Here is a 57671-nt window from a genome sequence, read left to right on the forward strand (position 1 = left end):
CCAGGCCGAGCAGGACCCGGCCGTCGAACGCGCTAGACTCAATACCAAGCCGCGCGGTTTCATTCATTTTTTCAATCACACACCGAATCAAACCGCACGGCCCTTACACACCAAAATGCGAAGAGCCCCTATAACCCCGAAAACCGGTGTCGGAAAAAAGAAAAAGGCCGTTCCCGGTGGAATGGAAACGGCCTTAAGTGGAGCTGATGGTAATCGAAACCACGACCTCTTCGATGCGAACGAAGCGCTCTACCAACTGAGCTACAGCCCCGCAGGTGCCATCATGCTCTGCATGACAACTCGTCACACTCTAGTACGACCTGTTCGCAAACGCAAATCGGCGTGTGCAAGAGTCCTGTGTCGGAGTGTCGCGCTGTCGCAACCTGTATGGGAAGGGGCTTCCGTGTACGAACGACGACGCTGGCGGGGCGTTGTCGTGTCGGGATGCGTCGGGATGTGTCGTGATCCGGTCAAGAATGTTGACCCGTATACAGATTGCGACGCTACGACCGTCGTCGGCGTCGCAATCCGTTGATGAACCGGATTGCGTATGCGGATTGCGACGCTGGCGGAGGGGTTTGCGTCGCAAACCGTATGCGATCGGTGCTGGGATGCGGTGCGACGCGGGCGAGGTGCGTTGCACCGTAACCCGGTCATGAACCAGACTCCATATGCAGGTTACGACGCGGCAGACGGTGCTGGCGTCTGGATTCGTATGGGGGCGGCGGACGGCGTGCGAATCGCGACGCTGCGGGGGCTGCCGGCGTCGGAATCTGTTCATGGACCCGATTCCGTGAGCGGATCGCGACGCCGAATCGGCGGTGCGCTGCGGCTAGCGCAGGGCGAGGGTCGGGGTGAGTAGGACGTGGTCGCGGTCCGGTTCTCCGCAGAGGGTGGTCCGACCGGTCTTCCCATCGTCCGTGTCCCCGTTCGGCGTCGCGCCGGTCGCGGTTCCGCCTGATGCCCCGGCGTCCGTGGGCCGCACGGTGGCCGCCGCATCGGCCCCGTTCCCGGCCGCCGCCTCGGCGAGCCGGGCGCGCAGCCGTTCCTGGGTGATGCGGACGAGCTCGCGCGCGGCGCCGGCGAGCGGCTGTGCGACGCTGGGGATGCCGAGCGACTGGGCGGAGACGGTGTTGTCGAAGCCGGTGACGGTGATGTCGGTGTCGGTGGGCAGCGCGAGCGCGACGCCGGTGGCGATGGTGTCGCTCACGCAGATGATCGCGTCGATGTCGGGGCGTCGGTCGAGCAGGGCGATGCAGGCGGTCTGCCCGGCGATGATGTCGTTTTCGGCATCCTCGCTGAGCTGGTCGAGTTCGGCGGGCGTGGCCATGCGCGCGTCGAGCATGGTCTGCCGCCAGCCGAGCCGCCGGTCCATGCCGGTGCCGGACAGGCCCGGCCAGCCGATGAATCCGATGTGCTTGCATCCGTGGAGGATGAGATGCCGGGTGACGTCGGCGATGCCGGCGCGTCCGTCGACGTCGACCCACGGCACGTCGGGTTCGTGCATGTCGGCGCGCCCCCAGGGGCGGCCGAACAGCACGAACGTCTGCCGGTGCTCGTTGAGCCATGCGATGCGCGGGTCGTCGTGCGTGGTGTTGACGAGGACGAACGCGTCGACGTCGCCGCGTGCGATGAGCTGTTCGAATTGGCGGATCTCGTCCTGATGCGAGTCGGTCTTGTAGAGGATGACGCGGATGCCGTGGGCGTCGGCCTCGGTGACGAGCGCGTGCAGCAGCGGGTCATAGATGGGGGAGTAGCTGACGGGCGCGATGCCGATGGCGATGGTGTTGCTGCGTTGGGTGCGCAGCCGTCGCGCGGACGCGTTGGGCGTGTAGTTGAGCCGTTCGATGGCGGCGTTGACGAGCGTGCGCGTGGCCGGTTTGACGATGGCCGGATTGTTGATGCAGTTGGATACGGTCTGCGGCGAAACGCCGGCTTCCCTGGCGACGTCCTTGATGCTGACCATGATGCCCCCTTCCGTCTGTTGTGACGTTCCATTATCCCGCGTCGCCGCGGTCGATTTGACAAGTGCGATGTGCTGTGTTTAGTATATAACTGTTTTTTGGAACGTAAAAATTCCACCGACGAACCCCGATGATAGATCCCGTCGGTGGGCGCAATGGCCGCGCGTCGCATACCCCTCCTCCCTCGAGGGGTTCTTCGACCGCGCGAATTGGAACGTTCTAAAAGAAGATGTCGACCACTGAAGGCCGGGACGAAGACCCGGGCACGACAGAAAGGAACTCAACGATGAGGAAGAAGCTCACCGTCGCCACCGCCGCGACCGCCGCCCTGCTCACCCTGCTCGCCGGATGCGGCGGCAGCGGCTTCGACGAGCCGCAGACCGACGCCCAGGAGGGCGGCCTGACCGCCGACACCTCCCAGGAGCTGACCGTCCTGATCGGCTCCTCCGGCGACACCGAGACCGAGGCCGTCAAGAAGGCCGTCGCCGACTGGTGCGAGGAGACCGGCCAGAAGGCCACCGTGCAGGTCGCCAACGACATGGCCCAGCAGCTGTCGCAGGGCTTCGCCGGCGGCGATCCGGCCGACCTGTTCTACCTGGCCCCCGAGCAGCTCGCCGGCTACGCGTCGAACGGCTCCCTGCTCGCCTACGGCGACGAACTGGAGAACAAGGGCGACTTCTACGACAACCTGCTGCAGACCTTCACCTACGACGGCAAGCTGTACGCCGCGCCCAAGGACGTCTCCACGCTCCAGCTGGTCGTCAACGACGAGATGTGGGCGGCGGCCGGCCTGACCGACGCCGACTATCCGACCACCTGGGACGAGCTGGCCGACGTCGCCGCCAAGCTCACCGACGGCGACCACGTCGGACTGGCGTTCAGCGGCGAATACGCGCGCGTCGGCGTCTTCCTCAAGCAGGCCGGCGGCGGCCTCGTCAGCGACGACGGCACCAAGGCGATCGCCTCCGACGACGCCAGCGTCGCCGGCCTGACCGAAGTCAAGGAGCTGCTCGCCTCCGGCAACGCCGCCTATGCGTCCGACCTCGGCACCGGCTGGGGCGGCGAGGCGTTCGGCACCGGCAAGGCCGCGATGGCGATCGAAGGCAACTGGATCACCGGCGGTCTGGCCGCCGACTACCCGGACATCGACTACACCGTCGTCGAACTGCCCGCAGGCCCGGCCGGCAAGGGCACGATGCACTTCACCAACGGCTGGGGCATCGCCGCCGACAGCAAGAACCAGAAGGGCGCGATCAGCCTCGTCGAATACCTCACCAGCGACGAGGTCGTCATGGACTTCGCCAAGGCGTTCGGCATCATGCCCGCCAGCAAGACCCTCGCCGACACCTGGAAGAGCGAGTTCCCCGACCTGGGCGCCTTCATGGACGGCCTCGAATACTCCGTGACCGTGCCGACCGCCAAGGGCGCCGCCGACGTGATCACCGACTTCAACGCGCAGATCGAAGGCCTCAAGGACGGCGACGCGAAGGCCATCCTCGACAAGACCCAGACCAACCTCGAGGCGATCCTCAAGTAGTCCTCCCCACCGCGCGGGACCGGCCGGCGACGGCCGGCCCCGCGCCCCGGCAGTCAACAGTCAGTACGAGAACCAGACAACGGTGAAGGAGCCCTGAGATGGGAAGCGAGACGAGCGAGACCAAGAACGCGGCGGCCAGGCCGCCGCGACGCAAGACATCACGGCCGTCGGCGCCACGCCGGCGCGTCAACCGCGGCGAGGAGCTGTCCGGCTGGCTGTTCTGCCTGCCGATGATCCTGATCCTCGGCGTCTTCCTGTTCGTGCCGATCGTGATGGCGCTGTGGGTCAGCGTGTCCGACTGGGCCGGCCGCGGCACGCCGTTCGGCGCATCGGTGAACTTCGTCGGACTGAAGAACTACGCCGACGTGCTCGTCGAACCCGGCCTGGCGCAATCCGACTTCGGCACCGCCATCCGCAACAACGCGTGGTACACGCTGCTCGTGATCCCGCTGCAGACGCTGCTGAGCCTGCTGCTCGCCGTGCTGCTCAACCGCAGGATCCTCAAGGCGCGCGGCTTCTTCCGCACCGCCTTCTACTTCCCGTCGGTCACCAGCTCCGTGGCGATCACCGTGCTGTGGCTGTTCCTGTTCAACTCCTCGGGCACCATCAACGCGGTGCTCGGCTGGTTCGGCATCAACGGACCGAACTGGTTCAACGACCCTCGCGGCCTCGTCCACCTGCTGCTCGCCCGCTTCGGCGTGACCGAAGGCCCGGCGGCCCTCACCAGCAACGGGTTCCTGGGCGTCAGCTGGTGGGACTGGCTCTCCGGCCCGTCCGTCGCGATGTTCGCGATCATCCTCATGGTCGTGTTCACCACATCCGGCACGTACATGCTGATGTTCATCGCCGCGCTGCAGACCATCGGCGAGGCGACCGAGGAGGCGGCCATCATGGACGGCGCCAACGCGTGGCAGCGCCTGTGGAAGGTGACCGTGCCGCAGCTCAAGCCCACCATCTTCACCGTCATCACGCTCGGCATCATCGGCACCTGGCAGGTGTTCGACCAGATCTACACCGGCACCCAGGGCGCGCCCTCCAAGACGACCCTCACCCCCGCGTACCTGTCGTACAGCGCCGCCTTCTCCAGCCAGGAGTGGGGCCGCGGCGCCGCGATCTCGTTCGTCCTGTTCTTCATCATCATCGCGATGACCTGGGCCCAGCGCCAGATCATGAAGGACCGCAAACTGTCGCGCCGCCGCCGCGCCGACTACGACGCGATGAAGGCCGAGGCCCGCGCGATGAGCCGCGCCGAGGTCATGTCGCTCGGCGCGCGCAAGACCGCCGCCGGCGCCACCGCGGACCGCGCCGCAGCCCGCACGACCACCGCCGGAAAGGAGTCCTGACATGAACGGACAGAACCGAACCCGCGAATCCGCATTCAAGCGGTTCCTCCACAGCGGCGTCCTGCTGTACGTGCTGCTTGCGGCGCTCGCGCTGATCTACATCATGCCGTTCGTCATCCAGATCGCCACGTCGTTCAAGACCGACGCCGACGCGACCGCCAACCCCGTGTCGCTCATCCCCGAGACCTGGACCGCCGCCGCCTACCGCAAGCTGTTCCTGAACTCCGACTTCCCCGTCTGGTTCAAGAACTCGTTCATCGTGACCATCGTCGTGACCTGCGGACGCGTGTTCTTCGACTCGCTCGCCGGCTACGCGCTCTCCCGACTGCACTTCCGCGGCCGCAACGTCATCTTCGCCGCGCTCGTCGCCGTGATGAGCGTACCCGGCGTGGTGCTGCTCATCCCCAAGTTCCTCATCATCAAGACGCTCGGCATCTACGACAGCTACGCGGGCATGATCCTGCCGCTGCTCATCGACGCGTCCGGCGTGTTCATCATGAAGAACTTCTTCGAATCGATCCCGCGCTCCGTCGAGGAGCAGGCGATGATCGACCGCGCCGGCACGTTCCGCATCTTCTGGCAGATCGTGCTGCCGATGGCCCGCCCCGCGCTCGTCACCATCTCGATCCTGTCCTTCCAGGGATCGTGGAACGAGCTGTCGCACTTCATCGTCTCGACGCAGTCGTCGTCGCTCACCACCCTCACCAAGGGCGTCGCCTCGCTCGCCAGCGGCCAGCTGTCCAGCGGCAACCAGTACCCGGTCAAACTCGCGGCCGCCGTCGTCATGACCATCCCCGTCGCCCTGCTGTTCTTCGTCTTCCAGAAGCAGATCATGAACAGCTCCGAGGGATCCGTCAAGGAATGACCTCTCCGCCGGCCGCGGCCACGACCGCCGCGGCCGGCCCGACCATCCATCCGGCCATCCCCACCGGACCGACCGACCCGACAGAACCGACCGACCGAACCACAACGGAGAATCCCATGAGCACCAACACCCAGCCCCGCCAGCCGTGGATGCACGACATGAAGCCGCTCGTGTGCGCCCCCACCCAACTGTGGGCCGACCCCGACGGCGTCGTCGACGCGACCGCGCCCCACGCCGGCACCGCCAGCATCGCCGGCCTCTACCACGGCGACACCCGCATCGTCTCCGCGATCCGCACCACCGTCGACGGCGAGGCGCCCGTCCCCGTCGCATGGCGTGCGCACGGCAAGGGCGCCAGCACGACCACGATGATCGTGCGCAACATCGACGGCCCCACCGTCGACCCGCAGGTGCGCGTCGAGGAACGCCGCGACCTCACCCCCGACGCGCTCGCCGAACGCTGCACCGTCACCAGCGCGCTCGACCACGACGTCACCATCCGCCTCGCCGTCACCCTGCGGTTCGACATGGCCACGATGCAGGAGGTCAAGGGCGGCGCGCCGTCCGCGGTGGCGCTCGACGGACGCATCGCCGTCGACGTCGCTGACACGACGGCCGACGGCGTGCGCACCGTACGCGTCACCGACGGCAAGCTCGCCGCCGTCGTCACCGCCGACGCCACGGCCGGCACGCCGCCGTGCGTCGCCGTCGACGGCACCGACTGCACGCTCATCTGGACCCTCGCCGTCCCCGCGCGCGGCACCGCGGCCGCCGGCCTGACCGTCGCCGTCGACGCGCCCGGCAACGTCGTGCGCGCCGCGACCGCCGCCTGCCCGTGGGCCGACGTGCACGTCCACGCCGCCGACAGCCGTGTCGCCGACTGGATCAACACGTCCCTGCGCGACCTCGACGGCCTGCGCATGGCCATCCCCGCCCTGCCCGACGACGAATTCCTCGCCGCCGGCGCACCCTGGTTCTTCACCCTGTTCGGCCGCGACTCGCTGTGGGCCGCCCGATTCCTGCTGCCGCTCACCACGCGCACCGCGATGGGCACGCTGCGCACCCTCGCCCACTTCCAGGCCACCGCATCCGACCCCGCCACCAACGCCGACCCCGGCAAGATCATGCACGAACTGCGCGCCGAACAGCTCGTCCAGACCGGCGCCTTCGACGACGGCACCAGCCTGCCGCCGCTCTACTACGGCACCATCGACGCGACCCCGCTGTGGATCGTGCTGCTCGCCGAAGCCGCCCGCTGGGGCGCGCCCGACGACGAGATCCGCGCGCTCATCCCCAACCTGGAGGCGGCGCTCGCATGGCTGCGCGACTGGGGCGACTGCGACGGCGACGGATTCCTCGAATACATCGACCGCACCGGCCGCGGCCTGAGCAACCAGGGATGGAAGGACTCCGGCGATTCGGTGCGCTGGAACGACGGCACCATCGCACGCGGTCCGATCGCGCTGTGCGAAGTGCAGGGCTACGCCTACCAGGCGGCCATGCTCGGCGCCGACCTGCTGGACCGCTACGGTCGGCCCGGTGCCGACGGCTGGCGTGCGTGGGCGGCCCGGCTCAAGGAGCGCTTCAACGAGGCGTTCTGGGTCGATGACGGCCGCGGTCGCTACCCGGCCATCGCGCTCGACGCCGACAAGCGGCCCGTCGACTCGCTCACGAGCAACATCGGCCACCTGCTGGGCACCGGCATCCTCGACGAGGACGGCGTGCGCGACGTCGTCGCCCGCCTGACCGGCGACGACATGCTCAGCGGGTACGGCGTGCGCACGATGAGCACGCTGGCCGGCGGCTACTCGCCGCTGAGCTACCACTGCGGCTCGGTGTGGGCGCACGACAGCGCCGTGGTGATGAACGGCCTGCGCGACGAAGGCTACGAGGCGGAGGCGCTGCGCGTCGCCGAAGGACTGGTGCGTGCGGCCGCGTCGTTCGGCTACCAGATCCCGGAGCTGTACGCGGGCGACGCGTTCGGCGCGGACGGCTTCGGCTCCGGCCCGGCCCCGTACCCGGCGGCCTGCCATCCGCAGGCGTGGTCGGCCGCGTCGTCGGTCGCCGTGCTGTCCCTGCTGCTCGGTCTGGCGCCTGACGGAGAGGCGTCCGATGGCGCGTCGGCTGCCGTCGATTCCCCGCTGGCCCGCGACCTGCGCATCGAAGGCCGCTGATCCTCCGGGGGGCGACCTGCTGCAGCGTCGCAATCCGTACATGACCGGACTTTCGTGTGCGGATTGCGACGCTGAGGGCGCGTGTTGCGTCGTAACTCGTACGTGGATGGCCGATCTCTTACAGATTGCGACGCTAAACCTGTTGTTAGCGTCGCAATCCGTTAGTGAACCGGACTGCGTGTGCGGATTGCGACGCTGCGGGTGCCCCTGGCGTCGGGATTCGTATGGGAACGGCGGACGATGTGCGGGTTGCGACGGGGGGGGGGGGAAGGCGGAAGGAGGCGGATGGGAGCCGGGATGGGAGCCGGAATAGAGACCAGATATGGGACGGGCCCGGACCTGAGAGCAGGTCCGGGCCCGTGATTCGTCGGAGGAGAAGGGCGCGCCGATCAGGCGTCGGCCGGCTTCTTCCTGCCGAACTTGGCCTTGAGCAGGCCGATGAACGTCGGGACGAGGGAGACGGCGAGGATCAGCACGATCACCAGCTCGAAATGCTCCTGCACGGCCGGGATGTTGCCGAAGAAGTAGCCGAGGAACGTGAACAGCGACGACCAGATCAGGCCGCCGAGCACCGAGAACGGCGTGAAGCGCGCCCAGCGCATGCCGGAGATGCCCGAGATGAACGGCATGAACGTGCGGATGAACGGGAAGAAGCGGCCCAGGAACACGGCCAGCGGGCCCCACTTCTCGATCATCGCCTCGGTCTTGGCGATGCGCTCCGGCGTCATGGCCTTGACCTTGCCGGATTCGATGATGCGGCGGCCGAAGAAATGGCCGATGAAGTAGTTGCACTGGTCGCCGATGATCGGCGCAATCCACACGACCGGCAGCAGCGCCATGAGCGGCAGCGCGGCCTGGCCGGTCTGCGCGTCGGGCGCGGCGAACACGCCGGCGGCGAACAGCAGCGAGTCGCCGGGGAGGAACGGGAAGAACACGACGCCCGTTTCGATGAAGATGATGAGGAAGATGATGCCGAGCGTGGGCGCGACGCCCATCGCGATCCAGCCGGCGATGGCCGCGCGCGGATCCTTGAGCAGCTCGATGATGAAGTTGATGAAACCCATGGAAGTCCCGTCGTTACGTAAGCCCTGATTGGCGATGATTCAACCGTACCGACGATACCAGCGGCCCTCTAGGAGCGCTCGTCCGTTGTGACGAATCGACCGTATCTGCACAATTTTTCGCGCCGGTTCACGGCCCATTCAACCATCGTCCGACTGCCGTTCGCCCGGCGTTCGTCAGTCGTTCACTTGTGATGCCCGACCTGCCGTCAGACTGTCCGGAATGGCCGCCCGTCTTTGGCCGGTTCTGCGTCCGGGGGATGCCGCGGCGACGTTCGGCGGTGGATGGTCCGAGCCGACGAAATCTTATTTATTGATTTATCAATAAGCGGGTTTCGCTGCGCGTCGGCGATGTACGATGGGTGCCGGCACGACGATGGCGCGACGGCGGCGACGCGACGGAGCCGCATCGTCGGCGCGCAGATCAGCAGCGGGGGAGCGGCAGTCGGCGGTCCCGCATCGGAAGGAAAGGACGATACGAATGAGCGATGAAGCGACCATCATGACCGGCGATACGGCAGTCGGCACGACCGCCGGAACCGCCGGCATCCGGCCGGGCGCAAGCGAACGCGAGCAGGCGCGCCGGCTGATTCAGGCGGCGCTGGACCGCGCGGTCGAACGCGGCGAGGTGGCCGGCGCGAACGTGCTCGTCAGCCGCCGCGGCGAGGAACTGTGGTACGCGCAGTCGGGCCTGCGCAGCATCGAACGCGGCGAGGCGATGGACCGCGACACGATCTGCCGCCTGTACTCGCAGACCAAGCCCGTCACCGGAGCCGCCGCGATGATGCTCGTCGAACGCGGCGTCATCGACCTGGGCGACCCCGTCAGCGCCTACCTGCCCGCGTTCGCCGGCCAGCGCGTCGTCGCCGACGCCGCCGACGGCGCGCTGTCCAACGACATCCCGATGGACATGGCCGGCACGACCGGCGGCCGCGCCGACGACGGCGCGCGCACGGTCGCCGCGCTGCGCGAGCCGACCATCAAGGACCTGCTGATGATGACGTCCGGCCTGCCGTACCCGGACGGCGGCCACGAGGCCGGCCGTCTCGTCGGCAAGGTGTTCGACGAGCTCGACGCGCGTCTGGGCACACCCAATGCGATGGGCACGGTGGAGCTGGCGAACCGGCTGGGCGCGTGCCCGCTACGCTTCCAGCCCGGCTCGCATTGGATGTACGGCACGAGCGCCGACGTGATGGGCGCGGTCATCGAGGTGGCCAGCGGCAAGCGGTTCGGCGACTTCCTGCACGACGAGATCTTCGAGCCGCTCGGCATGGTCGACACCGCCTTCCATGTGCCCGAGTCGAAGCTGGGCCGTCTGGCCGCCGTGTACGACCGTCCGGACTGCCCGGTGCTGGAGGAGAACCGCATCGCGCCGGCCGACCGCGGACGCGGCGTGCTGCACGAGATCGCGACGAACCATCTGGGCGTCGAATACGTGCCGGACGGCGATCCGGCGTTCCAGTCGGGCGGCGCCGGCCTCAAGTCGACGCTGGACGACTACATGCGCTTCGGCCGGATGCTCGCCAACGGCGGCGAGGTCGACGGCGTGCGCCTGCTGCGCCCGACGACGGTCGCGATGATGACGTCGAGCGCGCTGCACGCGCGTCATTACCCGGATTTCGAGGAGTGGCAGCCGGGGTACGGCTACAACACGTTCATGCGCATCATGCGCGAGCCGGGCAAGTCGCTGATGCTCAACCACGTCGGCGAGTACGGCTGGGACGGCTGGCTGGGCACGTACTTCGACAACGACCCGTCGACCGGCACGACGATCCTGCTGATGATGCAGCTGACGAACGCCGGCGTCACCCCGTTGACGCGACGCGTGAAGAACATCGTCACGTCGTACCTCGACTGACGGGTCCGGTGGTGTGTCGCCGGCGTCGGACGGTCGGGCCGCCGTCCGACGCCGACGACACACCCGGATTGCGTATACGAAACCGGGGATAGGTGCAGGACACGCCGTCATATGACGGATGACGTGCGTTGCGTATGACCAATCCGGGCGTGTCGCAGTGGTCCGGCGACGACGGTGTCGCCGAACCGCCACGACACGCAACACACCCCCTACTGGATGGATGCGGACGGCATCGAGTAGTCGGGCGCCTGACGGTCCTTGGTCGGGTCGCCGGCGACGGCGGCGAAGGCGCGCAGGAAGATGAACGACTTGGCGTAGGCGAGCCAGGCGAAGCCGAGCAGGATGAACGCGACGCGGAACCATCCGGTGAACAGGAAGAGCGCCAGTCCGGCCACGTCGATGGCGATCAGGCCGAGGGTGTGGCGGAAGGCGGCCCACGGCATCATCGCCGCGTTGCGCAGGGTGGCGCCGAACGAGTTGGCGTAACGTGCCTGCAGCGGCGAGTAGTACTCGAAGGTGAGCAGCGCGATCGCGCCGACGATGATGAGGACCGGCAGCGCCACGTACGCGAGGTCGGTGTCGAGCGCGTTCCAGAACACGATGGAGAACGTCGCGACGGCGAGCACGGCGATGATGATGGCCGACGAGGCGAGCGAGGGGAGGAACTCCCGCCTGAAGCGCTTGAGGTATTCGCGGCCGAGGTGGATGTCCTCGTTCTCGTGGTAGGCGAAGACCGTGCTGTAGAGGGCGGCTCGGGCCGGGCCGATCGTGACGATCGGGATGAGCGTGATGACGAACAGCAGGTTGAGCACGAAGTACCTCATGCACAGGGCTACGAACTGCCAGAACTGGTTCTCGGGGTTGAACAGCTGCATATCGGTGACCTCATTTCCGTGTGCGTCTGCGGGTGCCTCGCCGGCGTTGCGTTGGAATTCCGCCGGTTTGACAAGTTTGTAAAATGAGTATACCATGCTTATCTATAACTTAATAAATAAGGAAGGGTCCCGGAGAGGCGAGGCTGTCTGAGTCCGGGGCGATCGCGATGCATCGAAAACCAAAGGAGGAATGATGCAATCGAAAGAGGAGAGTGGAAAGGCCGTGGGAGGAGGTGCCCCGGCCGTAGGCGCGGCCTCCGGTGGGAAGGCCGCCCGCGCGGCGCGCAGGTCCGGCGACGGCAGGGTCATGTCCGCCAAGCAGCATGGCTTCCGTCTGTGGCTGCTGATCGTGCCGTTCCTGATCATGTCCCTGCTGTTCAGCTACCTGCCGCTGTTCGGCTGGATCTACGCGTTCTTCGACTACCAGCCGCCGCTGCCGCTGTCCGAGTGCGATTTCGTCGGCCTGCAGTGGTTCGAGATGCTGGTGCAGAACCCGGCGCAGCTCAAGACCATCGGCCAGGTGCTCGTCAACACCTTCGCGATGTCCGGCCTGAACATCCTGACCTCGTTCTTCCCGCTGGTGTTCGCCATCGCCCTGAACGAGATCCGCGCCAAGTGGTTCAAGAACCTCATCCAGACGCTCACCACGCTGCCGAACTTCATCTCCTGGGTTCTGGTCTACGCCGTGGCGTTCGCGATGTTCTCCACCACCGGCATGTTCAACACGCTGCTCGAGAACATGGGCCTGATCTCCGAGCCGATCAAGTTCCTCGACTCCGACTTGCACACGTGGCTGAAGATGCTGCTGTGGGGCCTGTGGAAGGGCCTCGGCTGGGGCTCCATCATGTACCTCGCCGGCATCGCGGGCATCGACCCCGAGCTGTACGAGGCCGCCCAAGTGGACGGCGCCAACCGCTTCCAGCAGATCATCCACGTGACGATCCCGCAGCTGCTGCCGACCTACTTCGTCCTGCTCATGCTGTCGATCTCCAACTTCCTCAACAACGGCATGGACCAGTACTTCGTGTTCCAGAACGCCTTCAACATGCAGCACATCCAGGTCCTCGACCTCTACGTCTACAACGTCGGCATGGGCAGCAGCTCGCTCTCCCTGGCGACCGCGATCTCGATGCTCAAGTCCCTGGTCAGCGTCGGCCTGCTGATCCTGGTCAACTGGCTGTCCAAGCGCACGCGCGGCGTGTCCATCGTCTGACCGGTGAAGGTGAAAGGAAGAATCATGGCACAGAAAGTCAAGCAGGGCGTGGCCCCCTCGCAGCGGCGCACCCGCGGCGAGGAAGTCTACAACGTCTTCAACATCCTCTTCTTCATCCTGTTCGCGTTCGTCTGCGTGTACCCGTTCTACTACCTGATCATCAACTCGCTGTCGGATAACGCGGCCTCCGCGGCCGGCGAGGTGAACTGGCTGCCGCAGGGCATCCACTGGGAGAACTACAAGCAGGTGTTCGCGCTCGACGGTCTGAGCACCGCCGCGTTCATCTCCCTGGCCCGTACCGTCATCGGCACGGTGTGCACCGTGGTCGCCCGCGCGTTCCTCGGCTTCATGTTCACCCAGGAGAAGATGTGGCACCGCCAGTTCTGGTACCGCTTCATCGTCATCACGATGTACTTCAACGCGGGCCTGATCCCGATGTTCATCACGATGAAGAACCTGCACCTGACCAACAACTTCTGGGTCTACGTCCTGCCGGCCATCGTGCAGCCGTTCAACATCATCCTGGTCAAGACGTTCGTCGAGTCGATCCCCCACTCGCTGCAGGAGGCCGCCGAGATGGACGGCGCCGGCACGCTGACGGTCTTCTGGAAGATCGTGCTGCCGATGATGTCCCCGATCCTGGCGACCGTCGGCATCTTCTCCGCCGTCGGCCAGTGGAACTCCTTCCAGGACACGCTGATCTACATGACCGACTCGAAGCTGTACTCGCTGCAGTACCTGCTGTACACGTACATCAACCAGGCGAACGCCCTCGCCGCCTCCGTCAAGGCGAGCGCCGGCACCGCGATGAACGTGGCCGCCCTGGCGACCCAGCAGACCCCGACGTCGATCCGTATGACGGTCTCCGTGATCGTCGTGCTGCCGATCCTGTTCGTCTACCCGTTCTTCCAGCGCTTCTTCGTCAAGGGCATGATGCTCGGCGCAGTGAAGGGCTGATCCGTTCCGCCTGATACGGCGGCACCCGTCGCGCGGCCGGGCACACGGTCCGGCCGCGCATACACCGACAAAGGATTTTTCACAAAGAAAAGGAACAAGGAGGTTTCCGTTATGGGAATCAAGAAGAAGCTCACCGCCGGTCTGGCCGCTGGTCTGGCCGCCGCGATGATGTTCTCCCTGGCCGGCTGCGGCGGCGACTCCGCTCAGGACGACGCCGTCGACGACGGTTCGCTGATGACCGTCGACGTCTTCGACGGCCTGGCGAACTACCAGGGCGAGCAGAAGGGCTGGTTCGCCAAGGTCGTTCTGGACAAGTTCAACATCAAGCTGAACATCATCGCCCCGAACGTGGCCGGCGGCGGTTCGACCCTGTTCGATACCCGTTCCGCCTCGGGCAACCTGGGCGACATCATCATCTACGGCTACGAGAACGGCCAGGGCGCCAAGCTGGTCAAGTCCAAGCTGCTCGCCGACATGACCCCGTACCTGGACGGCATGGACAACATCAAGGCCAACCAGCTCGCCATCGACGCGATGAACGAGACGATGGGCCAGGAGGAGGGCGTCTGGGGCATCCCGGGTTCGGTGTCGTCGCTGGCGCCGACCGAGGCGTCCGAGGGCCTGGAACCGACGTTCGGCCCGTACCTCCGCTGGGACTACTACAAGGCCGTCGGCTACCCGGAGATCGACACCCTCGAGGACCTGATCCCGGTGCTCAAGGAGATGCAGGACAAGGCCCGCGAGACCGAGGGCCGCGACGACATCTACGCCATGTCCTTCTTCAAGGACTGGGACGGCAACATGATGAACAACGCCAAGCAGCCGACCTGCTTCTACGGCTATGACGAGCTCGGCTTCGTGCTGGCCAAGGCCGACGGCTCCGACTACCAGTCGATCACCGACGAGGGCGGCATCTACGAGCGCACCATCAAGTTCTTCAACGCCGCCTACCGCGCCGGCATCGTCGACCCGGAGTCCACGACCCAGAACTACGACACGATGAACTCCAAGTACAAGGAGGGCAAGGTCCTGTTCTCCTTCTGGCCGTGGCTCGGTCAGGCCGCCTACAACACCAACGAGAACAAGGACGCCGGCAAGGGCTTCATGATCGCCCCGCTCAAGGACCAGAAGATCTTCTCCTACGGCGCCACCCCGACCGGCGGCAAGACCTTCATCGGCATCGGCTCGAAGGCCAAGAACAAGCAGCGTCTGGTCAAGTTCATCGACTGGCTGTTCTCCTCCGAGGGCGTCTATGACTCCGGCGCCCAGACCGGCGGCGCCGCCGGCCCGAAGGGTCTGAACTGGGAGCTCAACGACGACGGCGAGCCGGTGCTCACCGACTTCGGCTCCAACGTCCTGTCCGGCGGCAGCGCCAACGTCCCGGAGGACTGGGGCGGCGGCTCCTACTCCGACGGCATCTCCGCGCTGAACTTCCCGACCGTGAACGTCAACGACATCGATCCGGAGACCGGCTACTCCTACAACGCCACCATGTGGCCGAGCGAGCTGGAGAAGGCGAACGCCAACGCGCTGAACCAGGATTGGTCCGCGCACATGGGCGGCTACTCCACCACCATGGAGTACCTCGAGGCGAACGACATGATCGCCGTCTCCCCGGGTTCGAGCTACATGAGCCCGCAGGAGGATTCGCAGATCACCACGCTGCGCGGCTCCGTGAAGACCGAGATCGTCAACGCGTCCTGGAAGGCGTCCTTCGCCGACTCCGAGGCCGAGTGCGACAAGATCCTCAAGGAGATGCGCGAGACCGTCAAGGGTCTGGGCATCGACCAGGTGCTCGAGGTCGACATGAAGAACGCCAAGGATCAGGACGCCGCCCGCAAGGCCGCCGTCAAGGCGTACGAGGCCGAGAACAAGTGACGTTCCTCCCGGTCGCGTGACCGTCCGTCCCCGTGACGGCGGCCGCGCGGCCACCTAAGGCCGAACGACGGGGCGTCGGAGGGCCGGCCCGGATACCGGACCGCCTTCCGCGCCCCGTCTTCCATATCATCCGTTACCCCTCATCGACCTGATATGACCCGATAGGCCCGTCCGCGGCGTATCCTCCACAAGCAAAGGAGCTGACCATGATCGACCTGAAGACCATTGACGACGTGATCGCGCGCGGCCCCTACACCGACACCTGGGAGTCGCTCTCGCAGGTGCAGGTGCCGGGCTGGTTCCCCGACGCCAAGTTCGGCATCTTCACCCACTGGGGCCTGTACACCGTGCCCGAATACCGCAACGAATGGTATTCGCGCAACATGTACATCGAAGGCTATCCCGAATGCGACCACCACCGCGCCACCTACGGCCCGCAGAGCGAATTCGGCTACAAGGACTTCATCCCGATGTTCACCGCCGAACGCTTCGACGCTGACGAATGGCTCGACCTGTTCGCCAAGGCCGGCGCGAAGTACTACTTCCCGGTCTCCGAGCATCATGACGGCTACCAGATGTACCGCAGCGAGCTGTCGCACTGGAACACGGTCGAGACGGGCCCGCACCGCGACATCATCGGCGAGCTGCGCGAGGCCACGCTGGGCCACGGCATGCACTTCGCCACCTCCAACCACCGCGCCGAGCACTGGTGGTTCATGGGCCACGGCCGCGACTTCGAGTCCGACGTGCGCGGCCCCGAGGCGGACGTCAAGGGCGGCTTCTACTGGCCCGCCAACCCCGAGCCGGACAACCAGGACCTGTTCTCCGTGCCCCGCCCCGACGAGGAGTACCTCGACGACTGGCTGCTGCGCGTGTGCGAGCTCATCGACGGCTACCGTCCGGAGATGCTGTACTTCGACTGGTGGATCCAGCACGACGCGTTCAAGCCGTACGTGCGCCGGGTCGCCGCCTACTACTACAACCGCGGCGTCGAATGGGGCGTGCCGGTCATCATCTGCTACAAGGACGACGGCATGGCCTGGGGCGCCGGCCTGTTCGACGTGGAGCGCGGCGGCCTGTCCACCGCGACCCCGTACCCGTGGCAGACCGACACCGCCATCGCGCGCAACTCGTGGTGCTACACGAACTCGCTCGACTACAAGAGCCTGTCCGAGCTGATCGTCACGCTCGTGGACGCGGTCAGCAAGAACGGCAACCTGCTGCTCAACGTCGGCCCGAAGGCCGACGGCTCCATCGCCGACCACGACCGCGAGCTGCTCGAAGGCATCGGCGCGTGGATGGACGCCAACGGCGAGGGCATCTACGGCACCCGCCCGTGGCGCTTCGCCGAGGAGGGCGACACCAAGGCCGCCGAAGGCTCGTTCGCCGACCAGACCGCGCTCGAATACACGGCCGGCGACTGGCGGTTCACCGCCAAGGACGGCGACGTGTACGCGTTCTGCCTCAACCCCGCCGGTCAGGCCACGCTCACCAGCACGACGTTCGGCGCCTACCATGACGGCATCCGGGCCCCGTTCCACGGCATCGTCGAACGCGTCGAGCAGCTCGGTGCCGGCGAGGTGCCGTTCGAGCGCACGGCCGACGGCCTGGTCATCACCCCGGCCGAACGTCCCGGCGTCGCCGCCGACGTGCCCGTCGGATTCCGCATCACAATCCGCTGACCGGCATACGCCGACGCGGTCGGCGCGTGACGACGCGCGCCGACCGCACACCACGCAAGAACCATCAGGAGAAGGACAACATGACCGTCATCACCGAAGCCAACAAGGCCAAGGCCCGGGCCATCCTCGACGAGCTGACGCTCGACGAGAAGGTCGACATCATCCACGCCGCCGGACTGTTCCGCTCCGGCGCCGCGCCGCGCGTCGGCGTCCCCTACTTCCACATGGACGACGGTCCGATGGGACCGCGCGAGGAACTGCACAACGACAACTGGATGCCGCTGTGGAACACGCGCGACCGCGTCACCTACCTGCCGTCCGGCTCCGCCGTCGCCTCCACCTGGAACCGCGGGCTCGCCCGCACCGTCGGCGAGATCCTCGGCGAGGAGGCGCGCGGCCGCGGCAAGGACGTCATCCTCGGCCCGTCCATCAACATCAAGCGCAGCCCCCTGTGCGGCCGCAACTTCGAATACATGAGCGAGGACCCGTACCTCGCCGCCGAACAGGGCGTCGCCTACATCCAGGGCGTCCAGGAATCCGACGTCGCCGCCTGCGCCAAGCACTACGCGGCCAACAGCCAGGAGACCGACCGCCTCGAAGTCGACGAGACCATCGGCGAGCGCGCCCTGCGCGAGATCTACCTGCCCGCGTTCGAGGCGGCCGTCAAGGACGGCGGCACCCTGTCCATCATGGGCGCCTACAACCTCGTCAACGGCGAGCAGTGCTGCGAATCCAAGCGTCTGCTCGACGACATCCTGCGCGGCGAATGGGGCTTCGACGGCTTCGTCGTCTCCGACTGGAGCGCCGTCAAACGCACCAAGGAGAGCGCCCAGGTCGGCCTCGACGTCGAGATGTCGGTCACGCCGAACTTCGACGAATACTACTTCGCCAACCCGCTGCGCCGCGCCATCGCCGCCGGCGAGGTCGCCGAATCCGACGTCGACGTGAAGGCCCTGCGCGTGCTGGCCGTCATGGACGCCCTGCACATGCTCCCCGACGCCGACGGCGCCAAGCCCGCGCGCAAGGCCGGCTCGTACGCGACGCTCGAGCACGCCGCCAAGGCGCTCGACGTGGCGCGCGAATCCATCGTGCTGCTCAAGAACGAGCCGGGCGCCGACGGCACGCCCGTGCTGCCGATCGACGAGACCGCGACCCGCCGCATCCTCGTCGTCGGCGCCAACGCCGACCGCATCCACTCCAACGGCGGCGGCAGCGCCGTCATCAAGGCGCTGCACGAGGTGACGCCGCTGCTCGGCCTCAACGGCCGGCTCGGCGGCAACGTCGCCATCGAATACGCGCTCGGCTACGACGCCAAGCAGGTCGTCCAGGACGACTCGTGGCAGGAGGAGAGCCTCGAGAACTCCGTCGGCGACGACGCGCACGACGCGCAGCGCGCCGCCGAACTGCGCGACGAGGCCGTCGCCCTCGCCCGCGAGTACGCGGCCGCCGGCGACCCGGTCGTCTTCATCGGCGGCCTCGACCACGAGCACGACCTCGAAGGCCGCGACCGCGACGACATGCGCCTGCCGTACGGCCAGGACGAGCTCATCGAGGCGCTCCTCGACGCCGCCCCCGACACGGTCCTCGTGTTCGTGGCCGGTTCCCCGGTCGAGATGCCGTGGGCCGAGCGCGCCAAGGCCATCGTGTGGAACTGGTACAACGGCTGCGAATCCGGCACGGCGCTCGCCGAGACGCTGCTGGGCCGCGTCAACCCGAGCGGCCACCTGCCGGAGACGTTCCCGATCGCGCTCGAGGACTGCCCGGCGCATTCGATCGGCACGTTCGGTCCCGGCCTGCACGTGCGCTACGACGAGGACGTGTACGTCGGCTACCGCCACTACGAGACGCGCGACGTGCCGGTGCGCTTCCCGTTCGGCCACGGCCTGAGCTACACGACGTTCGCCTACGGCGACCTCGACGTGCGCCGCGTCGACGACGAGATCCGCGTCTCGTTCACCGTGGAGAACACGGGCGATCGCGCCGGCAAGGCCGTGCCGCAGGTGTACCTCGGTCTGGAGGGCACCGGCGAGAACCGTCCGGTGCGCGAGCTCAGGGGCTTCGAGAAGGTCGCGCTGGAGCCGGGCGAGCGCCGTCAGGTGACGGTCGCGATGCCGGTCGCGAAGGCGCTGCGCTACTGGTCGAACGGCGAGGGTGCGTATGCGCTCGCCCCGGCGGCGACGGTCGCGGTCGGCGAGTCGGTGCATGACGTGCGTCTGACGGGCCGCGTGGACTGACGACGCGCGTCGTCCAGCGCGCGCGATCGTGCGTCGCGCGCACGCGGTGCGTGCCGTCGCGCGCCGGCCGGCTGGTCGGTTCCGACCGGTCCGCCGTCCGGCGTCGGCGTCGCCGTTATATGATCGTCCCCGTCGTCCGCGATGACGGAACCGGTGGGGACGACCGTATTTTCAACGTCGTCGGCGTGTCGGAAATTGCTATTTATAAACTTATAAATAAGAAGAAGGACGGGCTGTCGCCGATCGGCGCGGCCGGGTCCGGAACGGACCTCCCCACGCAACCGAACGCGGGGGAGCGGCCCCGCGACGGGCCGACGTCACCGATGCAAAGGAGCAATCCATGAAATTCCTCAATGGCGGCTGGCTGATCAAGGACGGCTTCGACGTCAAGTACGCTGCCAACGTGTACGTGGCGAACACCGAGCCGAAGAAGCTGACCCTCTTCTGCCCGTTCGGCGTGGCCATCCACCACCCGGGCCAGACGCTCGACGGCGGCATCCTCACCATCGAGGTCACCTCCCCGCGCGAGGACGTCATCACCACCCGTCTCATCAACTTCAAGAAGGACCGCAGCCACTGCCCGACCTTCGCCGTCAACGACGCCGACCCGGACGTCCGGATCGCCGAGACCGACGACGAGTGGACCTTCACCTCCGGCAAGCTCGTCCTGCACATCGCCAAGGGCGACTCCATCGACTTCACCTACACGTACGACGGCAAGGTCGTCGCCCACTCCGGCTGGCGCGCCAAGGCGCTCGTCACCGACGACGAGGGCCGCCTGCACGTCTCCGAGCAGCTCGACCTGGGCGTCGGCGAGAAGATCTACGGCCTCGGCGAGCGCTTCACCAACTTCGTCAAGAACGGCCAGAGCGTCGAGATCTGGAACGAGGACGGCGGCACCGGCACCGAGCAGGCGTACAAGAACATCCCGTTCTACCTGTCCAACAAGGGCTACGGCCTGTTCGTCAACAACCCGGGCAAGGTCGGCTTCGAGGTCGGCTCCGAGAAGGTGTCCCGCGTGCAGTTCTCCGTGCCGGGCGAGGAGATGACCTACTCCGTCATCGGCGGCAAGGACCTCAAGTCGATCCTGGGCGCCTACACCGACATGACCGGCAGGCCGCCGCTGGTGCCGGACTGGAGCTACGGCCTGTGGCTGAGCACCTCCTTCACCACCGACTACGACGAGAACACCGTCATGGAGTTCGTCGACGGCATGGCCGAGCGCAACATCCCGCTGTCCGTGTTCCACTTCGACTGCCGTTGGATGAAGGAGCTCGAATGGTGCAACTTCGAGTGGGACGCCGACAAGTTCCCGGATCCGGAAGGCCTGCTCAAGAAGCTGCATGACCGCGGCCTCAAGGTGTGCGTGTGGATCAACAGCTACATCGGCCAGAAGTCCCCACTGTTCGAGGAGGGCGCGAAGAAGGGCTACTTCATCAAGACCACCGACGGCGACGTCTGGCAGTGGGACAAGTGGCAGGCCGGCATGGCCATCGTCGACTTCACCAACCCCGAGGCGACCAAGTGGTACCAGGACAAGCTGCGCCACCTCGTCGAGCAGGGCGTCGACTGCTTCAAGACCGACTTCGGCGAGCGCATCCCCACCGAGGGCGTCCAGTACTACGACGGCTCCGATCCGGAGCTCATGCACAACTACTACACGTACCTGTACAACAAGGCCGTGTACGACGTGCTCGTCGAGACCAAGGGCGAGGACGAGGCGATCCTGTTCGCCCGCTCCGCCACCGTCGGCGGCCAGCAGTTCCCGGTCCACTGGGGCGGCGACTGCTCGTCCAACTACCCGTCGATGGCCGAATCCCTGCGCGCCGGCCTGAGCTTCGGCATGTCCGGCTTCGGCTACTGGAGCCACGACATCGCCGGCTTCGAGGACAAGCCGACCCCGGACCTGTTCAAGCGCTGGACCCAGTTCGGCCTGCTGTCGTCCCACTCCCGCTACCACGGCTCCACCGAGTACAAGGTGCCGTGGCTGTACGGCGACGAGGCGGTCGAGGTGTCCCGCGAGTTCACCGAGCTCAAGCTGCGCCTCAAGCCGTACCTGGTCCAGCAGATGCACGTCACCCACGAGACCGGCGTGCCGATGATGCGCGCGATGGTGCTCGAATTCCCGGACGACCCGGCCTGCGAGGACATCGACACCCAGTACATGCTGGGCGACGACCTGCTCGTGGCCCCGGTGTTCTCCGAGGACGGCACCGCCCGCTTCTACGTGCCGGACGCCGGCGGCGACCATGCCGGCGAGGCGTGGGCCAACCTGCTCACCGGCAGGACCTACGAGCCGGGCCGCTGGTACGTCGAGCAGTACGACTACCACACCCTGCCCGTCCTGGTCCGCCCGGGCGCCGATCCGCTGAACGCCTGACCGTGACCCTGCAGCCGGCTCCCCCCGATCGCCGATCGAGGGGAGCCGGCCTCGTATTGGCCCGCATCACCCCGCATCACCCCGCATCACCCCGTCCCCGCACCACCGAGGCGACGACACCGAAAAGAGCCCACCATATGACCCTGTTCAACTGCATGCCGGCGCGGCGCATCGCGTCCGGCTTCCACCCCGACCCGACCATCTGCGAGCGCCCCGAAGGCGGCTACTACATGGTCAACAGCTCGTTCGAATACTTTCCCGGCATGCCGGTCCTCGAATCCGAGGACGGCATGCACTGGCATAAGATCGGCGACGCGATGAACCGCCCGTCCCAGTTCCCGTACGAGACGATGGGCAACAACCAGGGCATCTACGCGCCGACGCTGCGCTGGCACGGCGGCCTGTACTATCTGATCGTCACGAACGTCAACAAGGGCAACATGATCCTGACGTCCGCCGACCCGCACGACGGCTGGTCCGACCCGATCTGGGTCGAGGGATGGCCCGGCATCGACCCGAGCCTGTTCTTCGACGACGACGGCACGGTGTACATCTGCGGCAACGAGGGCGGCGAGCCGGACGAGAACGGCGAGCGCGAGCCGGCCGGCATCTACCTGTCGAAGATCGACGTGGCGACCGGCACGGTGCTCACGAAGCGCCGGCGCATCTGCGGCGGCATCACCGGGTCGAATCCGGAGGGCCCGCACCTGTACAAGCGCGACGGCCGCTACTATCTGATGTGGGCCGAGGGCGGCACCGAATCCGGTCATATGGAGAACATCGCGCGCGCCGACGACCCGTTCGGTCCGTATGAGATGTACCCGGGCAACCCGGTCATCACCAACCGTTCCACGCATCTGACGCTGCAGGCGATCGGCCACTGCGACTGCGCGCACTTCGACGCCGACCGCACGCTCATGGTGTTCCACGGCACGCGCAACAACGACGCCTACCCGGCGCAGGGCTGGCTCGGCCGCGAACCGTACGCCGTCTGGTTCGACTGGAAGGACGGCTGGCCGGCGATCGCCGACCAGTCGTACGACTGCGCGCTCAACGGCTGCGGCGAATCGCTCGAATCCGACGTCGCGTGGATCACGCCGTCGATCGACGCCGACGGCCGCTTCGCCGTCGACGGACAGCCGATCCCGCACGCGGACGGCACGCTCGCCGACCACAACGGCGCGACCGTCACCATCCGCGCCACGACGCAGGATTTCGCACTCGAGCATGGTCCGTCGATGGTCGGCACACGGCAGACCGACTTCCGCTGCACGTTCGGCGCGACGCTCGTCGACGCGCGTGCGCTGCGCTCCGGCGAGACCGGCGTCGCCGTGTACGCGAACGCGGAGCACTGGCTGGAGATCGCCGTCGCCGCCGCCGACGAGGCCGCCGACACGGTGCACGTCGAGGCGCGCGTGCACGACGCCGGCCTGACCGCCGTCGTCGGCACGGCCGACGTACCCGCCGGCAAGCCGATCCGACTGGCCGTGCGCGGGGACGAATCCGGCTACCGCTTCGAGGCCGACGGCGTCGACCTGGGATTCGCGCCCGGCAAGGTGCTGAGCTTCGTGCACGCCGGCGGCTTCACCGGCATCCTGATGGGCGTGTACGCGCACGGCGACGGCACCGTCGTCTACGCCGGAGCACGCTACGACGTCTGACCGGCGGCCATCATACGACCCGAATCCCACCCAACGACGACAACGACGAAGGAGACCCGCATGACGCAACCCATGTTCGACACGTTCCTGTTCGGAGGCGACTGGAACCCCGAACAGTGGCCCGAGGAGACCTGGGAGCATGACATCGAGATGCTCGAGCACGCGCACATCAACGAGGCCACGATCAACGTGTTCTCGTGGACGCTGCTCCAGCGCGACGACACCACCTACGACTTCACCACGCTCGACAACATCGTGAACCTGCTGGTGAAGCACGATTTCAACATCGTGCTCGCCACCGGCACCGCCGCCCTGCCCGCATGGCTCGTGCGCACCCACCCCGAGACGATCCGCACCACGTTCGACGGACGCCGCCGCGTGTTCGGCGGACGCCACAACTTCTGTCCCAACTCGGCCGTCTTCCGCCGTCTGTCGCGCGAACTCGCCGGCCGCATCGCCGAACGCTACGCCGGCACGCCCGGTCTCAAGGCCTGGCACATCGGCAACGAGTACGGCGGTGGCGGCGGCTTGTGCTACTGCGAGACGTGCGCCGAAGCGTTCCGCGAGTGGCTGCGCGCCAAGTACGGCACCGTCGAGGCGCTCAACCGCGCGTGGTGCGCGAACTTCTGGAGCCACACGATCGTCGACTGGGCCGACGTGGTGCCGCCGGTCGAGATGGGCGATGGCATCGGCAGCGACTGGGACCTCAAGAAGAGCGTCATCTCCGGCCTCATGATGGACTACCGCCGCTTCCAGAACGACTCGCAGCTCGCCTGCTTCGTCAACGAGCGCGACGCCGTGCGCGAGCACGACGCGGCCACGCCGATCACCACGAACCTGATGGGCACGTTCAAGGACCTCGACTACTTCGCGTGGGGCCGCGAGATGGACGTCGTCAGCTGGGACAACTACCCGGGCATGGGCATGCCGTCCAGCCGCGTCGCCCTCAACCACGACCTCATGCGCGGCGTGGGCGGCGGCAAGCCGTTCATGCTCATGGAACAGACCCCCAACCAGCAGAACTGGTTCCCGTTCTGCAAGGTCAAGCGCCCCGGCGAGGTCGCCGCGCTCAGCTGGCAGGCCGTCGCCCACGGCGCCGACACCGTGCAGTTCTTCCAGATGCGCCAGTCCATCGGCGGCTGCGAACGCTTCCATGGCGCCGTCATCGCCCATGACGGCACCGAGCGGTCGCGCGTGTTCCGTGAGACCGCCGCGCTGGGGGAGAACCTCGCGAAGGCCGCGCCGGCGCTCATGGGCTCCGAGGTGCGCGCCCGAGTCGCCGTCATGTTCGACTGGGACAGCTACTGGTCGCTCGAAGGCTGCGTCGGTCCCACCGCCGGATTCGCCTACCCGGAGGAGGTGCACCGCTTCTACCGCGCGTTCAACAAGCGCAACATCGCCGTCGACGTGATCGCCAGCACGACGGGCGCCGACGAGCTCGCCAAGTACGCGGTCGTCGTCGCGCCGGCGATGATCGTCGTCAAGCCGGGCGTCGCCGACGCGGTCGACGCGTATGTGCGCGGCGGCGGCCGCTTCGTCACCGGCTACATGGCCGGCATCCACGACGAGCACGATCTGGTCGTCCCCGGCGGCTACCCCGGACCGTTCCGCGAGATGGCCGGCGTGTGGGCCGAGGAGATCGACGCGCTTGCCCCCGGCGAGACGATCCCCGTCGTCTTCGACGGTGCCGAGGCCGACGGCGCCGCCGCGGCCGGCGAGGTCGTCGCCAGCATCATGCATCTGGAGGGCGCGCGGGCGCTCGCTACGTACGGCGGCGACGGATTCTACGCCGGCACGCCCGCACTGACCGTCAACGAGCGCGGCGACGGCCGCGTCTACTACGTGGGCACGCCGCTCGACGAGGCCGGCATGGACGCGTTCGCCGAACCGCTGATCGCCGACGCCGGGCTCACGCCGATCGCCACGCCCGACGGCGTCGAGATCGCGTTCCGCCACGCCGACGACGGCCGCACGTTCGCGATCGTGCTCAACATGACCGACGACGCGCAGCACGTCGCACTGCCTGCCTGCCTGCACGGCCGCGCCGACCTGCTCGGCGGCGGCGAACTCGGCGACACGGCCGACCTGGCCCCGTACCAGGTCGTCGTGTGCGAGGCCGCCGACTGAACCGACCGAACCGAATGATCCGACGGATTCGACTGATCCGGCCGACCCGAAGAGGGCCGGCCGGATCCTATCTATCGGACCATTGACAGCGTCTTCGTCGCGATATACTGAACCCCGTGGCGGATGACGCGCTTCGGCGGTGAGGGGTCGCGCGGAACGCCGCACGGCGACGACGTCGCGGACGGGCTGTGGAGGGCCGGGCCGGCGACGCCCGCCGGACACATGAACGATCGATGGGAGCTACGACATGGTGGTTGGGCAGCACACCGGACGGCCGGACGGGCCGGCCTCGGAATCGGGGAACGGCCAAACGGGAGCAACCGTGTTCACGCTCGACGTGGGCTACAACTTCACCCGATACGCGTTGGCGACGAACGGAACATTGCGGCAGACGGCCGCGATCTCGACCCCGGTGGACAGCGCCGAGGCGTTCTACGACGCGGTCGCGCGCATCGCCGAACAGGCATACGCGCGCACTCCCTACGACGGCATCGCGATCTCGATGCCCGGCTTCGTCGACGTCAGACGGAACACGGCCGTCACCGGCGGTCCGATCAAGGCGCTGTATCGCCAGCCGGTCGCCGATGAGATCGCCTCGCGACTGCGCTTCGACGTGCCGATCCGCATGGAGAACGACGCCAACTGCGCGGCGCTCGCCGAACGGTACGCCGGCAACGCGCAGAAGATCGACGATTTCGCGCTCATCACCGTCACCGACACCGGCGTGGGCGGCTCGCTGTTCCTCGACGGCCGCATCCGCCACGGCCGCGAATGGCGCGCCGGCGAGATCGGCATGATGATCACCAACTACGAGGCGGCCGGCTGCCGGACGCTCCACGAGTACATCTCCACCGAATCCCTGTCGGCCCGCTATGCGGAGGAGTTCGGCGTGGCCGCCGAAACGGTCGTCCCGTCGAGCCTGCTGCGCCGGCTGGAGGATCCGGGCGTGCGCGGCGTGGTCGAGGAGTGGGGGCGGTACGTGGCCGCGTGCATCTTCAACGTGATCGCGACCGTGGACCCCGAATGCATTCTGGTGGGTGGCACGCTCGGCCAGGAGCTCGCGTTCCTGCCGCTGATCCAGAACCTGCTCGAAGCGCACCCCGAGTGGAAGTACTTCCGCACGCCGGTCAAACGCTGCCGTCATACGGCGAACGCCGGCCTGCTGGGCGCGTACTACGCGTTCGTGACGGCGCAGCGGGCGTCGTAGCGGGCGGTCGGCTACGCCGATTCGCGCGCCTGCAGCGTCAGCGGCCTGAGGCAGGGGACGGCGGACGGATCGTACTCCGACGGATCGCGGAATCCGGCCCACTGGGCTTCGGGGAACATCTCGTCGCAGAACGCGAGCCACTCCTCGAGCAGGTTGACGGAATGGTCGGCGAGCCAGCGGTACTGCAGCCCGTCCATCGCGCTCATCGCGAGCGTGTACAGGTGGTAGAAGCGTTCCTCGTCGTAGCCTTCGGGCAGCACCCAGTCCATCGAGCCGACCTGCTCCCAGTTGCGCAGATGACGGCCGATGAAGAAGTCGTGGGCGGGATGCTCGGGGTTGAGCGCCTCGCCGTTGAGCATCGAGAACAGCTGCACCATTTCGGGGCGCTGCAGGTTGTAGAGCACGATGTTGAGGCAGTAGCGCGGGAAATAGTAGACGCGGTGTCCGTCCGTGTCGGTGACGAGCGCGGTGGAGGCGTTGTACTCGTCGGCGTCGGGGGTGTCGTAGCCTTCGGAGAGGACGGCGTACAGCAGGTCGTTCTTCGAGTTGATGTAATGGTAGAGCGCCGCCTCGGTGATGCCGATCTCGTCGGCGATGTCCTGCAGCGACATGCCCCAGAATCCCTTGACGGCGAGGACCTTGACGGCCGCCTGCATGATCTGCAGGTGCCGCTCCTCGGGGCTCATGCGCTTGCGTTTGACGAACGTGGTGGCCGAGGTCGTGTCGCGCGCGGTGGTCTGTTCGGTGGCGCGCGACGCCGCCGGCCAGCTGTCCTGGTCGTCGAGAAAGCGTTCCCATGCCGCGAGCGTCATTGTTCCCTCCTTGGATGTCGGCGGACCGGATGATGCCGCCTTCGTGCGGCGTCGCCGCCGTCGGCGCGGTCGGTCATGCCGATGTGCGCCGGCAGCACGGTGCCGCCGGTAAGCATGATACATCGCCGATGGGGATGCGCCCCGCCGTCCGTTACGCCGGGATCGGGTCCCGTCACGCCGGACCGGCGGGGCGCACGCATGGCGTCAGGCGAACGTGCGGCGCAGCCAGCGCGCCGCGAGGTCCGGCCACGACTGGACCGCCTCGAACACGCACGCCGGGTTCGCCTCCCACGCGGTCTCCAGCGTGCCCAGCGCCAGTCCGTGTCCCCCTTCGGGGTACAGGTGCGCCTCGACGCTCACGCCGGCGGCCTTGCACGCGGCGACGAGCATCAGCGTGTTCTCGACCGGCACGCAGTCGTCGGGCATCGTATGCCAGACGAACACCGGCGGCGTCTTCGCGTCGATGTGCTTCTCGATCGACAGCTTCTCCAGCCACGTCGGGTCGTCGCTGCGGCCGTCGGCGAGCAGCGCGTCGAAGCTGCCGCGGTGGGCGAGCGGGCCGGACGTGACGACCGGGTAGGCGAGCATCAGCGCGTCCGGACGCACCGCGTCGGCGTCGTAGCCGTGCGCGGCCAGGTCGTCGTCGCCGGCCGTCGTGGCGAGGTTGGCCGCCAGATGGCCGCCGGCGGAGAAGCCGATGACGGCGATGCGATCGGGGTCGACGTGCCATTCGTCGGCGTGCGTGCGGATCATGCGCATCGCCTCGGCCGCCTCGCACAGGGCGGTCGGGTAGACGCTCGGCTTGACCGAGTAGCGCAGGACGAACGCGTGGTGGCCTTCGGCGACGAACCTGAGCGCGATCGGCTCGGCCTCGCGGTCGGACGTCATCTCGTAGCCGCCGCCCGGAATGACCAGCACGGCCGGTCGGCGACGCTCCATGTCGACCTCGGGCGAATTGTCGATGACGTAGCCGACGAAGCGCGCCTCGCTGCCGTCGATGCCTCTGATCGTACGTTCGATGTACTGCATAAGCGATCCTTTTCGTGTTCGATTGGTCCGTCTCGGGCGGGTGACGCCGCGCCGCCGCCACGTCCGCGTCGCAATCCGCATACGGACTGCCCGTCGTATGCAGATTACGACGCTGGACTGCCGTCTTGCGTCGCAATCCGCACACGATTGGCTGAATTCATACGGATTACGACGCTGTCCGGCCGATTTGCGTCGTAACCTGCATACGGTCGGCCGATTCCTTACGGATTACGACGCTGGACGGCCGTCCCGCGTCGCAATCCGTACATGGTCGGTGGATTCGGTACGGATTGCGACGCTGCGGGCGCCGCGACGGCGACGGCCGTCAGAAGGTGACGGCTACGTCGACGGTCTCGACGCCGTCGGCCGGCACCGGCACGACGTTGCCGGCGACCGGGGCGCCGTCCACCGTCAGCGTGCGCTCGCCGGTGCGGTGCATCGCGATGCGGTAGGTGACGCCGCGGTAGACGCGGGTGACGGTCAGGTCGTTGTACTCGGCCGGCAGATGCGGCTCGATCAGCAGACCGTCGAGCGTCGGACGGACGCCCAGCAGATACTGCGACACGTCGACGAACGTCCATGCGGCGGTGCCGGTCAGCCACGAGTTCTTGCCCTCGCCCGGCAGCGCCGACTCCGGGCCGGCGACCATCTGGCAGTACACGTACGGCTCCACCTTGCGGATCTCCGACTTGTCCTCCAGCCACGCCGGGCAGTTGCGGCGGTACACGGCGAACGCCTCCTCGTCGTTGCCGGCGACGGCGTTGGCGATCGAGATCCACGGGTTGTTGTGGCAGAAGATGCCGCCGTTCTCCTTGTATCCGCGCGGATACGTGGAGATCTCGCCCAGCTCGATGCGGTACGTCGAGTACGCGGGCGCCAGGATCGCGGTGCCCCACTCGCAGGTCAGGCGGTCGCGCACGGACGCCAGCGCGGCCTGCGCCTTGCCGTCCTCGAGGCCGATGCCGGCCATCACGCACATGCCCTGCGGCTCGATGAAGATCTGGCCCTCGGTGTCGGTGTGGGAACCGATCGGACGCGAATACGCGTCGTAGGCGCGCACGAACCATTCGCCGTCCCAGCCGGCGGTGCGCACGGCCTCGTCCATCGCGGCGACGGCCTCGCGCACGGCGGCGGCCTCGGCCTGCGCCTCGTTCTCGCTCATGCCGACCGTGGTGCCGTAGTGCTCGAGGATGTCGGCGTACTGGCCGCCGTACAGCACGAACATGCCGCCGATGAACACGGATTCGGCGATGCCGGTGTCGTTGTTCTCGACCGTCTGGAAGCTCTCGCCCGGGGTCGACGAGAAGCAGTTGAGGTTGAGGCAGTCGTTCCAGTCGGCGCGGCCGATGAGCGGCAGCCTGTGCGGGCCGAGGTGCGTCATCGTGAAGTTCGCGGAGCGGCGCAGGTGCTCGAGCAGCGGCTTCTCGGAGCCTTCGACGTTGTTGAACGGCACCGGCTCGGACAGGATGCCCGCGTCGCCGGTCTCGGCCAGGTAGGCGTTGACGCCGGCGATCAGCCACAGCGGGTCGTCGTTGAAGCCGCCGCCGATGTCGGCGTTGCCCTTCTTGGTGAGCGGCTGGTACTGGTGCCACGCGGAGCCGTCCTCCATCTGGGTGGAGGCGATGTCGATGATGCGCTCGCGGGCGCGCTCCGGCACGAGGTGCACGAAGCCCAGCAGGTCCTGGTTGGAGTCGCGGAAGCCCATGCCGCGGCCCATGCCGGACTCGTAGTAGGAGGCGGAGCGGGACATGTTGAACGTGACCATGCACTGGTACTGGTGCCAGATGTTGACCATGCGGTCGAGGCGGTCGTCGCCGGATTCGACGCTGTAGGTGCTCAGCAGGCCGGTCCAGTAGTCCTTGAGCTCGGCGAGGGCGGCGTCGGCCTTGGCGGCGGAGTCGAAGCGGGCGAACAGCTCGTGGGCCGGCTCCTTGTTGATGATGCCGACCTTGGCCGGGTCGGTCGGGTCCTCCCACTTGGCGTCGTCGGCGACCTCGATGTAGCCGAGCGTGAAGACGAGCGTGCGGGTCTCGCCCGGGTCGAGGGTGATGCGCACGCGGTTCGCGGCGATCGGGTACCAGCCGTGGGCGACGGAGTCGTGGGCGTGGCCTTCGGCGATGACCTGCGGAGTGTCCCAGCCGTTGAACTTGCCGAGGAACTCGTCGCGGCTCGTGTCGAAGCCGACGGTGGGCGCGTTGACGCCGTAGAACGCGTAGTGGTTGCGGCGCTCCTTGAACTCGGTCTTGTGGTAGAGGAGGGTGGACTCGTCGCCGCGCTCGACCTCCACCTCGCCGGTGGACAGGTTGCGCTGGAAGTTGCTGGAGTCGTCGACCGCGTTCCACAGGCACCATTCGACACAGCCGGTCACGTCGACGGTCTTGGGGGCGCCGTTGATGTTGGTGATGTCGAGGCGGTTGATCTCGGCCGCGGTGTGCAGCGGGACGAACGCGGTCAGGTTGGTGCGGATGCCGGCCTTGGTCGCCTCGAACACGGTGTAGCCGATGCCGTGGCGGCAGGTGTAGGAGTCGAGCGGGGTCTTGGCGGGCAGGAAGGTGGGGGAGAAGGTCTCGACGGGCTTGGCGTCGTCGCCGGAGCCGTTCATCACGGTGACGTAGTAGTTGCGGGCGCCGGTGTCGGCGGGCACGTTGTTGTAGCGGTAGCGGGTGATGCGGCGCAGCTTGGCGTCCTTGTAGAAGGAGTAGCCGCCGCCGGTGTTGGAGATCAACGAGAAGAAGTCCTCGTTGCCCAGGTAGTTGATCCACGGCAGGGGCGTGGCGGGGGTGTCGATGACGTATTCGCGGGCTGCATCGTCGAAATGGCCGTAATGCATCGTCGGTTTCCTTTCTCTGCTGCTTCGTTGCTTGCTCGCCAACCATGATAGCACGTTATTTATAGAGTTATAAATAAGGGCGGCGGCCGGGCGAGTCGGATGGCGCCGACGGGGGTTATCCACAATGCGGTTGTCCACATATCCACAATCCGACGACGGCCGGTGGCGCAGCCGCCGACGGGCGCAGTAGGGTCGGGGCCATGATTGAGAACCACCAACGTCCCGGGCGGCCCATGCCCGCGTCCGGACCGCCGTCGCTGCAATGGTCCGGCGAACGCACCGCCCCGTCCCGCTATCGCGCCGCCGCGGTGCAGCACGCCGCACGGCCCGTGCTGGGCGACCGTGAGCTGCCCGGTCCGCTCAGCCTCGGCGCCCTGTCCGGATACGGCGCCATCCGGCGTCTCGACAACGCCAACGGCTACCGGTGCGAACGCGCCGACACCCTGTACGGCCGTTCGACGATCATGGCCGGCGTCGCGCCGCGCAACACCACGGTCTGCGCGCGCAGCGCCGCCTGGCTGTGGATGGGCGGCGACTTCCCGCAGGTCGTCGACGTCATCTCCCGCTCCCACTACCGCATGCCGGTCCACGACCGTCATATCCGCGTCTTCAACCGCAAATGCCCGCCCGACCAGATGACCGCCGTGGGCGAGATCCGTGCCACGACGCCGGTGCGGACCGTGTGCGACCTGGCGATGCTGCCGGAGAAGGAGGACCGCGACGAGCGCATCGACGAGCTCATCGGCGACCTGATGAACCGCTACCGCGTCACGCCCGACGACTGCCTGGCCATCCTCAACGACAACCCGTTCTGGCCGCGCTCCGCCGCGGCCCGCGACATGTTCCGCAGCCTCAACCGGTTGTAGCGGCCGTGCGGCCGGACGGGGACGGATGGCAATCGGGTATTTCCCAAGTACGTTTTCGCCTTCGCGTGCGGTCGGGAGGGGCGGAGGGCAAGGAGTCGACATGGCACGGCGAAGACGACGGCATAGCCGGCTCGACGACGTCGCGGTCCGGCCGCGGCTGGCGTCGATCGGCGGCGCGACGGCCATCGGCGCATCGTCGCCGGATGGGGCGCCGGGTCGTCGCGATGGGGGATTCGCGGACGATTCGTCCGGCATGCCGGGCGCTCCGCCGCGGCCGCCGATCCTGCTGACGCCGCTCGTCGCCTGCGATCCCGACACCGACCCGCAGATCCTGTGGCATATCGCCCGCTACGCGCCGGAGCTGCGCCGATGGCTGCCGGCGAACCCGTCCGCCGACGCGGCGCTGCTCGAATACGTCGCACAGGCCGGCGGCCCGGGCGTGCGCGAGGCGCTCACCATCCTGCTCGACTCGGTCGAATCCTGACGATATCCGTCAACTGACTGACGAAATCCTCCCAATAACCGAAGTTTCGTCAGTCAACTGACGAAACTTCGGATTTTCAATCACCATCATCAATCAACTGACATAACATGGAGGCGACGATGAGCAACGAACCTCAGCAATGGGAGGAACCCGTGATCGAGCGTCCGCAATACATGCGTTGGCTGGAACGGTGGAAGGACCGGGACGTCATCAAAGTGGTGACGGGACTGCGGCGCTGCGGCAAGTCCCGCATGCTCGACATGTTCCGCACCCGCCTCCTCGAACAGGGCGTGGACGAGCGCCACATCGTCGCCATCAACTTCGAAAGCCTGGACGAGGAATACCCGCTGGAGGCCAAGCCGCTCTACGACCACATCGTCGCCAGGCTCGCACCGGGACGCAACTACGTGTTCCTCGACGAGATCCAGCACGTCGCCGACTTCGAGCGCGCCGTGGACGGACTGTACGTGCGCGACGACGTCGACCTGTACATCACCGGCTCCAACGCCGACATGCTGTCCGGGGAACTGGCGACGCGCCTGACCGGACGGTACGTGGAGCTGCGCATGCTGCCGCTGTCGTTCCGCGAATACCGGTCCGCCCGGCCCGCCGACGAATCCGCCGACCGCTCGTTCGAACGATACCTGACCTACGGCGGCCTGCCGTACGCCGCCGTGCTCGACGACGAGCAGGACATCGCCGACTATCTGGGCGGCGTGTTCAACACGATCCTCGTCAAGGACGTCGCCCGACGGCATCCCAAGATCGACATGACCGCGTTCAACGAGGTCGCCGCGTTCCTCGCCGACAACGTCGGCAACGTCACGTCGGCCACCGGCATCGCCGGCGCGATGCAGCAGTCCCGGCGCGGCATCTCGCCCAACACCGTACGCGACTACATCGCGGCGATGCTCGAGAACTACCTGCTGTTCCGCGCCGACCGCTACGACATCAAAGGCAAGGCGTACCTGCGCACGCTCGAGAAATACTATCTGGGCGACCCCGGCTTCCGGTTCTGGTTCCTCGGCAAGTCCGGCGGCGACATCGGCCATCGCATCGAGAACGTCGTCTACCTCGAACTGCTGCGCCGCCACCGTACGGTGCGCATCGGCAAGGTCGACTCGACCGAGATCGACTTCTACGCGTCCGACGCCGACGGCGACCACTACTACCAGGTGTCGATGAGCGTCCTGGACGAGCGGACGCTGGAACGCGAGCTGCGGCCGCTGCACCGCATCGACGACAACCATCCCAAGACGCTGCTGACGATGGACCGCATCGGCAACGGCAACCACGCCGGCATCCTGCAACGCAACCTCGTCGACTGGCTGCTCGACTAGCGGCGCGGCGGCGACGGCGGCGAGATCCGGACGGGCGGCAGCGATCCGCCGCCCGCCGCAACTCAGCCCTTCATCGCGAGGACGGCCGTGTACACCTGCTTGCGGTTGGGCAGGGAGCCGTCCGGCAGCGGATGCTCCTGCACGACCTGCGCGATCGCATCCTTGATGCGCATGCCCGCCTCGTCGGCGCGCGCCACGGCGAGCCGGGCGAGCGCGTCGACGTCCAGCACGGTCGGCGTGGCCGCCGCGGCCTCCTCGTCGGACGCGCCGCCGACGACCAGCACGATCTCGCCGCGCGGCGCATCGTCGATCACACCCTGACGGATCCGCGCGACCGGACCGCGGCGGATCTCCTCGTACTCCTTCGTCAGCTCGCGGCACAGCGCCATCGGACGGTCCGGGCCGAACGCCTCCAGCAGGTCGTCCATCGCGTCGGCGATGCGATGCGGCGTCTCGTAGAACACCATCGTGCGCCGCTCCGCCTGCAGGGCGCGCAGATGCTGCACGCGCTCGGCATGCCGGCGAGGCAGGAACCCCTCATAGCAGAAGCGGTCGGTCGGCAGGCCCGACAGGGCGAGCGCGTCCAGCACCGCCGACGGTCCCGGCGCGCACGTCACCGGCAGGCCGCGTTCGATCGCGCGGCGCACGATCGCCAGACCCGGATCGTTGATCGTCGGCATGCCGGCGTCGGAGACGACCAGCACCGTCGCGCCCGTCTCGACCCGGTCGAGCAGCCCGTCCGCCCTGCCGCGCTCGTTGTGGTCGTGATAGGCGACGACCTGCCCGCCGACGCGCACACCCAGCCGGTTCGCCAGGTCGAACAGCCGCCGCGTATCCTCCGCCGCGACGATGTCCGCGGCCTCCAGCAGCGCCTTGAGCCGGTCCGACGCGTCACCCGCATTGCCGATCGGCGTCGCCGCGAGCACGACCGTGCCGCGCGGCACCGCGACCGGACGGCGGGCGGGGGAGACGGCGTCCGCGGAATCGTCGGCGGGACGGACGTCGGAGCCGCCGGCGGGCATGGTCATGTCATTCGTATCGTTCGTATCCATATCGTTCACCATGCGTCCCAGTATCCCGCATCCCGGCTACTTCGCGCGGGCGGCACGACGCCGGCCGGGATTTCGGCGGAATGGGCTGAGGTCGACGACGTCGTTTCTGAACGAGAATCTAACATAGCGTATTGTAGTAAAACTCCATAAAGTGAATTACGTTGTTGATTGACGGCGGTGATTGGTGAGCGTCACGGTGGTGTGTTGGCGGCCTGTTGACGTGGTATTTCGCTGATTGGCAGTGATTTGATGGTGATTTGTGTAGATTTCATGAAGGCGAAACTGCGGTGCTGTCGCAATATCGGAAAACTGCATAAAGTGTTGAATGCTATTTGAAAAAGCAAAACTCCGTATTGTAGTGTCTATACGATACGGCGGTCGGAAAGGATCAATGATGAGCTTCAAAGACGGCACTCGCATCATCCTCGGGGAATTGGAACGTACGCTCGGTGCGGTGGATGAGGCCGCCGTGGAGCGCGCCATCGCGCTCATCGGCGACGCCGACAAGATCTTCCTTCACGCGCTTGGCCGCGCAGGTTTCGCCGGCCGGTCGCTGGTGATGCGGCTGATGCACATGGGTCGCGAGGTCTATGTGCTCGGCGAGACGAACACCCCCAATTTCGGGCCGGACGATCTGCTCATCATCTGCTCGGGGTCGGGCGCCACCAAGCAGTTCGTCGATACGGCGACCAAGGCCAAAGGATTCGGCGGCAAGGTCCTGCTCTTCACCGCCACTAAGGATTCCCCCCTTGGGCAGATCGCGGATGCCGAGATCGTGATCGAGGCGCCGAGCAAGCGCCAGTCGGACAGCGAATTCGCCTCCATCCAGCCGATGGCATCGCTGTTCGAGCAGTCCATCCTGCTGATCGGCGATGCCATGGTGCTCGCCATGATGGAGCGCAGCGTCACCGGCGAGGCGATGTTCCGGAGGCACAGCAACCTCGAATAGGCGCCGCCTTCGGGTCGTGCTCAGTTCTTGAACTGGCTGAGCACGGCTTCGCTTCTCGTATCCATGTCGTGCACCGGACAACGGTCGCGCAGGAAGTACAGCAGGATGTCGGCGGCCACCAGTTCGTAGACATGCGACGCGCTGCCCCATCCGCAGTCGATAACGTCGCTGACGGGGCGCGTCTTGATGACGACATTGGCGAGCCGTGCGGTCGTCGACCGGTCGTCGCCGGTGACGGCGATGACCTTGACGCCGTTCCGGCGGGCGATCCGACAGCATTCGATGGTGTAGATGGATTCCCCGGATCGGCTGAAGACGACGATCACGTCATGCTCGTCGGCGAGGATGAGCCTGCGCATCAGATACTCCATGCTGGCGCTGGTGAAGGTGTCGATGCCGTAGCAGAGCAGCCGATGGGCGAAATCGTCCGCGACGGCGGCCATGTTGCCCCATCCGAAGGTGAACACCGTGTTCGCCCCGGCCAGCAGTTCGACGCAGTCCGAAATCTGCTCCATCGTGATGTCCTTGGAGAGCTGGGAGACGTTGGCGGCGATGGTGTCCACCAGTGTGACCACGTCCTCGGGGGCTCCGTCGGCGCCTCCCGACGCCTCGGCGATGCTCAGATCCGCGGTCTGGGTCGCCAGGTTGATCTTGAGCTGATAAAAGCCGGACTGGTTGATGCGTCGGCATACGCGCATGACGGTGGCGTCGCTGGTTTCGGTTTCGGCAGACAGCTCGGCCATGCTCATCTGTGTGACCCGCTTGGGGTGGGCGAGGATGAAGTCGGCTACGCGGCGTTCCGCGCCATGCATGTCCGGATAGGTTCTTTTGATGTCGGCGATGATCACGATGGGCCTTTCTGTTGGGCGGTGATGAATAGTATAACTCCATGAAGTGCCCAGTTTGCGATTTGTAGTTGTACTTTTCGGCGTTAGGTTGATATTGCAGTTTGGTAAATCTCTTGCGAAAAGGACCGTTTGGCGGTGTTTTCGCCATCGTTTCCAATGGTGTAGCAAAACTGCGAATAGTGTGATATGCTGCTTTATGAAGCAAAACTACATATTGTGGGGTGTGAAGAAGCACTCCGCGCCAAGGGCATACGACAGAAAAGAGGGCACTCATGGAGTACGAGTCGCTGGTGAACGGCGTTGTGCGTCATCTGGGTGGGATCGGCAACATCAAACATGCCACCCATTGCGCGACCAGACTGCGCATGCAGGTCCACGATGAAGCGAAGATGGACCTCGAAGGCCTTGAAACGGTCGACGGCGTCTATGGCATCCGTGACATAGGCGGTGGCGAGGTCCAGATCGTCGTGGGCACCGACATCGAGAACATCTACGGCGAATTCCTCGCCATCACGGGGTACTCCGCGGATGATGCCCCGGAGCCGGCTGAATCCGCGGAGTTCTCGGAGCGGACGGGTGCATCGGAGGACAAGGAAGCCTCCGCCGTCGGAGTCGGGAAGGCAAAGCCTCGCGGCTCCTCCGCATCGCTTGTCGATACGCTGAGCGGATACGGGCGTAAGGTCATGGATTTCCTCGGCGGCACCGTCGGACCGGTCATCCCGATCTACATGTGCTGCGGCATGATCATGGCATTCCTCACCATCTGCACCACCTTCCTCGGACTCGACGCGGACAGCGGCGTCGTCGAGGTCTTCAACGGTGTCGCGAACGCGGGCTTCTACTTCATGCCCATCGCGCTCGGATGGTCTGCCGCCGATAAGCTCGGCGTTCGTCCCGCCCTCGGCGCACTGCTCGGCATGTCGCTGCTCTACTCGACCATCAACGGAGCCGAAGGTCTCGATATCTTCGGAATCCCCGTGTACACCGTGTCGTACAACGGCACGTTCCTGCCGATCATGCTCGGCGTGCCGTTCATGGCCGTCGTGTTCCACCTGTTCAAGCGGATCATCCCCAAGAACATGCAGTACTTCCTGCTGCCGCTGGTCACCATGCTGATCACCGTGCCCGTCGTGCTGTTGGTCCTGGGGCCGATCGGCTATGTCGCCGGCACCGGTTTCTCCGTCGTCTTCCAATGGCTGCAGGCGCACGCCAAGTTCCTCGCCAGCGCGTTGTGGGGCGCGTTCTGCCCGATCGGCATCGTGACCGGCATGGATAAGGCCGTGTATGCGATCAACATGAACTACATGAACTCCGTCGGCTACGACAACCTCTTCTGCCCGGGTGCGCTTGCGGCCAACTCCGCCATCGGCGGCGCCACCCTCGCCGTGTGGTTCCTCGGCAGCCGAAGCGAACTGCGCCAGCTGTCCGCATCCGCGGGCATCACCGCGGTGCTCGGCATCACCGAACCTGCACTGTACGGCGTCTGCCTCAAATTCGGGCGTCCCTTCCTGGGATCGGTGTGCGGCGGCGCGGTCGGTGCCATGTTCGCTTCGCTCGTCAACCTCAAGCAGTACGCATGGGCCGGTCCGGGTCTGATGACCTCTCCCACCTATATCGCCCCGGACGGAGACATGACGAATTTCATCCTCTGCCTCGTGACCATCGCCGTATCCGTGCTTGCCGGATTCGTGTTCACCTATGTGCTGAGCCGCTCGGACGCCAAGCATATCTACGATAAGGCATAACCGAAATCCCGAGGCCGCCCGAAATCGGACGGCCTCGTATCGTCGTCGATTAAGGAATCCGAGGCTGCGCTGCGTATGATGGAGGACGTCGGTGGAAGCACTGCTAGCCGTTCCCTCTTCCGGCGCGCATGAAGACTTTCGGGAACGGGCCGAATCCGATGGGCGTCTCCCGTACGCCCGCTCATAGGCGGTGAAGGGGGTCGTGGCGTGAACAGCGCCACGACCCCCTTCCCATACGCCCGGGACTTCCAGCGTCGCGGATACCATGCAGAGTTATGAGTCATATTCTGGTGAATGTTGCATGGCCGTACGCGAACGGCCCCCGCCATATCGGTCACGTCGCCGGCTTCGGCGTGCCCTCCGACGTCTACGCGCGCTACGAGCGCATGAAGGGCAACGACGTCCTCATGGTCTCCGGCACCGACGAGCACGGCACCCCGATCCTGGTCGAAGCGGAGAAGGAGGGTCTGAGCGCACAGGAGCTCGCCAACCGCTACAACCGCGTCATCGCCAAGGACCTGTGCGACCTGGGCCTGAGCTACGACCTGTTCACCCGCACCACCACCGGCAACCACGAGCAGGTCGTGCAGGAGCTGTTCCGCCAGTGCCTCGACAACGGCTACATCTACAAGGGCACCCAGCAGGTCGCCATCAGCCCGTCCACCGGCCGCACCCTGCCCGACCGCTACATCGAGGGCGAATGCCCGATCTGCCACGCCGACGGCGCGCGCGGCGACCAGTGCGACGCCTGCGGCAACGAACTCGACCCCGACGAGCTCATCAACCCCGTCTCCAAGATCAACGGCGAAACCCCGCGCTTCGAGGAGACCGAACACTTCTTCCTCGACCTGCCGGCGCTCGCCGAGGCGAACCTCGCCTGGCTCGACACCCGCGAAGGCTGGCGCACCAACGTCATCAACTTCTCCAAGGGCCTGTTCAAGGAGGTCAAGCCGCGCGCCATCACCCGCGACATCGACTGGGGCATCCCCGTGCCGGTCGAAGGCTGGATCGACAACCCGAACAAGAAGCTGTACGTGTGGTTCGACGCGGTCATCGGCTACCTGTCGGCGTCCATCGAATGGGCGCGCCGCAGCGGCGACCCGGAGGCGTGGCGCAAGTGGTGGAACGACCCGACCACGCCCGGCTACTACTTCATGGGCAAGGACAACATCACCTTCCACTCGCAGATCTGGCCGTCCGAGATGCTCGGCTACAACGGCGCCGGCAGCAAGGGCGGCGAGGCCGGCAGGCTCGGCCCGCTCAACATGCCCGAGCAGGTCGTCTCCTCCGAGTTCATGACGATGGAGGGCAAGAAGTTCTCCTCGTCGCGCGGCATCGTCATCTACGTCAAGGACATCCTCGCCCGCTACCCCGTGGACGCCGTGCGCTACTACATCTCCGTGGCCGGCCCCGAAACGTCCGACGCCGACTTCACCTGGTCCGAGTTCGTGCGCCACAACAACGAGGAGCTCGCCGCCGCGTGGGGCAACCTCGTCAACCGCGTCGCCAACCTGATCGCCAAGAACTTCGGCGAGATCCCCGCCCTCGACGAGACCGCCATGACCGACGAGGACCGCGCACTGCTCGACGAGGCCGCCGCCGCGTTCGACACGGTCGGCTCGTTCATCGAGAACCACCGTCAGAAGAACGCCCTCAACGAGGCGATGCGCCTCGTCGGCGACATCAACAAGTACATCTCCGCGACCGAACCGTGGAAGATCAAGGACGACCCGGCGCGCCTCGCCACCGTCCTGCACGTCGCCGCGCAGGCCGTCTCCGACGCCAACCACCTGCTCGCCCCGTTCCTGCCCCACGCCGCGCAGAAGGTGTGGGAGACGCTCGGCGGCACCGGCGTGTTCTCCCCGCTGCCGCGCATCGAGGAGGTCGAGGACCTCGACAAGCCGGGCTTCACCTACCCGATCATCACCGGCGACTACAAGCTGGGCGAGACCGTCCACCCGTGGGCGCGCGAGGCGATCGTGCCGGGCACCCCGGTGAGCAAGCCCACGCCGATCTTCGCGAAGATCCCGAAGGAGGCCGTCGAGGAGGAGCTCGCCCGCTTCGACGAGGCGCTCGCCGCCCGCCGCGAGGCCGAGGCCAAGCGCCTCGCCGCCGCCAAGGCCGAACTCGACAAGTAGTCCTTCGGCACTTCGGGCCGTCCGCGCCCGTCCGACGATCCGGGGCCCGCATGCGCATGCCGCGCGCGGGCCCCGTCGTCGTATGCGGCGACGATCGCGGTCGGGAACGGACATGCCTTCGCAATGGGCGCGCGATCGACGTCGCTGCGTGACGATCGTGCAGTTTCGACGCCGGTTATCTTCGCAACGGACACGCGGGCGTGCCGATTGCGTGTCCGTTGCGAAGCATCGGTGATACCGGTACGACTATCGCGGCGACGGGCACAGACCCGCCACACTTCTCACAGGGAATTCGGAGGAAGACGCATCGTTTCTCCAAGAGAAGGACGGTTATATGAATCATGTCATCGGTTACGGCCGACGGCGAGGTTCCCGAGGAACCCCATAACTGAACCCCTTCTTCTCTCTTCTCTCTCGACCCGGCGGCCCCCACCGCCGGGTTTCTCATATCCGGAGCATCCGGACGGCGACGGTTCGCGTCGGAGGACCGGTCTGACGGACCTGCGACATGGCAACGAAAACATCGCATCGGCGACGGTGCCCGCAAACCGTTGGAAACACGCGGCAACACACCCGAAATCAGCGGGTTGCGCACCTTGGTCGTTCGTCTAGACTGGACCGCGTTTGCGAATCCGAACAGGGGTTTCGGCCGGCGAAAGAGAGCGCCGGTTGCGGGACACTCGAAACACGACGGTCGTGAATCGTGGCGGCGACGAATGCCGCGCGCGGCGAGAAGAGCGCCGCGCAGTACCACAGGCAAACACAATCAGGAATGCGAGGATCTCCTCACATGTACGTCGATCCGACGAAGAACCAGGACAAGGGCAACCTGCGCTGGATCCTGCCCTACTGCAAACCCGACCTGCCGCGCGTGGCCGGCTCGATCGTGCTGTTCTGCATGAACAACACGATGGCGCTGACCATCCCGCTGATCTCCGGCCTCATCGTGGACCGGGTCATCGTGGGCGGCCATACCGACGAACTCATGCGCCTGTGCGCGCTCATGATCGTCTTCACCATCATCCGCGTCAGCACCCGCTACGGCTACCAGATGTGGATGGAACGCTTCGGACAGAACTCCGTCTACAGGCTCGTATCCGACGAATACGAAAAACTCCACGAACTCGACTTCACCTACTTCAACCACACGCGCACCGGCGACATCATGAGCCGCATGACCTCCGACACCGACGCGATCCGCCACTGCCTCAGCTGGGTCAGCTACCAGATCGCCGACTGCGTCGTCATGTTCATCGGCGCCCTGTGCGTCATGTTCGCCATCGACTGGAGGCTCGCCCTCGCGCTCGCCTGCGTCACCCCGTTCCTGTTCATCCTCACCCGCGGGCTGTCCACGCACGCCCACCCGCTGTTCTACGCGATCCGCAACTCGCTCGCCTCGCTCAACTCCATGGTCGAGGAGAACATCGAAGGCAACCGCGTCGTCAAGGCGTTCGTGCGCGAACCCTACGAGACCGAGAAATTCGACGAGCACAACGAGGACTACATGCAGCGCAACATGGCGCTCGCCTACAACTCGCGCAAGTACATGCCCTGGCTCGACGGCCTCGGCTTCTCGCTGCAGCTCATCACGCTCGGCCTCGGCGGCTTCCTCGTCATCAACGGGTACATGACGCTCGGCAACCTCGTGTCGTTCAACTCGTTCCTGTGGATGATCGACGGACCGGTGCGCCAGTCCGGCTGGCTCATCAACGACTGGCAGCGGTTCAACGCCAGCTGCATCAAGATCCGCAAGCTCCTGACCGCCCAGTCGCGCATCACCGAGAAGCCCGACGCGCACGAGGCCGTCAGGCACGCGACCGCCATCGCCGAACAGGTCGGCGCCGCGCACCCGCCGGCACCCGACCGCATCAGCGGCGACATCCGCTTCGACCACGTCAGCTTCGCGTTCCCCGACGACCCGGCCACGCCCATCCTCAAGGACATCGACTTCACTCTGCCCGCAGGCGGCAGACTCGGCATCCTCGGCGAAACCGGCTCCGGCAAATCCACGCTCGTCAACCTCGTCTCGCGCTTCTACGACCCGACCGTCGGCCACGTGCTCATCGACGGCATCGACGCGCGCGACTGGCCGCTCACCACGCTGCGCTCGCAGGTGTGCATCGTCGCGCAGGACACGTTCCTGTTCTCCGACACGATCGGCGGCAACATCGGCTTCGGCGCCGGCGAGCACGCCGCGCGCGACGAACGCTACATCCGACGCATGGCCGAGATCGCCGGCGCCGACGGGTTCATCCGATCCATGCCCGAAGGCTACGACACGGTCGTGGGCGAACGCGGCGTGGGCCTGTCGGGCGGACAGAAGCAGCGCCTGTCGCTGGCGCGCGCCCTCGCCGACGACCCGTCGATCCTCATCATGGACGACACCACGTCGGCCGTCGACATGGAGACCGAGGCGCAGATCCAACGGCACCTGCGCGAGATGGACGGCAACAAGACGATCATCACGATCGCCCACCGCATCTCGTCGATCAAGGACTGCGACCTGATCCTCGTGCTCGAGCACGGGCGCATCGTCGAACGCGGCACGCACGCCGAGCTCGTCGCCGCCCACGGACGCTACTGGGACATCTACCACAAGCAGCTCGGCCTGCAGTCCGGCTGCTCGCAGGGGTACTGATCCGGCCCCGGCCCCCGACCATGGCCATACTCAAGTCATACGCTCATACGCTTATAAGGACCATTCATGGCACAACGCAATACGTATCGCGAGGATGAGGAACTCGAGGAGCGCGTCAACGTCCACGACATCCTCCGCATCGGCAAGTACCTCAAGCCCTACCTGCCGCAGGTGGCGCGCATCCTGGCCGTCGTCATCTCGATGAGCTGCATCGTCGTCGCCGTCCCCTACCTGACCAAGATCATGATCGACGAGGCGATCCCCAACCGCGACCTGGGCCAGCTGGGCCTGCTCGCCGGCATCCTCGCCGCGCTCATCGTGCTCTACGAGCTGGGCCTGCGCTACCGTACGGTCGCCATCACGCGCGTCGGCCAGCTCATGCTCAAGGACATGCGCCGCGACATCTTCACCCACATCCAGACCCTGCCGTTCAGCTATTTCGACTCGCGTCCGCACGGCAAGATCCTGATCCGCGTCGTCAACTATGTGAACACGCTGTCCGACACGCTCTCGTCAGGTCTGATCAACGTGATCTCCGACGTGTTCACGTTCCTGATCACGCTCGTCGTCATGTTCGCGATCGACTGGCGGCTGGCCCTGTGGAGCCTCGTGCTGTTCCCCGTGCTGCTCGCCTGGGTGTACGGGCTCAAGATCTTCCAGCGCCGCGCCTACCAGAAGCTGTCGAACAAGCAGTCGAACCTCAACGCGTACATCCACGAGTCGATCGCCGGCGTGAAGACCACGCAGACGTTCGCGCAGGAGCGCGCCCAGTTCGCCACGTTCCAGGAGCAGCAGGACGAGGTGCGCCGCGCGTGGATGCACGCCGTGCACATCCAGTTCCTCATGTGGCCGGGCGTGCAGAACATCTCCGTGATGACCATCTCGCTGATCTACTTCGTCGGCGTCATGGGCTGGGGCGGCGTCGACGTCACCACCGGCGTGCTCATCGCGTTCGTCGGCTACGCGAACAACTTCTGGAACCCGGTCATCAACATCGGCAACTTCTACAACCAGCTCATCACCTGCTCGGCGTACCTCGAACGCATCTTCGAGACGCTCGACGTGGTCCCCGAGATCCAGAACGCGCCCGACGCCGCCGACCTGCCGCAGATCCGCGGCCGCGTCGACTTCAACGACGTCGTCTTCCGCTATGAGCAGGACGGACGCAACATCCTCAACCTCGTCGACTTCCACGTCGAACCCGGCCGCACGATCGCGCTCGTCGGCCCCACCGGCGCCGGCAAGACGACGATCATCAACCTGCTGTCGCGCTTCTACGACGTGTCGGAGGGCTCGGTGACGATCGACGGGCACGACGTGCGCGGCGTGACGCTCGAATCGCTGCGCCGCCAGATGGGCGTCATGCTCCAGGACACGTTCATCTTCTCCGGCAACGTGCGCGAGAACATCCGCTACGGACGGCTCGACGCGACCGACGAGGAGATCGAGGCGGCCGCCCGCGCCGTGCACGCGCACGAGTTCATCATGGAGCTGCCCGACGGCTACGACACGGCCGTCGAGGAGCGCGGATCGACCCTGTCGGCCGGCCAGCGCCAGCTCATCGCGTTCGCCCGCGTGCTGCTCGCCGACCCGCGCATCCTCATCCTCGACGAGGCCACGTCGAACATCGACACCCGCACTGAGGAGGCGCTCCAGGCCGGCCTGCAGCACCTGCTCAAGGGGCGCACGAGCTTCATCATCGCGCACCGCCTGTCGACGATCGAGAAGGCCGACGAGATCTTCTACATCGACCACGGGCAGATCGTCGAGCACGGCTCGCATGCGGAGCTGCTCGCCCGCAAGGGCGCGTACTACCGCCTCTACGAGTCGCAGTACGCGATGATCCGCGTCGCCACCGGCGCGCAGTGAGCGGGCCGACTGCTGCGGTTGCGTGACCTGGGTCCGAGGAACAGGCGAGTGGTCGGATCTAGGTCACGCGGAGCCGATGGTTTGCGTGACCTGAGTCCGAGAACCGATTGGGTACTCGGACTTTAGTCACGCGGAGGATATGGTTTGTGTGACCTGAGTCCGAGGTGCGGGCGAGTAGTCGGATTCGGGTCACGCGGAGCTGGCGGTTTGCGTGACCTGAGTCCGAGGTGCGGGCGAGTAGTCGGATTCAGGTCACGCGGAGCCGGTAGCTTGCGTGACTTGGGTCCGAGAATCGGGCGGGTAATCGGAGTAAGGTCACGCGCAGGGGACGATCGGGACGCCGCATCGACGCGACGGCATACGGAAGGAGACATTATGACGATCCACATCAGCGGGGACGGACTGCGGTTCCACCTGACGAACGGGCGGATCAGCCATATCATGGCGGTCGCGGAAGGCAAGCTGGTCAACCTGTACACCGGCGCGGCCGTGCCCGACGACGGGACGGTGGACTACGGCTATCTGCTCGACGACCGCTTCCGCGTGCAGTCGTCGACCATCGGCGAGGACGGGGAACGCTACGCCGAACAACAGCGGCTCGAATACCCCGAATTCGGCTGCGGCGACTACCGTCATCCGGCCATCGAGGCGGTGCAGGAGAACGGGTCGCGCATCAGCGACCTGCGGTACGTCGGATACATGGTCGCGGACGGCAAGCCGCCGCTGCCCGGACTGCCGGCCACGTTCGCCGAAATCCGCGACGGCAGGATCGTCGACGACTCGCCGGCCGCCGAAACCCTCGCGATCAGCCTGCGCGACGACCTCACCGGCCTGAGCGTACGACTGTTCTACACGATCTTCCGCGACGAGCCGGTCATCGCCCGGTCCGCCGACATCGCCAACCGCGGCGACGCGCCGCTGACGCTCACACGGGCTACCAGCCTCAACCTCGACCTGCCCGACGCCGACTACGAGATGATCGAGTTCACCGGAGCGTGGGCACGCGAACGCATCCCGCATCGCCAGCCGCTGCACCCGGGCATCCAGCAGATCGAATCGTTGCGCGGCGCCAGCGGCCCCTACTTCAGCCCCAACGCGGTCATCGCCCGCCCCGACACGAACGAGGACGTGGGCGAGGCGTTCGGACTCGCGTTCGTCTACTCGGGCAACTTCGACCTACACGCCGAAGTCGACACGTACGGCGCGACGCGACTGCAGCTGGGCATCAACCCGTTCGGCTTCGCATGGCGGCTCGAACCCGGCGAGACGTTCCAGACGCCCGAAGCGCTGCTCGGCTACACCGACCGCGGTCTGAACGCGCTCAGCCAGACGTTCCACCGCATCGTGCTCGACCATCTGCAGCGGCCGGCGTGGGCGCGGCGCGAACGGCCGGTGCTCATCAACAACTGGGAGGCCACGTACTTCGACTTCACCGAGGAGAAGCTCCTCGAACTGGCCGCGCTGGCCGCCAAGGCCGGCATCGGCCTGTTCGTGCTCGACGACGGCTGGTTCGGCGCACGCACGTCCAACCGCGCCGGACTGGGCGACTGGATCGCGAACCCGCGGCGGCTGCCGGAAGGCATCGCCGGCATCGCGCGGCGCATCAACGGGCTGGGCATGGACTTCGGTCTGTGGTTTGAACCGGAGATGGTCAACGAGGACTCCGACCTGTACCGCGCGCACCCCGACTGGGTGATCGCCACGCCCGGCCGCACCCGGTCCGTATACCGCCACCAGTACGTGCTGAACTTCGCGAATCCGGACGTCGTGGACGCGATCTACGAGCGGATGCACGCGATCCTGTCCGGCGCGAACGTCGCGTACGTGAAATGGGACATGAACCGCTTCATCACCGAGGCGTTCGACGCGACGCGCGGCGCCGAACGGCAGGGCGAGCTGATGCACCGGTACATCATCGGCGTGTACTCGCTGTACGAACGGCTGTTCGCCGCGTTCCCGGAGCTCATCATCGAAGGCTGCGCGTCGGGCGGCTCGCGCTTCGACTACGGCATCCTCGCGTACTCGCCGCAGGCGTGGACCAGCGACGACACGGACGCGGTCGAACGGCTGTCGATCCAGTACGGCACGAGCTACTTCTTCCCGGTGGCCACGATGGGATCGCACGTGTCGATCACGCCGAACCATCAGACCGGCCGCAGCGAGTCGCTCGCGATGCGCGCCGCCGTGGCGATGTTCGGCACGTTCGGCTACGAGATGGACCTGACCGCGTTGGGGGAGGACGATCTGGCCGAAATCGGCCGGCAGGTCGCGTTCTTCCGCGCGCAGGCCGACCTGCTGCACAACGGCGACCTGTACCGTCTGCGTGCGCCGTACGACCATCGTCAGGCGGCGTGGATGTGCGTCGCCGCCGACCGTTCGCGCGCGATCGTGGGCGACTATGTGATCCTGGGCGTGCCGAACCGCCCCAAGTCGCGGCTGCGGCTGCGCGGATTGGATGAGGCCCGCCGGTACCGGGTGCATTCGACGGACGGCGCGTTCGATGCGGTGCGTTCCGGCGGCGAGCTGATGCGCGTGGGCATCGACGACACCGATCTGGGGCCGGACTCCGCGGCGCGCGTGTACCTGCTGGATGTCTGCTGAGAGCGGCTGAGGACTGCGGGCCGGCCGGTCAGCGCGGGCGGGTGGTGAACCCGGTGGTGGCGGTCCGGCCCAGCGTGGACTCGCGCTTGAGCAGCTGGAAGCCGACGATGACGCGCTGCGGCATGATGGGGGTCGTATCGTTCGCCGCGAGCCGTTCGACCTGCTGCTCCATCATCGCGGTGCCGGTCTGCGCCATGCCTTCGAAGTCGACGGCGACCGTGGTCAGCGTCGGGGTCGTGTACGAGCCGGAGGTGATGCCGTCGAATCCGGTGACGGCCACGGCGTCGGGCACGTTGATGCCCTCCTCGGCGAGTCCGCGCATGATGCCGAGGGCGAGTTCGTCGTTCATGCAGCACAGGGCATCGTAGGGCATGCCCTGTGCCGCGAGCCGGTGCGCCATGTCGATGCCGGCGTCGACGCTCCAGTCGCATGCGATGAGGCTGCGCTCGTCGGCCAGTCCGTGCGAGCGCAGCGCCTGGAGTGCGAAGTTGCATCGGTTGGTGCGCAGGGCGCGTGCCAGACTGCCGTCGTCATGGCGGTCGGCGAGCGCGCCGACGACGCCGATGCGGCGTCGGCCGCATTCGTTGACGAGATGATTGATCGCCGCGGCGGTGCCGCCCTGCCCGGGCGTCTCGATGGAGTCGTAGTAGGCGTCCGCGGTGCCGCTCATGTCGTCGAACATGAGGACGGGGATGCTTCCGGCCGCGTCGTGCAGGACCTTGCCGGAGTTGGCGATCGAGCAGACGAACAGTCCGTCGCAGGTGGACGGGTCGATGCTTCTGATCTGCCTGAGCTCGGTGTCGCCGTCATAGCGGGAGATCTGCAGGATGAGCCGCTTGCCGCGGTCGGAGAGGGCGTTCGAGAGCGCGTTGGCGAAGCGTGCGTAGTACTGGTTGTCGAGGTCGGGGATGATGGCGATGAAGATGTCGGAGCGTCCGGAGCGCAGCGCCCTCGCCGAGGTGTTGATCCGGTAGTCGAGACGGTTGGCCGCTTCGATGACCCTGCGTTTGGTTTCGGGGCGGACGATGTCCAGATCGCGCAGCGCGGATGATGCCGTGGAGGTGGAGACGCCGGCTTCGGCGGCGACTTGTTTTAACGTAACCATAAACGCCTTCTTCTTCGCGGGAGGCTCCGGCCACCGCTCATTGTGGTCTATGCCGCCTCAAAATCGTACGTTCAATCGAAACGATACGATTATTAAAACATGGGAATTGCCAGAAAGTCAACTTCTGTTACATTTCGTGATGTTTTTCTTGTGCCATCTGTGTTTTGTTGTGTGAAACGCTTGTCATTCCGCCGGTTTCTCGGCGTGTCCGAAGGATTTGACGAAGATGCCTTTCGGATACATAATCGAATCGTTGCGATTTTCGAAGAGGAGATCGCACGAGAGAACTGAAGAATGAACGCAGCTGTTCATGTTAACGCAATCATTGCTGAATGCGCAGCATGAAAGGTTGCCGAGTTCCTCTCTTCTCTCGGGTGGAACGAATCCGTTGACGGAAGGAGAATGGAATGTCACGGAGGAGCGTAGTGACCAAGGCCATGGCGCTGATCGCCGTTACCGCGATGCTGGGGGGGGGGGCGGCCTGAGCGCGTGCGGCAGCGAGACGACGACCACGAAGGACGGCAAGCCGATCGTCACCATCCTGGTGGCCAAGAACTCCAACCAGGCCAAGATGGCCGACATGACGTGGGCCAAGGAACTGGAAGCCGATTGCGACTGCTCCATCGAGTGGAAGGAAGTCTCGGACGACCAGTGGAGCCAGCAGAAGAACGCGTCCCTCGCCGCCGGCGAGATCGCCGACCTGAACATCCGCGCGTTCAACCCGGACGACGCGGCCCGCAACCCCACGGCCTTCGAGAAGCTCGGCGACGACCTCGACAAGCTGCCGAACGTCCAGAAGTTCTTCGAGGAGCAGCCCACGGCGAAGAAGTTCGTCGAGGTCGACGGCAAGGTCACGGTCCTCCCGTCCAGCCGTACCAAGGGCTTCCTCGCCTCCGGCCAGCACTTCCTGATCAACAAGACCTGGCTCGACAAGCTCGGCCTCGAGGTCCCGACCACGTGGGACGAGCTGCGCAAGGTCATGGAGGCCTTCAAGACCCAGGACCCGAACGGCAACGGCCAGGCCGACGAGATCGCCTTCAACCCGCGCGAGCTGGTCACCTCCAAGATCGGCGACTGGTGGAGCCCGTTCCTGATGATGAACGCCACCGGCATCGCCACGCACTTCAACTCCGGTCCGTCCCAGCAGGGCATCTACGTCAAGGACGGCAAGGTCGGCAACTGGATGCAGACCGACGAGTTCCGTCAGGTCATCGAGTTCTACTACGAGATGGTCCAGAACGGCTGGGCCCCCTCCGACTGGGTCACCGTCAAGGACGACAAGTACAACGCCCGCAACCAGTCCGACGGCAAGACCGCCCAGGTCGGCATGGTCTTCGGCTGGGATGAGTCGGCCTTCGGCTCCTACGGCTCCGAGCTGGCCAGCCAGTACGTCTCCATCCCGATCCCGTCCGCCGACGGCGTGTCCGCCGAGGACACCGTGTGGGACGGCTCCTCCGACGCCAACCGCTACGAGGACTACCACATGGCCATGTCCGCCAACGCGAAGAACAAGGACGCCTGCCTGAAGGTCATCGACCTGCTCTACTCCGAGAAGTACTCCATCCAGCAGCTGTACGGCTCCCTCACCGACGGCTACGTCGAGCAGACCGGCGACCACTCCTACAAGGTGACCGACAAGTTCCACGAGCTGCAGGACCAGGCCTCCCAGATCCCGGCCCTCGAGGACCGTCTCGCCGGCTGGATCTCCGATGACGTCGAAGTCGAGGGCGACCGCGGCATGGACCACGTCGCCTCCGCCGACGAGCCGTACAAGGAGCAGTACTCCAACTACGACCACACCAAGGACCTGATGCCGATCTACGTGCGCGTCAGCGAGACCGACCAGAACACCATCGCGAACAACAACACCGCGCTGTTCAACTACGCGATCCCGGTGGTCTCCAAGTGGCTCGCCCAGGGCGGCGCCGACGACGACTCCCAGTGGAACGAGTTCCAGGAGAACCTGAAGAAGTACAACATCGACCAGAACACCGAGATCTGGCAGAAGGCGTACGACAAGTACGTCAAGTAACGGGAACGGTCGACACGGGCGCCGGCCCGGTCCGAATGCGGGCCGGCGCCCCATGTCGGCGACGGAACCATGACAGGGAGGTTTTGAGGTGTCCGGAAAACAAGCGGCAGCCGTGGTGGACGAGAACGGCGTGGTTGACAACAATGCGGTCCGACGCTCGTGGCCGCTCTCGAAGCGCCTGGGATGGCACTTCAGGCGATATTGGGAACTGTGGCTGATGGCCCTCCCGGCCATGGTGTTCGTGGCGCTGTTCGCCTACGTGCCGATGTACGGCATCCAGCTGGCCTTCCGTGAATTCGTGCCGGCCAAGGGCCTGACCGGCGGCGCATGGGTCGGCTTCAAGTACTTCATCCAGTTCTTCACCTCGCCGATGTTCGCATCGACGATGATCAACACGTTCAAGGTCAGCCTCGGTACGCTCGTGCTCGGCTTCATCGCGCCGATCGTGCTCGCGCTGCTGATCAATCAGATCGGCTCGACCCGCATCAAGGGCTTCGTGCAGACGATCACCTACATGCCCCACTTCATCTCGACCGTCGTCATGGTCGCGATGCTCAACATCTTCCTGACCCCGTCCACCGGTCTGCTGGGCCGCTTCTTCGGCGCCCAGAGCGTGCTGGACAACGCCGACGCCATCGCCCCGATCTACTGGATCTCCGAGGTCTGGCAGCACTGCGGCTGGAACGCCATCATCTACCTGGCCGCCCTCTCGTCGGTCGACCTGAGCCTGTACGAGGCCGCCAAGATGGACGGCGCCGGCCGACTCCAGCTCATCCGCCACGTCGATCTGCCCGCCATCATGCCGACCTGCGTCATCCTGCTGATCATGAACATGGGCTCCGTGCTCAACGTCGGCTTCGAAAAGGTCTGGCTGATGCAGAACGCCATGAACATGCCCGGCTCCGAGGTCATCTCGACGTACACCTACAAGATCGGCATCCAGTCGTTCCAGTTCAGCTACGGCACGGCCATCGGCCTGTTCAACACCGTCATCAACTTCGCGTTCCTGATCCTCGCCAACTGGATCTCGAAGCGTGTGTCCGATACCAGCATCTTCTGAGTAGGGCCGGTTCGAGGAAGGAAAAACCATGAGTGATGTTGCAAACGTCTCCCCGGCCATCGCCGCGAAGCGCGGCGCCGACGAGATTCCGTGGAACAAGCATACGCGTCCGAAGAAGAGCCCCGGCGACCACGCCGTCGATGCGGTGATCTGGCTGCTCGTCGCCGCCGTCGTGGCCGTCGTGGTGTACCCGCTGTGGTTCATCATCGTGGCGTCGTTCTCCGACCAGACGCTCGTCTCCGCCGGCCAGGTGACCATCTGGCCGAAGGGCTTCACCCTCGCCGGCTACCTCAGGGTGTTCCAGGACTCGCGCATCTGGACCGGCTACGGCAACACCATCCTGTACACCCTGCTGGGCACCGCGCTCAACCTGGTGGTGACGCTGCCGGCCGCATTCGCGCTCGCCCGCATCGAGTTCAAACCCCGCCGCGTGATCCTGTTCCTGTTCACCTTCACGATGTACTTCGCCGGCGGCCTGGTCCCGAACTACCTGCTGTTCAAGGCCCTCGGCCTGCTCGACAACTGGCTCGTGTTCATCATCCCGGGCGCGGTGAGCGTGTGGAACCTGATCATCGCCCGCTCGTTCTTCGAGACCTCCATCCCCGAGGAACTCCATGACGCCGCGCAGATCGACGGCCTCGGCTACTTCGGCTACTTCCTCAAGGTCGTGCTGCCGCTGAGCTCCGCCATCATCGCCGTCATCGGCCTGTACTACTTCGTCGGACACTGGAACGACTACTTCACCGGCCTCATCTACATCCGCGAAAGCAGCCTGCAGCCGTTGCAGAACGTCCTGCGCGACATCCTGCTCGCCAACCAGACCAACCAGCTCGGCTCCGGATCGGGCGGCCAGAACGTGCTGCAGCAGCAGCAGATCGCCGACCAGATCAAGTACGGCGTCATCATCGTCTCGACGCTGCCTCTGCTGGTGATCTACCCGTTCCTGCAGAAGTACTTCAACAAGGGCGTGATGATCGGCGCCGTCAAGGGCTGATCGGAACCGACTCCGCATCCTCCGGCCCGTGCAGCGGCCAACCGCCGCTGCACGGGCCTTCCCATAACGTATGAGCCGGAACGCCGCACGACGGCATCCGGGGAAAGGCCGCCATGGACATTGCATATCCGCTGGGCATGCACGACTTCGACCTGCACGACCCGTTCATCCTCGCCGACGCCGACAGCGGCCGGTACTACCTGTACAACGCGAACTACTACCAGTACCGGTCCGCCGACCACGGCAACGGACGCTCGGTCGTGATGTACGAGAGCCCCGACCTCGTGCACTTCAGCGAACCGCGCGACGTGTTCGACCTGAACGATCTGCCCGCCGGCGCATGGTACGACGACTCCGACTCCCCGTGGGCGCCCGAAGTCCACGCATGGAAGGGCCGGTACTGGATGTTCCTGACGCTCCACACCGCCCTCGACCGGCCCGGCCGTCCTCGCTCGGGACCGGACTGGTACGTACGCGACGGGGAGATCCGGCACCGTCGCGGCGTGTTCGTCGCCGTCGCCGACTCTCCGGAAGGACCGTTCGTCATCAAGGACCCGTCCCGTCCGACCACGCCGCAGGACGACATGGCGCTCGACGGCACGCTCGTGACCGACGACGACGGCACCCCGTGGATGGTGTACGCCCACGAATGGGTCGAACTCTACGACGGCACGATGGAGGCGATCCGACTGAACCCGGACGACCTGTCCGAACCGGTCGGCGATCCCGTCCACCTGTGGTCGGCGAGCGAAGGCGTCTGGCACGCCGAGGACGGGGACGCGCCCGCCGGCGGATGGCACGGCGACTTCACCGGCCCCGAAGCCGCGACGATGATCCCGGAAGACTCGGGCGGCTACGTGACGGACGGTCCGTACCCGGCGCGCACCCCCGACGGCTCCCTGCTGAGCGTATGGACCTCATACAGCAACGGCGAATACATCCTCTCCCAGGCGATCTCGCGCTCCGGCAAGGTGAGCGGACCATGGGAGCAGCTTCCCCCGATCGACCGCAACGACGCCGGCCACGCCATGCTGTTCAGGACCTTCGAGGGAACGCTCCTGCTGCTGATGCACACGAACATGACCCGCAAGGACGACCAGGGCGAACCGCTGCACTCGCACGGCATCGTCTACGAATGCGAGGTGACCGACGGCGGCATCCGGCTCGGACGCCACCGCGACGACATCGACGGCATCGCCGATCCAAGCGACGACCGATGAACGACGCCGTCCCCGGCGTCGTCGCACGGCGGTATCGGGGGGACGACGGGACAACCGTGGGGTCGGAACGACCCGGCCCCCATCATCACATGCCATATCATCACATGACATTCGAAAGGGGAATGACCATGGCAACACTCAACGGCGTGCAGCTCTTCCGCGACACCGACGGCGAAGTCGCCCAGCTGCACGGCATCGGCGTGCAGCGCTTCGGCGACCGCTGGTACGCATACGGCGAGATCAAGCACGACGGCAACCTCTTCCAGGGCGTCGCCTGCTACTCCACGCAGGACTTCGCGACCTGGCGCAACGAAGGCGTCGCCCTGCCGGCCGGCGAACCCGGAACCATCATCGGACCGGGCCGCATCGTCGAACGCCCCAAGGTGATGCGCCGCCCGTCGGACGGCAGGTACGTCATGTACCTGCACGTCGACGGGGAGAACGACTACTCGTACGCGCACATCGGCACCGCGATCGCCGACCGGCCCGAAGGCCCGTACGAGATGCTGTCCACCTTCCAGTTCCGCGGCTACGAATCGCGCGACATCGGCGTCTTCCAGGACGAGGACGGCACCGGCTACATCCTCTCGGAGGACCGGCCGCACGGCACGCACATCTACCGCCTGTCGGACGACTATCTGAGCGTCATCGAAGACGTGGCCTGCCTGCGCGGCACCGACTACTGGGCCGGCTACGAGTCGCCGATCATGGTCAAGCGCGACGGCGTCTACTACTGGTTCGGCTCCCAGCTCACCGGGTGGGACTGCAACGACAACATGTTCGCCACCGCGACCGACCTGCACGGCCCCTGGAGCGACTGGAAGCCGTTCACCCCGGCCGGGTCGAAGACGTTCCAGTCGCAGTGCGACATCATCGTGCCGCTCGACGGCGCCGCCGCGGGCGGGGACGACTGGCACGCCACCCGGTTCCTGTACATCGGCGACCGGTGGAACCCCGACGACCTGGGCAACTCCGAACTGGTCACCCTGCCGATCGCGATCGGGGAGCGTCAGGCGACGCTGGAATGGCATGATGAATGGGACAACACCCTGTGACGACGCAAGGAGCGCAACCCATGGATGAGACGTACGGATACCTGCTGGTCCACTTCATCGAGGACCCGGAGCATTATGCGGAACGCATCTACCTCGACCTGTCGGAAGGCGACGACCCGGAACGGTGGCACCCGCTCAACGGCGGCGAACCGATCCTCACGTCGCCGCTGGGCACGCGCGGCGTACGCGACCCGTACCTGGTGCGCGACCCCGAAACCGGGCGCGTGTACATCATCGCCACCGACCTGCAGGTCTTCGCCGACGGCGGCGGATCCGACGGCGGCAGCGACTGGTACAAGTTCTCGCACCACGGCAGCACGAACCTGATCGTGTGGCATTCCGACGACCTGGTGCACTGGAGCGAGCCGCACACGCTCGACGTGTCCCGCCGGCCCGACGGGACGCACGCGCAGCTCGGCATGGCGTGGGCGCCCGAGGCGATGTGGGTGCCGGACTACTATCCGGCCGATCCGGCCGATCCGGGTGATCCGGCCGATCCGGATGCGGGCGGCGACGGCGGCTCGGATGGGACCTCCGGCGGCCGCGGCGCGTTCGTGCTGTACTGGTCGAGCACGATGTTCGCCGACGACGACGCCGACCACGCCGACCCGGACGTGTACGACCGCGTCATGTGGGGCGCCACCCGCGACTTCACCGACGACACGTTCGAGTTCGGCGGCGTGTTCATCGACCGCGGCCATCCGACCATCGACACGACGATGCTGCGCCGCGAACTGCCGGACGGCACGACGCGCATGTACCGCGCGACCAAGGACAACGGCCCGCACGCCAACATCTGGCTCGACGCGACCGACTCGCCGCGCTGGTGGGAGCCGGACGCGCAGTGGCACGTCATCCAGGAGAACATCGGCGTGGACTGGACTCCCGACCGGCACGCCGGCGGCGTGGAAGGCCCCGCCCTGTTCGCCTCGCACTCCGACGAGCGCGTGTTCCTGTTCGTCGACGTGATCCCGTCGATCGGCTACCGGCCGATGGTCACCCATGATCCGGATAAGGGCTTCGACTATCTGCGCTCCGACCGGTTCAGCATGGCCCCGCACACCAAGCACGGCGGCGTGCTCTCGCTCACCCGCGCCGAATACGACCGGCTCCTCGCCGCCGACGGCTCCATCGGCTGATCGGCCGGGGCGACGAAGGACGGGCTTGGGGCGGTTTGCGTGACTCGGGTCCGAGAACCGGGGACGTTCTCGGACCCAGGTCACGCTGGGGGGAGGGCGTTGCGTGACCTCAGTCCGAGGAACCGGTAAGTTGTCGGAGTGAGGTCACGCGGGGGATTGAGCCGGAGCCATATCGGCGGCATCGGAGACGGCGGGTATCGGCGGACGGTGGACTATTCCACCGGGGCGACGATTCGTCCACCATCGGCGCGGCGGTGCGGGGCTATCGTGAGTGGCGACCATCATCGAGCAAGGGAGCCATCATGACACACCATCAGTCCGCACCCGCCACGGCGACGCCCGCCGCGCCGGCCGTCCACAGCCGCCCGCTGGCCGTACGCGACGTGACCGTCACCGACGCGTTCTGGCATGCGGAACAGGAGCTCGTGCGCACCGCCGTGATCCCCTACCAGTGGAACGCGCTCAACGACGCCGTCCCCGGCGCCGCGCCCAGCTACTGCATGCACAACTTCAAGGCCGCCGCCGCGCTCAACGCGCGCAAGGACAGCGAAGGCAAGGCGTTCGTCCCGCCGTCCTACACGTTCCGCGGCTTCGAGGCCCTGCCCGAGGATCCGGCCAACCCCGATCCGGACACGTTCTACGGCTTCGTCTTCCAGGACACCGACTTCTCCAAGTGGATCGAAGCGGTCGGCTACAGCCTCGCCCACCATCCCGACGCCGAACTCGAGGCGACCGCCGACGCGGCGATCGACATCGTGTGCGCCGCCCAGCTCGACAACGGCTACCTCGACACGTACTACATCCTCAACGGCATGGACCGCTCCTTCACCAACCTGAAGGACCATCACG

General features: G+C 66.3%; 39 protein-coding genes and 1 tRNA gene (1 of these 40 running past the window's edge). 30 read left to right on the forward strand and 10 right to left on the reverse strand.

Annotation, left to right across the window (positions count from 1 at the left end):
• Positions 1–198 precede the first annotated feature (198 nt).
• Both D2E24_RS07620 and D2E24_RS07625 read right to left on the reverse strand, forming a co-directional pair.
• A tRNA-Ala gene (locus tag D2E24_RS07620) sits at positions 199–271 on the reverse strand.
• Positions 272–832: 561 nt separating this feature from the next.
• Positions 833–1966, reverse strand: a complete 1134-nt coding sequence (locus D2E24_RS07625; RefSeq protein WP_125968747.1) for a LacI family DNA-binding transcriptional regulator — start codon at positions 1964–1966, stop codon at positions 833–835.
• A gap of 284 nt (positions 1967–2250) precedes the next feature.
• On the opposite strand from D2E24_RS07625, the gene D2E24_RS07630 reads away from it, so the two are divergent.
• From D2E24_RS07630 to D2E24_RS07645, 4 genes are all read left to right on the forward strand, one after another.
• Positions 2251–3501 carry a sugar ABC transporter substrate-binding protein gene (locus D2E24_RS07630; protein ID WP_125968748.1) on the forward strand — a complete coding sequence of 417 codons (1251 nt, stop codon included), beginning with the start codon at positions 2251–2253 and terminating at the stop codon, positions 3499–3501.
• A gap of 98 nt (positions 3502–3599) precedes the next feature.
• Positions 3600–4844, forward strand: a complete 1245-nt coding sequence (locus D2E24_RS07635; protein WP_125968749.1) for a carbohydrate ABC transporter permease — start codon at positions 3600–3602, stop codon at positions 4842–4844.
• 1 nt (position 4845) lies between these two features.
• Positions 4846–5709 (forward strand): carbohydrate ABC transporter permease, encoded by an 864-nt coding sequence (locus D2E24_RS07640; RefSeq protein ID WP_125968750.1) that lies wholly within the window; start codon positions 4846–4848, stop codon positions 5707–5709.
• Positions 5710–5825: 116 nt separating this feature from the next.
• Positions 5826–7883, forward strand: a complete 2058-nt coding sequence (locus D2E24_RS07645) for a glycogen debranching N-terminal domain-containing protein (protein WP_125968751.1) — start codon at positions 5826–5828, stop codon at positions 7881–7883.
• Between the two features lie 389 nt (positions 7884–8272).
• Here the strand turns inward: D2E24_RS07645 and D2E24_RS07650 are convergent, their stop codons facing one another.
• Positions 8273–8947, reverse strand: a complete 675-nt coding sequence (locus D2E24_RS07650) for a DedA family protein (protein ID WP_125968752.1) — start codon at positions 8945–8947, stop codon at positions 8273–8275.
• A gap of 478 nt (positions 8948–9425) precedes the next feature.
• On the opposite strand from D2E24_RS07650, the gene D2E24_RS07655 reads away from it, so the two are divergent.
• The gene (locus D2E24_RS07655) at positions 9426–10802 is read left to right on the forward strand and encodes a serine hydrolase domain-containing protein (RefSeq protein WP_206430949.1); all 1377 of its coding nucleotides are present in this window, start codon (positions 9426–9428) and stop codon (positions 10800–10802) included.
• A gap of 209 nt (positions 10803–11011) precedes the next feature.
• Here the strand turns inward: D2E24_RS07655 and D2E24_RS07660 are convergent, their stop codons facing one another.
• Positions 11012–11677, reverse strand: coding sequence for a YesL family protein (locus D2E24_RS07660; RefSeq protein ID WP_125968753.1), 666 nt, complete (start codon positions 11675–11677; stop codon positions 11012–11014).
• A gap of 307 nt (positions 11678–11984) precedes the next feature.
• On the opposite strand from D2E24_RS07660, the gene D2E24_RS07665 reads away from it, so the two are divergent.
• From D2E24_RS07665 to D2E24_RS07705, 9 genes are all read left to right on the forward strand, one after another.
• The gene (locus D2E24_RS07665) at positions 11985–12890 is read left to right on the forward strand and encodes an ABC transporter permease (RefSeq protein ID WP_338142209.1); all 906 of its coding nucleotides are present in this window, start codon (positions 11985–11987) and stop codon (positions 12888–12890) included.
• Between the two features lie 24 nt (positions 12891–12914).
• On the forward strand, positions 12915–13847 hold the full coding sequence (locus D2E24_RS07670) for a carbohydrate ABC transporter permease (RefSeq protein WP_125968755.1): 933 nt from the start codon (positions 12915–12917) through the stop codon (positions 13845–13847).
• Positions 13848–13958: 111 nt separating this feature from the next.
• Positions 13959–15725, forward strand: a complete 1767-nt coding sequence (locus D2E24_RS07675) for a type 2 periplasmic-binding domain-containing protein (protein WP_125968756.1) — start codon at positions 13959–13961, stop codon at positions 15723–15725.
• Positions 15726–15931: 206 nt separating this feature from the next.
• On the forward strand, positions 15932–17407 hold the full coding sequence (locus tag D2E24_RS07680; protein WP_125968757.1) for an alpha-L-fucosidase: 1476 nt from the start codon (positions 15932–15934) through the stop codon (positions 17405–17407).
• Between the two features lie 80 nt (positions 17408–17487).
• Positions 17488–19641: a beta-glucosidase family protein gene (locus tag D2E24_RS07685; RefSeq protein WP_125968783.1), complete on the forward strand. Its 2154-nt coding sequence runs from the start codon at positions 17488–17490 to the stop codon at positions 19639–19641.
• A gap of 340 nt (positions 19642–19981) precedes the next feature.
• A complete protein-coding gene (gene yicI, locus D2E24_RS07690; protein ID WP_125968758.1) occupies positions 19982–22021 on the forward strand; it encodes an alpha-xylosidase in 2040 nt (679 codons plus the stop codon).
• Positions 22022–22158: 137 nt separating this feature from the next.
• Entirely contained in the window at positions 22159–23682 is a 1524-nt protein-coding gene (locus D2E24_RS07695; protein WP_125968759.1) for a glycoside hydrolase family 43 protein, read from the forward strand.
• Positions 23683–23742: 60 nt separating this feature from the next.
• Complete coding sequence (locus tag D2E24_RS07700; protein ID WP_125968760.1) at positions 23743–25809, forward strand: beta-galactosidase; 2067 nt, start codon at positions 23743–23745, stop codon at positions 25807–25809.
• 322 nt (positions 25810–26131) lie between these two features.
• Entirely contained in the window at positions 26132–27016 is an 885-nt protein-coding gene (locus D2E24_RS07705; protein WP_241222915.1) for an ROK family protein, read from the forward strand.
• An 11-nt stretch (positions 27017–27027) separates the two neighbouring features.
• Here the strand turns inward: D2E24_RS07705 and D2E24_RS07710 are convergent, their stop codons facing one another.
• The 3 genes from D2E24_RS07710 to D2E24_RS07720 all read right to left on the reverse strand — a co-directional run bounded on the left by D2E24_RS07710 (position 27028) and on the right by D2E24_RS07720 (position 31687).
• A complete protein-coding gene (locus D2E24_RS07710) occupies positions 27028–27828 on the reverse strand; it encodes a TetR/AcrR family transcriptional regulator (protein WP_125968762.1) in 801 nt (266 codons plus the stop codon).
• A 204-nt stretch (positions 27829–28032) separates the two neighbouring features.
• Positions 28033–28857, reverse strand: coding sequence for an alpha/beta hydrolase (locus tag D2E24_RS07715; RefSeq protein ID WP_125968763.1), 825 nt, complete (start codon positions 28855–28857; stop codon positions 28033–28035).
• Positions 28858–29182: 325 nt separating this feature from the next.
• On the reverse strand, positions 29183–31687 hold the full coding sequence (locus D2E24_RS07720) for a glycoside hydrolase family 94 protein (protein WP_125968764.1): 2505 nt from the start codon (positions 31685–31687) through the stop codon (positions 29183–29185).
• A gap of 200 nt (positions 31688–31887) precedes the next feature.
• Between D2E24_RS07720 and D2E24_RS07725 the strand changes: the two genes are divergently transcribed.
• The 3 genes from D2E24_RS07725 to D2E24_RS07735 all read left to right on the forward strand — a co-directional run bounded on the left by D2E24_RS07725 (position 31888) and on the right by D2E24_RS07735 (position 34377).
• Positions 31888–32553, forward strand: a complete 666-nt coding sequence (locus D2E24_RS07725) for a hypothetical protein (RefSeq protein WP_125968765.1) — start codon at positions 31888–31890, stop codon at positions 32551–32553.
• Between the two features lie 100 nt (positions 32554–32653).
• Positions 32654–33037: a variant leucine-rich repeat-containing protein gene (locus D2E24_RS10630; protein ID WP_241222916.1), complete on the forward strand. Its 384-nt coding sequence runs from the start codon at positions 32654–32656 to the stop codon at positions 33035–33037.
• A 119-nt stretch (positions 33038–33156) separates the two neighbouring features.
• A complete protein-coding gene (locus D2E24_RS07735; protein ID WP_125968766.1) occupies positions 33157–34377 on the forward strand; it encodes an ATP-binding protein in 1221 nt (406 codons plus the stop codon).
• A gap of 62 nt (positions 34378–34439) precedes the next feature.
• Here the strand turns inward: D2E24_RS07735 and rsmI are convergent, their stop codons facing one another.
• Entirely contained in the window at positions 34440–35399 is a 960-nt protein-coding gene (gene rsmI, locus D2E24_RS07740) for a 16S rRNA (cytidine(1402)-2'-O)-methyltransferase (RefSeq protein WP_420897488.1), read from the reverse strand.
• Positions 35400–35820: 421 nt separating this feature from the next.
• Between rsmI and hxlB the strand changes: the two genes are divergently transcribed.
• On the forward strand, positions 35821–36378 hold the full coding sequence (hxlB, locus tag D2E24_RS07745) for a 6-phospho-3-hexuloisomerase (protein WP_206430950.1): 558 nt from the start codon (positions 35821–35823) through the stop codon (positions 36376–36378).
• Between the two features lie 20 nt (positions 36379–36398).
• On the opposite strand, the gene D2E24_RS07750 is transcribed toward hxlB, so the two are convergent.
• Positions 36399–37226 carry a MurR/RpiR family transcriptional regulator gene (locus D2E24_RS07750; RefSeq protein ID WP_125968768.1) on the reverse strand — a complete coding sequence of 276 codons (828 nt, stop codon included), beginning with the start codon at positions 37224–37226 and terminating at the stop codon, positions 36399–36401.
• Positions 37227–37498: 272 nt separating this feature from the next.
• On the opposite strand from D2E24_RS07750, the gene D2E24_RS07755 reads away from it, so the two are divergent.
• The 5 genes from D2E24_RS07755 (at position 37499) to D2E24_RS07775 (ending at position 48217) form a co-directional block, all read left to right on the forward strand.
• The gene (locus D2E24_RS07755) at positions 37499–38971 is read left to right on the forward strand and encodes a PTS transporter subunit EIIC (RefSeq protein WP_125968769.1); all 1473 of its coding nucleotides are present in this window, start codon (positions 37499–37501) and stop codon (positions 38969–38971) included.
• Between the two features lie 275 nt (positions 38972–39246).
• Positions 39247–41109, forward strand: coding sequence for a methionine--tRNA ligase (metG, locus tag D2E24_RS07760; protein WP_125968770.1), 1863 nt, complete (start codon positions 39247–39249; stop codon positions 41107–41109).
• A gap of 790 nt (positions 41110–41899) precedes the next feature.
• On the forward strand, positions 41900–43747 hold the full coding sequence (locus D2E24_RS07765) for an ABC transporter ATP-binding protein (protein ID WP_164521061.1): 1848 nt from the start codon (positions 41900–41902) through the stop codon (positions 43745–43747).
• Between the two features lie 66 nt (positions 43748–43813).
• A complete protein-coding gene (locus tag D2E24_RS07770) occupies positions 43814–45616 on the forward strand; it encodes an ABC transporter ATP-binding protein (RefSeq protein ID WP_125968771.1) in 1803 nt (600 codons plus the stop codon).
• Positions 45617–45991: 375 nt separating this feature from the next.
• On the forward strand, positions 45992–48217 hold the full coding sequence (locus D2E24_RS07775; RefSeq protein ID WP_125968772.1) for an alpha-galactosidase: 2226 nt from the start codon (positions 45992–45994) through the stop codon (positions 48215–48217).
• Between the two features lie 28 nt (positions 48218–48245).
• On the opposite strand, the gene D2E24_RS07780 is transcribed toward D2E24_RS07775, so the two are convergent.
• A complete protein-coding gene (locus tag D2E24_RS07780; RefSeq protein ID WP_125968773.1) occupies positions 48246–49322 on the reverse strand; it encodes a LacI family DNA-binding transcriptional regulator in 1077 nt (358 codons plus the stop codon).
• A gap of 544 nt (positions 49323–49866) precedes the next feature.
• Between D2E24_RS07780 and D2E24_RS07785 the strand changes: the two genes are divergently transcribed.
• The 7 genes from D2E24_RS07785 to D2E24_RS07815 all read left to right on the forward strand — a co-directional run.
• The gene (locus D2E24_RS07785; protein ID WP_241222917.1) at positions 49867–51354 is read left to right on the forward strand and encodes a type 2 periplasmic-binding domain-containing protein; all 1488 of its coding nucleotides are present in this window, start codon (positions 49867–49869) and stop codon (positions 51352–51354) included.
• Between the two features lie 130 nt (positions 51355–51484).
• A complete protein-coding gene (locus tag D2E24_RS07790) occupies positions 51485–52414 on the forward strand; it encodes an ABC transporter permease (RefSeq protein ID WP_420897489.1) in 930 nt (309 codons plus the stop codon).
• Between the two features lie 28 nt (positions 52415–52442).
• The gene (locus D2E24_RS07795) at positions 52443–53408 is read left to right on the forward strand and encodes a carbohydrate ABC transporter permease (RefSeq protein ID WP_125968775.1); all 966 of its coding nucleotides are present in this window, start codon (positions 52443–52445) and stop codon (positions 53406–53408) included.
• A 113-nt stretch (positions 53409–53521) separates the two neighbouring features.
• The gene (locus D2E24_RS07800) at positions 53522–54628 is read left to right on the forward strand and encodes a glycoside hydrolase family 43 protein (protein ID WP_125968776.1); all 1107 of its coding nucleotides are present in this window, start codon (positions 53522–53524) and stop codon (positions 54626–54628) included.
• A gap of 128 nt (positions 54629–54756) precedes the next feature.
• The gene (locus D2E24_RS07805; protein ID WP_125968777.1) at positions 54757–55683 is read left to right on the forward strand and encodes a family 43 glycosylhydrolase; all 927 of its coding nucleotides are present in this window, start codon (positions 54757–54759) and stop codon (positions 55681–55683) included.
• Positions 55684–55703: 20 nt separating this feature from the next.
• The gene (locus D2E24_RS07810; RefSeq protein ID WP_125968778.1) at positions 55704–56822 is read left to right on the forward strand and encodes a glycoside hydrolase family 43 protein; all 1119 of its coding nucleotides are present in this window, start codon (positions 55704–55706) and stop codon (positions 56820–56822) included.
• 302 nt (positions 56823–57124) lie between these two features.
• Positions 57125–57671 carry the start of a glycoside hydrolase family 127 protein gene (locus tag D2E24_RS07815; protein ID WP_125968779.1) on the forward strand. Its footprint extends 1661 nt past the window's final position, so 547 of the gene's 2208 nt are visible here — the first part of the coding sequence; the start codon lies at positions 57125–57127; its stop codon lies off the right edge, out of view.

Origin of the sequence: Bifidobacterium samirii, assembly GCF_003952945.1 — a bacterium.
In the GTDB taxonomy this organism is placed as follows: domain Bacteria; phylum Actinomycetota; class Actinomycetes; order Actinomycetales; family Bifidobacteriaceae; genus Bifidobacterium; species Bifidobacterium samirii.

Bases quoted from the DNA above. Each gene is read 5' to 3' on its own strand.
- D2E24_RS07625 (WP_125968747.1), bottom strand. From the start codon at position 1,966: ATGGTCAGCATCAAGGACGTCGCCAGGGAAGCCGGCGTTTCGCCGCAG.
- D2E24_RS07630 (WP_125968748.1), top strand. From the start codon at position 2,251: ATGAGGAAGAAGCTCACCGTCGCCACCGCCGCGACCGCCGCCCTGCTC.
- D2E24_RS07635 (WP_125968749.1), top strand. From the start codon at position 3,600: ATGGGAAGCGAGACGAGCGAGACCAAGAACGCGGCGGCCAGGCCGCCG.
- D2E24_RS07640 (WP_125968750.1), top strand. From the start codon at position 4,846: ATGAACGGACAGAACCGAACCCGCGAATCCGCATTCAAGCGGTTCCTC.
- D2E24_RS07645 (WP_125968751.1), top strand. From the start codon at position 5,826: ATGAGCACCAACACCCAGCCCCGCCAGCCGTGGATGCACGACATGAAG.
- D2E24_RS07650 (WP_125968752.1), bottom strand. From the start codon at position 8,947: ATGGGTTTCATCAACTTCATCATCGAGCTGCTCAAGGATCCGCGCGCG.
- D2E24_RS07655 (WP_206430949.1), top strand. From the start codon at position 9,426: ATGAGCGATGAAGCGACCATCATGACCGGCGATACGGCAGTCGGCACG.
- D2E24_RS07660 (WP_125968753.1), bottom strand. From the start codon at position 11,677: ATGCAGCTGTTCAACCCCGAGAACCAGTTCTGGCAGTTCGTAGCCCTG.
- D2E24_RS07665 (WP_338142209.1), top strand. From the start codon at position 11,985: ATGTCCGCCAAGCAGCATGGCTTCCGTCTGTGGCTGCTGATCGTGCCG.
- D2E24_RS07670 (WP_125968755.1), top strand. From the start codon at position 12,915: ATGGCACAGAAAGTCAAGCAGGGCGTGGCCCCCTCGCAGCGGCGCACC.
- D2E24_RS07675 (WP_125968756.1), top strand. From the start codon at position 13,959: ATGGGAATCAAGAAGAAGCTCACCGCCGGTCTGGCCGCTGGTCTGGCC.
- D2E24_RS07680 (WP_125968757.1), top strand. From the start codon at position 15,932: ATGATCGACCTGAAGACCATTGACGACGTGATCGCGCGCGGCCCCTAC.
- D2E24_RS07685 (WP_125968783.1), top strand. From the start codon at position 17,488: ATGACCGTCATCACCGAAGCCAACAAGGCCAAGGCCCGGGCCATCCTC.
- yicI (WP_125968758.1), top strand. From the start codon at position 19,982: ATGAAATTCCTCAATGGCGGCTGGCTGATCAAGGACGGCTTCGACGTC.
- D2E24_RS07695 (WP_125968759.1), top strand. From the start codon at position 22,159: ATGACCCTGTTCAACTGCATGCCGGCGCGGCGCATCGCGTCCGGCTTC.
- D2E24_RS07700 (WP_125968760.1), top strand. From the start codon at position 23,743: ATGACGCAACCCATGTTCGACACGTTCCTGTTCGGAGGCGACTGGAAC.
- D2E24_RS07710 (WP_125968762.1), bottom strand. From the start codon at position 27,828: ATGACGCTCGCGGCATGGGAACGCTTTCTCGACGACCAGGACAGCTGG.
- D2E24_RS07715 (WP_125968763.1), bottom strand. From the start codon at position 28,857: ATGCAGTACATCGAACGTACGATCAGAGGCATCGACGGCAGCGAGGCG.
- D2E24_RS07720 (WP_125968764.1), bottom strand. From the start codon at position 31,687: ATGCATTACGGCCATTTCGACGATGCAGCCCGCGAATACGTCATCGAC.
- D2E24_RS07725 (WP_125968765.1), top strand. From the start codon at position 31,888: ATGATTGAGAACCACCAACGTCCCGGGCGGCCCATGCCCGCGTCCGGA.
- D2E24_RS10630 (WP_241222916.1), top strand. From the start codon at position 32,654: ATGGCACGGCGAAGACGACGGCATAGCCGGCTCGACGACGTCGCGGTC.
- D2E24_RS07735 (WP_125968766.1), top strand. From the start codon at position 33,157: ATGAGCAACGAACCTCAGCAATGGGAGGAACCCGTGATCGAGCGTCCG.
- rsmI (WP_420897488.1), bottom strand. From the start codon at position 35,399: ATGCCCGCCGGCGGCTCCGACGTCCGTCCCGCCGACGATTCCGCGGAC.
- hxlB (WP_206430950.1), top strand. From the start codon at position 35,821: ATGATGAGCTTCAAAGACGGCACTCGCATCATCCTCGGGGAATTGGAA.
- D2E24_RS07755 (WP_125968769.1), top strand. From the start codon at position 37,499: ATGGAGTACGAGTCGCTGGTGAACGGCGTTGTGCGTCATCTGGGTGGG.
- metG (WP_125968770.1), top strand. From the start codon at position 39,247: ATGAGTCATATTCTGGTGAATGTTGCATGGCCGTACGCGAACGGCCCC.
- D2E24_RS07765 (WP_164521061.1), top strand. From the start codon at position 41,900: ATGTACGTCGATCCGACGAAGAACCAGGACAAGGGCAACCTGCGCTGG.
- D2E24_RS07770 (WP_125968771.1), top strand. From the start codon at position 43,814: ATGGCACAACGCAATACGTATCGCGAGGATGAGGAACTCGAGGAGCGC.
- D2E24_RS07775 (WP_125968772.1), top strand. From the start codon at position 45,992: ATGACGATCCACATCAGCGGGGACGGACTGCGGTTCCACCTGACGAAC.
- D2E24_RS07780 (WP_125968773.1), bottom strand. From the start codon at position 49,322: ATGGTTACGTTAAAACAAGTCGCCGCCGAAGCCGGCGTCTCCACCTCC.
- D2E24_RS07795 (WP_125968775.1), top strand. From the start codon at position 52,443: ATGAGTGATGTTGCAAACGTCTCCCCGGCCATCGCCGCGAAGCGCGGC.
- D2E24_RS07800 (WP_125968776.1), top strand. From the start codon at position 53,522: ATGGACATTGCATATCCGCTGGGCATGCACGACTTCGACCTGCACGAC.
- D2E24_RS07805 (WP_125968777.1), top strand. From the start codon at position 54,757: ATGGCAACACTCAACGGCGTGCAGCTCTTCCGCGACACCGACGGCGAA.
- D2E24_RS07810 (WP_125968778.1), top strand. From the start codon at position 55,704: ATGGATGAGACGTACGGATACCTGCTGGTCCACTTCATCGAGGACCCG.